A 51,174-nucleotide genomic window follows, 5' to 3' on the forward strand; every position below is an offset into this window, starting at 1 on the left:
GTGCCCTTGCTCTCCGCCTTCGNCCAGTAAAGCTGCTCCACGCCCAGCTGCGGGTCGGTCCAGTTGACGCCCCAGGAGCTGGCCAACTGATAGTCGTAATCCTTGAAGACGTTTTTGCTCCAGGTCGCCAGATCGAGCGCCCGCAAGGTCACATCGATGCCGATGGCCCGCAGGGCCTGACGGACGAACTCCCCGGTACGGCGGTAGTCGTCGCCGAAAGGGATGAAGTCGTGATTCAGCGTGAAGCGCCAGCCGTCCGCCTTCTTCGGGAAACCGGCTTCGTCCAGCAGCGCCTGCGCCTTTCTGGGATCGAACGGATACTGCGGCGTGTCGGCGGTATAGAACGTGCTCAGCTGTGAGGAAACGGGACCGGTCGCCGGTTTAGCGTAGCCGCCCCATNCCACTTTAACCAGCAGATCTTTATTCACCGCATGTGCGATCGCCTGACGGACTTTCAGGTTGCCCAGAATCGGGTCGCGCAGGTTGGGCAGCAGCCAGAACGAGGTCGCAANCCCGTTATAACCCGCCGTATCCAGCGTCAGATTCGGCTGTTTCGACAGGCGGTCGGCGTCCGCAAAGGTGACGGGATTACGTTCGCCGTACTGGATCGCGCCGGTTTCAAACGCGGTCGCGCGGCCCGAGACGTCAGGGATGATTTTGAATATCAGCTTGTCGAGGAAAGGTCTGTCGGGCTGCCAGTATTTATCGAAACGTTCGAGCGCGATATGACTGCCGCGCTGCCACTCCTTGAACACAAACGGCCCGGTGCCCACGGGCTTGTTGTTGTAGGGGTTGTTGGGGATGTCCGTGCCTTCATACAGGTGTTTCGGCAACACCGGCGTCGCCACGACGTCCAGCGCGTTGAGCACCACCGGCGTCGGCTTGGACAACGTCAGCACGACGGTATGCGCGTCGGGCGCTTCGGTTCGCGCCAGGTACTGGAAAACGCGGCGGGCATAGGGTGAATACTGCAACCAGACGTTGTCGGCGGAAAACTTCACGTCCGCCGAACTGAACGGCTGACCATCGTGCCAAAACACGTTTTTACGCAGGTAAAGCGTCACCGTCAGCCCGTCGTCCGAGACGGCCACTTTCTCCGCCAACTGCGGACGCGGCGTCAGGTCCGGCGCATAGTCGAACAGGCCGTCGAAGATTTTGCTGACGACGGTGCGGCCCGGCGTGGAGGTATTGATAAAGAAAGCCAGCGTCGGCGGTTCCGGATGCACCACCGCTTCCAGCGTTCCCCCGCGAACGGCGCCGGTCACGGTATTCGGCAAGCTACCGACCTCGGCCTGACCTGCGAGCGGCCACGCCCCCCCAAATACCCCGGAAGCCATGATCGCGCCGGAGATACCGAGAAATCGGCGGCGATTAATTTCATAGTCGACCATCGCCTCCAGGGCGCGGTCGGTGGAACGCGGCGCGTCCGAACTCTGTTTTGGCATCGTCTGTTTCCCCTCGATGAATAAGTCAGACTTTCCTAAAGCCGCCTGGGCCAAGGTAAGGCTGTTCTCTGTATTGTTGTTATCAAGCGCGGACGGCGGACTGTCGCCGGCTCAGGCTTGTATTACTGTCGCTTCAGCCCGACTGGCCTGCCGCCCCGGCACCGCGTCCAACAGCGCGCGGGTGTACGGATGACGCGGATGCCGCCAGAGGCTTTGCGGGTCGCCCTCTTCCACGATCCGACCGCCATTCATGACCATAATGCGGTCGGCGATGTAACGGACGACGGAAAGGTCGTGAGAGATAAATAAATAGGTCAGTCCTAGCTCGGCTTTCAGATCCACCAGCAGATTAATAATCTGCGCCTGCACGGACACATCCAGTGCCGAAACCGGCTCATCGCAAATCAGCAGTCGCGGGCGCAGCACCAATGCTCGTGCAATGCCGATGCGCTGGCGCTGACCGCCTGAAAATTCGTGCGGGTAGCGATCGCGCGCCGAGCGCGCCAGCCCGACATCATCGAGGATGCGCACGATTCGCCGCTCGCGCTCTTGTTTGTCCTTAACGCCGTGGATCGCCAGCGCATAACCGAGAATGTCATCGATACGCTGACGCGGATTGAGGGAGCTGAAGGGATCCTGAAAAATCATCTGCATCTGCTGGCGCCAGGGCAACAGCTGTCGACGCGATAACGACAGCAAATTCTGACCGTCAAATGCGATCCGGCCCTGCTGAACCGGCTGTAACTGCATGATCGCGCGCGACAGCGTGGACTTTCCGCAGCCGGACTCGCCCACCAACCCCAGCGTTTCGCCGGGTCGAAGGGTGAGCGAAACCTCGTTCACCGCCGCGACGCGCCCCCGCTCCGTGTCATAGGCGACCGTCAAGTCCGTGACCGATAGCAGCGGCGCCTGCGCGGGTGTCGCCGTGGTAAAACGCTCGGGATCGACCGGCGGCTGCGAGAGCGAGAATCCGTTGGTCGCGCTGTAATGAATTTCCGCCAGCCGGGTTTCGCGGTAATGCAGGCCGGGGTGGGTATGCAGAGACGCCTGCAACAGCCCTTGGGTATATGTGTGCTGCGGATGATGGAGTACGTCGCCGACCGGGCCTGCTTCCAGCTTGCGGCCGTGATGCATCACCGCGACCCGGTCAGCCCACTGGGCGACCACGCCCAAATCGTGCGTAATCAGCAGCACCGCCATGTTCAGCTCACGCCGCAGTTCGTCGATCAGAGAGAGGATCTGCGCCTGAATCGTGGCATCCAGCGCCGTGGTCGGTTCATCGGCAATCAGCAGACGCGGTTCGCAGGCGATCGCCATGGCGATCATGACGCGCTGACGCTGGCCGCCGGAAAGGTGGTGCGGGTAATCGTGGAAACGGCGCTGAGGTTCCGGGATTTTCACCCGCGCCAGCAGCTCGATCGCGCGCTGGCGGGCCTGTTCCCGGCTGAGCGGTTGGTGCAGCGTCAGGGCTTCCGCCACCTGTTGTCCAATCGAGAGCACCGGGTTCAGGGACGTCATCGGCTCCTGGAAAATCATGGAGACCACGTTGCCGCGCCGCGCGGCGAGCTGACGTTCGCTGAGTGATAACAGCTCGTCATCGTCCAGCCGAATCGACCCGCGAACCTGCGCCTGCTTAGGCAACAGCCGCAGCACGCTTAGCGCCGTGGTGGACTTACCGCAACCGGACTCGCCCACCAGCGCCAGCGTTTCGCCCGCCGCTATTTGCAGGTCGAGATTATCCACCGCCACATGACCGGGAAAACGAATGTTCAGTCCCCGTATATCCAATAACGCCGTCATCCAAATACCTTCAATCAACCCACCCGGTGGAAAGCCGTCGCCCGTCAGGAGACCGGCGCCTAGCTAGCGACGTTTGGCGCAGCTGCACCAAACATGACCCGCTAATGTAAGCGCCGCCCGAATGATTCCCTATGACGTTTTTTTTATTACTTATAGCCACTCATTATTTAGTGATTGAATGATTATCCGGGCCGGAGAGGATGCGCTAAGCACTGCGTTAACCATTCGACGAGGGACAGAACGCGCCGCTGATACGAGAGACGACGAGATCCCGCGTCAATAGCCGCAGCGGGTGGAACGGCGCCAAGGAAACACGCCGGCAATCAGCAAGACGATCGAAGATGCGGCGACCGCCCATCGGGGGATGATGGCAGGTACAGCGCATGACCGGAAACGGTCGGAAATCAGGCCCTCCGCAATATAAAAAAACTCGCACGACATCATGCGTAGTGCGAGCTTAGTGAGCAGGGATTGAAAAGCGGCCTACGCCTCGCGCAACGCCTCCGCCGGAGAGCGTCGCCAGGACAACATCGCGGGAACGGTGAGGACCACCGCTGCGATCACCAACAGCAGCAGCGAGAACTGAATATCCTCCTCGCCGAGCGTGACCGGTAGCACGAAACCGCTTTTCTCGCTCATCACGACGGCAATCGCCTTCGCCGCCAGATAGCCCAGCCCGNCGCCCGCCAGAATGCCCGCGCTCACCAGCAGCATCAGTCCGGACCAGACCAGCAGAAAAATGCCGGCACGCGGCGCGCCAAAGGCCCGTAGCGCGCCGATCTGCCTGCGACGCTGATGCAGATGCAGCACCGCGACCATCGCGACGGCAATGCCCACCAGCCCCTGCGTGCCCATCGCCACGTAGTCCAGCAACAGACGGATATCCCCCAAAATGCCGTAGAGCTTGACCAAAACCTCGCCGGGGAACACCGCCAGCGTGGCGTCCGTGCGGTACTGGGCGCGCAGCTGATAAGCCCCGGCAATGCTTTTCGGTTTCACCACGATAGCCGGCATGCCTGCGTGCGTTGCGGCGGGGTGAAGCTCCGCCTTTTCGCCGNCGTGATGATGTGTTTCTTCGTCGTCATGCTCATGTCCCGGCACCGCGATGCCATGCACGCGCCACACCGCCGTGACCGGCACCAGTATGGCGCGATCCCAGGCGCTGCCCTCTTCCGGCAGCACGCCGACGACGGTGTAGCGGACATTTTCGTGCGAGTGCGTCCCGCTTTCGCCGACGCGTCCGTGGATAGGACTGAACGTATCGCCGGGTTGCAAACCGGTATGCGCGCCGACGACGGCGTCGAAATCCTGTTCAAAGACTCGCCCGGCCTGCAACGCCCGCTTGCCGTTATCCGTCACCATCGCCGTCGTCGTCCCCACGACCGGCATGCCCTGATAGAAATCGCCGAACGCCACCGGCGCGGCCCACTCGACCAGCGGATGATGCGCCAACGTGTCCAGCACCGATACCGGGATCAGCGTCAGCGCCGACGGTTGCAGAAAGACCGATGACAGCACCAGCTGCGTTTCGCTGCCCGGCGCGCCAATCACCAGATCGAAACGGTCCGCCGCACGCGCACTCCCTTGCTGTAACGCCCGCTCTTGCAGATTTACCGCAATGCTCAGCGCCGTCGCCAGCGCGATCAGCAACATGACGACCAACATGCCGGGCCACAGCCTGCGCATATCGGCGCCTAATAACGTCCAAGGGATCATGTCGTCTGCTCCTGATTTTTTTCATCCAACACGATTCGTCCTTGTTCCAACCGGATGCAGCGCGCCATTCCGTCGGATAGTTGACGATCGTGCGTGACCGTAATCAGCGTCGTGTGCGTATCCCGCGCCAGCGCGATTAACAGCTCGGCGATCTGTTGGCCGTTATGGCGATCCAGACTGGCGGTCGGCTCATCAGCAACGATCATATCCGGCTCGCCCAGCAGCGCTCGCGCTACCGCGACCCGCTGTTTTTCACCGCGGGACAGCCGTTCCACCGTCCTTTTTCCCGTCTCCAGCCCCACCCGTTCCAGCAGTTCCGCCGCCCGCGTTTTCAGCGCGCGGGGCAGCCGCCAATGGTGAAAGCGCGCGGGCAGCAACACATTTTCCAGCGCCGACAGGCCGGGAAATAAATGAAAGTCCTGCATGATCAGACCGACGTGGCGAGCGCGCCAACGATCGCGACCGGCTTCACTCAGGGTTGACAGCTCTTGTTGATCCCATCGCACCGATCCGCTGGCCCGTCCGTCCAGCCCCGTCATCACATTGATCAGGGTGGTTTTGCCCGATCCGGACGGCCCGACGATCGCCACCCGCTCTCCCTCCGCAATATGGAGATGCGGAATGTCTAATACCGGCTCCGGCAGATCGGGAAATGTCNCCTGCAATTGTGTCATCTGTATCATCGCAACCGGCTCCTATGGCGTTTTGAAGTGCGCGTCGCGCAGGCGTAGCAGGCTGACGAACCCGCTTTCCGGATCGGTCCACGATCCATATTCCAGCACGCCGTCCNCCTCAATAATGGTGTTGTTCTGCACGAAGGTCTGCCGCTTGCCGAGATAGACCACCACGATGTCTTCCGGCCAGTCCGCATCCGACGAACAAAACGGGCACAGCGCCATCGGCATTTTGGTCAGGACGAAGAATTGCGCCTCCGCCTTCAACGGCGGCGCCATGAATCCCCGCATTTTCACGCGTTGCCCCGACAGCGTTTTTACGTCGTTGGAAAATTCGGCGCCCAGCACCCCGAACGAGGCGTACAGCGTGTCGAACGAGAGTTCAGGGACCGAGGCCGCCCGCACGGGCTGCATCACGCTCAGAGAGAAAATAAGCAGGCACAACGGGGCCATCAGCCCCGCTGCAACACGTATTAACCGCGGCATAACACGTCACTGCTTCACGGTGTTGCGGGCATCGATAGCGAGCGCATCGACGATCACCCGGAACAGCTGCGTGTTGTCCATATAGCCGCGGATGGCTTCTCCGCCGGGGCCGCTGGCCTGAATCACCATGTCGTCCACGGCGTGCACGCCGGTATCCACCGAACGCGGCAGAATGCCTTCGCGCAGCACGGCGCCGGGGACGGAGGCATAAGCCTTGTTGGCGACGTACTGATCTTTTTCATTTTTCACCGACGGGACGAATGTGCCATCCAGCTTTGGTCGGAAGGTTTCGTAATAGTCCGGGTAGTTGTTGAAGAAGACCGCCAGACGTTTGGAAACGTTGACGTCATCCGGGTAGCCGTCTTTATTGGCATCCCGATAGTTCGGGTAACCCGCGTCTTCATACACGCCGACCTTTTCGCGCATCTCCGCACCCGGCTTGTTATCGTCCACCGTACCGATGATGGAGATGCCGTGGGTGTGGTCGCCGGTCACGATGATCAGCGTGTCCGGATGCGTTTCCACGAACTTCTTCGCCACCGCCACAGACTGGTCAAGCATGATGGTGTTGTAGAACGCGCGTTCCCAGTCCAGCGGGTGAGAAGCCTTGTCGATCAACGCCGATTCCACCATCAGGAAGAAGCCGTCTTTATTTTTGGACAGCACATCCAGCGCTGCCTGCGTCATTTCCGTCAGATCCGGTTGGTTGGGAAATTTCTTGGCAACGTCGTTTTTCAGGAAGCGGCGGTCAAGCACGCCGTCCATGTTGCCGGTGTGAAACAGGCCCAGCAGTTTGGTGGCGGTCGCCGCGTTCTGTTTCAGCGTCTGCGCGTCCGTCGCCAGCGTATAGCCGGCCTGCTGGAATTTCTCGACGTAGTTGATATCGTCTTTGCGCTTCGAGCCAGGAATGCTTTTCGGCAGGAAATAGGCGGAGCCGCCGCCCAGCATCACGGTTGGCTGCACGTCGTAAAACATGGACGCGATTTCGGCCTTGTCGGCGCGGCGACGCGTGTGCGATACCACGGCGGCGGGCGTCGCATCCTCCAGCTCGGCNTCGCTGACGATGCCGAGCGCCATATTGGTCGAACGGGTCACCAGCTCTCCCAACGTTTCCTGTTTAGGATGTTCGAGCGAGTTTTTACTGCGGCTGACGTATACGCCAATCGCATTGACGCCGGACTTATGGCCGGTCATGTAAGCGCTCATGGTGTTGGCGCTGTCCGCCGCGATAGAGTCGGTACTGGACGTGCCGGCGAACGCCATATATTGCAGGTCGTCGATCNCCAGTTTTCCGGCCGCTTTTCCTTCCGTGATCCCTTTGGACAGAATGCGCGCGCCGGTGCGGTGAGCCACCGACAAGCCGTCGCCAATAAACAGGATCACGTTTTTCGCCTTACGGGTCTCCGGAGCCGGATAAACTTCCCAGCTGACCCTGGCGGTCTTGCCTTTGGCCTGCGCCTCAACGTCATAACGGCCCGCCTGCGTCAGACCGACGTCGCGGACCCACACGGTGGATACGGGGGCGCCGTCTTCGCGTTCGACGAACGTGGCCTCTTTGCCCAGCACCTGCTGATAGTCGCGGCCGTTGATCTGAATGCGGATATCTTCCGGCTTCAGCACCTCATCGAACTCAACTTTGAAGTCGAATCGCCCACCCGCCGGCATAGTCGCGCGGTCAATGGGGTAAATAGCCTGTGCGTGGGAGAAACCGGGCAGAGATGACGCCATTAATAAGGGGAGAAGCCAACGGAGTTTCATTCTATTGATGTCCTTCGCAGTTAATCATGGTCCGGACATAAGCTAGTGATGATTTCTTACATTTTGATGAACCCCGTCACCGCTGGCATTACCTGGACAAAACCGGCACAGGGCGCTGCGCATTCGCGCAATAAGAGCGACGGGAGAGGCCGTTACCGCGCCCTCGTGAACGCCAGCAGCGCCTCGATCACCTCATCAGGATGCGAGATAAACGGCGCGTGCGATGCTTTGGGAATGATCACCGAGGTCGACTGCGGCCAGCGTTCATCGAGCAGCGGCACGATAGCGCGAGGCACCAGGCCATCCAACGCGCCGTAAATCCGCAGGAACGGTACGGTGAGCGACGCCAACGGCTCCCGCAAATCCACCTGCGACAAGATCTCCAGTCCGCCGTTCAGCACGTCCACCGTCGGCATCGGCTGGTCCAGCACCACGGATTTCAGCAGTCTGGCATCCTGTTTTGCGCTGGCGGTTCCCAGCGTTTGCAGCGCCAGAAAACGCTCCACCGTACGCTGAAAATCTTCCTGCAACTGCTGCTGAAAACCTGCCAGTACGGTGGGTTTGATGCCCGGCCATGTCTCTTGCGCCTGAAAGCAGGGAGAAGAGGATAACGACACCAGCGCGGTAACGCGCTCCGGGTGGGTCAGCGCGATCTGACTGGCCACGAGTCCGCCCAGCGACCAGCCCAGCCAGATGGCTTTCTCAGGCGCGCGGGTCAGTACTTCGGAGGCCATTTCCCCCAGCGGCATCGGCCCAAATCCCTGACTTTGTCCAAAGCCCGGCAGGTCGGCCCGGTGCAGGCTAAAATGCGGCGCCAGTCGCGGAACGATGCTGTTCCATACCTGCGCATTCAGCCCCCATCCGTGCAGCAGCACAATGTCTTGTTCGCCTTCACCTTCCGTCTGCCAATGCAACGTAGCCATGCGTTATTGTCCTTCTTCTTCAACGTAAAATATTGATGTCGCGTCGTCGTCAATCATGAGGGCAAACAAGGATGTTCACCTTTTGGGCGCAGTGCCGGCTTTGCCGGCAGCCGCTGTATGATAGTCATCATGGGATATGCAGTCACTGCCTGCGTCGTCTTCCACCTCCCCCCTGCTGCTGTCCGCGCTGCGGCCTGCCCGCCGCTTCGGCATCGCTCCCTTGCGGTCGCTGTCTGCAACATCCGCCGCCCTGGCATGCGCTGCTGTCTGTCTCCGATTATCGTCCGCCTTTGGATGGGTTGATCAAACAGCTGAAATTTTACGGTCAGGGAGACATCGCCCCCGCGCTAGCGCGCCTGCTGTGGCTATGCTGGCGCCAACGCTATCGGCAGTCGGCGCTGAACGCGCCGCATTCGCTGTTCCCGCCGCCAGACCTGCTGTTGACCGTGCCGCTGCACCGGGGACGACAGTGGCGGCGAGGCTATAACCAAACGGCGCTCCTGGCCGCGCCGCTGGCGCGCTGGTTGAACTGCCGCTACGTGGCGGACGGTCTCACCCGCACCCGCCCCACTCCGCCGCAGAGGTCATTGACCGCTTCGGCCCGCCGCCGTAATTTGCGCGGGGCGTTTGGCTGTACGCTGCCGTTGGCGGGGAAACGGATCGTTGTGCTGGACGATGTGGTGACCACCGGCAGTACGATGGCGGAGATCGGTCGGGTGCTGCTGAGGCAGGGCGCGGCGCACATCCAGGTCTGGTGTCTGTGCCGCACCTTGTAGTGACCGGCGGGATGGGCGTATTATAACCCACTGGCGTAGTCAACTATTGAGTTAAAATTATGATCCATATTACCGACACTGCTCAGGAGCATTTTGTCAAACTGCTGGCAAAGCAAGAGGAAGGCACCCAGATCCGTGTTTTCGTCATCAATCCCGGCACCCCGAGTGCTGAGTGCGGTGTTTCTTACTGCCCGCCCGATGCCGTTGAGCCAAACGATACCGAGCTGAAGTTTGAGAAGCTGTCGGCCTACGTCGACGAACTCAGCGCCCCTTATCTGGAAGATGCCGAGATCGATTTCGTCNCCGATCAGCTGGGCTCACAGCTCACGCTGAAAGCGCCCAACGCCAAGATGCGCAAAGTGGACGACGATGCTCCGCTGGTCGAACGCGTGGAATATGTATTGCAGTCGCAGATCAACCCGCAGCTGGCCGGTCACGGCGGACAGGTGTCACTAATGGAAATCACCGACGACGGTTACGCTATTTTGCAGTTCGGCGGCGGTTGCAACGGCTGTTCGATGGTGGATTACACCCTGAAAGAAGGGATTGAGAAAGAGCTGCTGCAGAAGTTCCCGGAACTGGCTGGCGTTCGCGATCTCACCGAGCATCAGCCCGGCGAGCACTCCTACTACTAATATCCAGCGCTCCAAATTGCCGACCCGGACGGGTCGGCAACGGCTTGGGTCATTTCCCTGCGCGCGCGCCGCCATCCCTGCTCGGCAACGGTCCATTTCGTCGCAGGTCGATATCGCGTATCAGCCGTTCAAGATAGCTATCCCCGAAGATGGAATCCAAAGTCCGACTCAGCTTGCNCCGCCAGTTCGGGTACTGCTTTTCTCCGCCCGGCACGCAGACCGGCGTCGCCATATCCAGCCACTCCTCCAGCCGCAGTCCCAACAGGCCGCTGGCGCTTTCCGCCAGGTAGCGCTGTACGCCGCGATTAAGCTGGGCGCTCATCGTCGTCAGCGTCGCATTGCGCCCAACGCGCTGAGGCAGATGACCATACTGATGCAATGCGTCCAGCAATGCCTGTTTAGCCTGCTCACGCGCCTTTAGTCTGCGGCTCAACAGCACGTCGCCGGCGCACAGGCCCAGCTCGTGCGCTAATATCAGATCGATGCTCTGCCAGTAGCCCCGCAGCGTCGGTAAATCGTGCGTGGTCACCGTCGCCATCGAGCGGGGCGGATAGTCCTGCGGCGCGTAGAATTCCCCCTGCTGGTTGCGCTCGAAAAACAGCACCCGACAGGAGTAGATACGGCAATCGCGCAATTTGCTGACCATCCCTTCAGGCAAAACGCCCTGCTCATCGCCCATCACCATACAGCGATGGCGTTGGCTCTCCAGCGCCAGGATCGCCAGCAGGTCATCCACGGGATAATAGATAAAGCCGCCATCCTCCGACTCGCCCTCCTGCGGGACCCACCACTCACGCATTAGGGACGCCACATGGTGGAGACATATCGCGCTGGTATGCGCCATGTTACTGCGAATCATATCGATGAAAGGCTGATAGCCACAGCATTGCAACTGGACCGGATTGATCGGCGCCAGCGGCCCGCTCTGTCCATGCGGCATCCGTGTTTGCGGCACGTCGCCAATACTGGCGTCATGGCAAAACAAGGGATGATCCTGCCAGGAATCGGCGCTGCGACACGCCACGCCTTCCGCCACTTCGCGATATAGCCCAAGCGGCATCCCCAGCTGTTTGCTGTGATCGTAGCAGGCCGCCAGCTGTTCGTGAGCCAACCACTGCAGCCAGCAGTAAAACATGACGTCTTCAGCGTGAGACTCACGAAAGCTAACGACGCTGTCTCCCCGCGCATCCTGATAGCATTCGGGCCATTGGCTCCAGTCGCTGAATGAGTGGCCGTCACGTTCCAACCACGCGTTAAGCGCATCATAGGTCGCATGCTGCTGCAACCTATCGCCGCCGCGAGCGATGAATTGCTGAAAGGCGAGCTGACGCGGATCGAGCACGCCGCGCAGGTTGAAGTGCTGGAATGACAGGCGCAAAGCGTCAAGCTTCAGCGCGGCGACCGAACGATAGTCAACCCAGCGGCTGCCGCGAACGGTGGACAACCGGCGCTGAGTTTCGGCGCTTTGCCACCACCGCTGCGCCTCCTCGCTCTGGAGGAAATCATCTACGTGATTGACGTCGATATAGATGGTGTTGATCCAATAACGCGATGAGGGGCTATAAGGGTTTGCGTTATCTGCCCCGGAGGGAGACAACGCATGCAGAGGATTAAGCCCGACGAACGCGCCGCCGCGCCGCGCCACCTCTTCCAGCAGCGTTTTCAGATCGCCGAAATCGCCAACGCCCCAATTATGCTGAGAACACAGGGTATAGAGCTGTACGGAGACGCCCCACCAGCGTTTTCCCTGCGAAAGCGCGTCCGGTTCATAGCAACACATCGGCGCGATAATCGCCTGGCAGCGCCACCGCCGACCGGCTTGTTCCAGCGTCAGACGATGATACCCCTGGGGTAAAGGCCCGGGCAGCGTTAGGACTGTTCCTCCCACGATCTCGCCCTCTATCATGCCGCCTTGCTCATAATGGAACGTCCAGCGATAGTGGCTATCGCCCTGCACCCAGACCGTCACAGGTTCACCTTCACGCCACACTTTCACCGGCGGAATCGGCTGGTCATTGATCCCCTCTGCGCTCAGCAAGCTCAGCAGTTTCGCTTGTGTAGACCTGTCGATTCTTTGATGGCGACCAGTGTCGTCAACGTAGGTCTCGGCGATGGAGATTCGCCGGGGTATCGTTTTATTAGCCTCTAACGCCATGTTTATTGCTTCCTTAACAACGCATCTGCCCCTTGCGTTTTGATCATCATGAGTCCGATCGGCCTGAACATCCCCGTACAAGAGCGCGCATTTCACCTGGCGGCAGCACAGTCGCGCATCCCGGTACGGTACAGCGAGTTCACTCGGCTGTGTATGACTGTTTAACAGTGCGGGGTTGTCGATAGCTCTCCGGGAAAAAACCATTCAGCCAGCGGTTGCCGGGATCAGCTCTGCGCTTCATCCTCGTCAGGCGCGTAGCGATCATACTCCTTCCTTCTAGGGCTAAGAGCGATATCAATGGGCGATACCGTCGCGTCGCCAGGCTGCCGGATCGCCACAGTGCGAGCATAACCTAGAAAGCCACGACGGAGTCTGTCGCTCCAATGTCCGGATGGTCGCCGGTGAGAGTGACTGATGCAGACGTTTCCTGCATCACGTCACCGGCGGTAGATGGCAACCTAATCGAACGCCTGCATCCAAGCAGGGTATAGCGGAACTATAATCTAGCTAATGATCATCGTGCAATTTCCGCTGATAGGCATAGCAAGATCAACGCGTTATATCTTCGCCGACGGGGAACACTTATGTTCCGGCATCCGGCCGTTGCGGCGATAAAACAGAGGAATAACTGACACGTCTACCTCAGCACAATGACAGCTGCACCTTAGATTTTTCGATAATTTTCAGCACGCCAGCAGGCGGCAGTCGATCAGTGAACAAATAATCGATTAAATCCATGTTGCCGAGATTCACCATCGCGTTACGGCCAAATTTGGAATGGTCGGTGACCAGCATCACGCAGCGGGAATTATCGATGATTGCACGCTTGGTGCGAACCTCGTGGTAGTCGAACTCTAGCAGGGAGCCGTCCATATCGATGCCGCTGATCCCAAGAATGCCGTAGTCGAGGCGGAATTGAGAAATGAAGTCCAGGGTCGCCTCGCCAATGATGCCGCCATCGCGGCTACGCACCTCGCCGCCGGCCAGGATCAGGCGGAAATCGTCTTTGCTTTTCAACAGGGTCGCCACGTTGAGATTGTTGGTGACCACACGTAACCCCTTGTGGTTCATCAGCGCGTGCGCGACCGCTTCCGGCGTGGTGCCGATATCAATAAACAGCGTCGCGCCATCCGGGATTTGACTGGCGACCTGTCGGGCGATGCGGGCTTTTTCATCCGACCACATCGTTTTGCGGTCCTGATAGGCGGCATTGACGGAGCTGGAAGGGAGTGCGGCGCCACCGTGATGACGGTGGATCTGATTCCGCTCGGACAGATCGTTAAGATCGCGACGGATGGTTTGCGGGCTGACGGAAAAATGCGCTACCAGCTCTTCAGTGCTGACGTAGCCCTGTTGACGCACCAGTTCGATAATGGCCTCATGTCGCTGCGTTTGCTTCATGGTTACCCCTTCTCCGACGATATGCGACGCCCAGTATCCCACCACGCCATCAGCAGTCCCACCACCAACCCGGCAATGTGGGCGCCGTTGGCGATGGACATGCCGAAGATATCGAAATAGCCCGCGACCAGCCACAGAACGGAGAACACCATCAGTCCCCGCTGTAGATGCAACGGCCCGTCAGGCTGCCGCTCTCCCCGTAGCCAGACATAGCCCATCAGGGCATAGACGACGCCGGAAAGGCCGCCGAAATAGACGCCGCTGAACCACGACTGCACCCAGCCGCTGAGCGCCGCGGACAGTAGCAGGATGACGGACAGCTTGCGGGTACCGAGCGTTTTTTCTACCGGCCCGCCGAGATACCACCACCACATTAGGTTGAACAGGATATGCAGCAACGAGAAATGCAGCAGGATATGGCTAAACCAACGCCACAGTTGCATCGCCTGACCACTCTCCGGGTAGGACAGCAGCAGCATCATCCGTTCAACGCCGTAGAACTGCATCAGGAGATAAACGGCGACGGTGACGACCAGTACGGCCAACGTCAACGGCCCCGCCCGCTGACGAAGTTCGCCAACCAACGAAAAAGCAGGATAGCGCAATCCCGTGCGCGTGGTGCCGCTTTGCCAACTGGCCGCCTGGTATCGCGCATGCCATGGCTCTTCCATGAAACGATCCAGCTCCTTATCCACCCGCGCCAGCTCGCTATCATCCTGCAGCCACAGCTCATACTCACCGTCGTTGACGCGTATCGCCAGCCGAATGTGCTGTGTGCGCATGTAATCCACGAACGCCTGTGCCTGGCGCGGGTTGGGTAAGGCGATAATCCGGATCATGGTGGTTATGCTTCTCGCTGTATCGTTCAATGAGCTTGATTCTAAATCATTTAGCACGGGAAAATCAGCGCCGTCCCTAACGAATCCACGTCAGCCCGCCGATGTTTCTTGCGGGAAGCGGCGTTGCCAGGCTTCAAAACCGCCGTCTACGCTGTACACGGAGGAAAATCCAAGGCTAAGCAGGTATTGGGCGGCGTTGCGGCTGCTGATGCCGTGATAGCACAACACCATCACAGGCTGCTCAAAATCCGCCCCGTCGACAAAATCGTTCAGCGTGTCATTAGTCAGATGGACCGCTCCCGGCACGTGCGCAGCGGCGAAACTTTGCCGGTCTCGAATATCGACCAGTACCTCACCCGACTGCCAGCGCTGATAAGCCTCCTCTACATCAATCGCCTCAAACTGCTCCATGATTCTCCGCCCCCATTGTTATCGAATTGTGTCGATTGTATCGCACTCCCCTCGCTCGGCCCCACAAAAGCCGGGAGGAAGAGCACATTTCTCTCACCACGGCCCCATTATTGTTAACTGAGTCACGTATAAATGTATTTATTTGGTTAAACCTTGGCTTGAATGTTTGTTTGCGATTATCATCGTGAGCGAAAACGAACATTTATGCGGAATACGGCGGAGGGGAACGTGGAAACCAAAGACCTGATCGTGATCGGCGGGGGAATCAACGGCGCGGGTATCGCTGCGGATGCGGCGGGCCGAGGCCTGTCAGTGCTGTTGTTGGAAGCGCAGGATCTGGCTTGCGCCACCTCTTCCGCCAGCTCCAAGCTGATTCATGGCGGCCTGCGCTATCTGGAACACTACGAATTCCGGCTGGTTGGCGAGGCCCTATCCGAACGCGAAGTCCTGTTGAAAATGGCGCCGCACATCATATCGCCGTTGCGCTTTCGCCTGCCCCATGAACCTCATCTGCGTCCGGCATGGATGATCCGCGCAGGGCTGTTTATGTACGACCATCTGGGCAAACGCGTCAGCCTCCCGGCCAGCTGCGGTCTGCGTTTTGGACCCGAGTCGGCGCTGAAACCGGAGATGACGCGCGGTTTCGAATATTCCGATTGCTGGGTCGACGACGCCCGCTTGGTGGTGCTGAATGCACAAGAGGTAGAGCGCCGCGGCGGCAAGGTACGTACCCGCACCAAAGTCACGCGTGCGCGCCGTATCGGCGGTCTGTGGCACGTCGAGGCGGAAGATGCGCTGACCGGCGAGACGCACAGCTGGCAGGCTAAAGGGCTGGTGAACGCAGCGGGACCGTGGGTGCGAAGTTTCTTCGATGACGGGCTGGCGCTGCCTTCGCCCTACGGTATCCGGCTGATCAAAGGCAGCCATATCGTGGTGCCGAAAGTTCATAACGAACCGCAGGCCTACATTCTGCAAAATCAGGATCACCGCATCGTCTTCGTCATTCCCTGGATGGATGAGTTCTCCATCATCGGCACCACCGATATGGAGTACCACGGCGATCCGCGTCATGTCAGCATCAATGACGACGAAGTCGATTATCTGCTGGACATCTACAATCGCTATTTCAAGAAACCGCTGAACCGCGGTGACATCGTCTGGAGCTATTCCGGGGTAAGACCGCTCTGTGACGACGAGTCCGATTCGCCGCAGGCTATCACCCGCGATTACACGCTGGCGATCGACGACGATCAGGGGCGCGCCCCGCTGTTATCCGTCTTCGGCGGCAAGCTCACCACGTACCGTAAACTGGCGGAACATGCGCTGGACAAGCTGGCGAAATACTACCCGCAGGCCGGCAAATCCTGGACGCAGCAGGCGACGCTGCCGGGCGGCGACATTCATGGCTCCCGCGACGAATACGCATCCCGCCTGCGTCAGCGTTATAACCTGCCGGAGTCTTTAGCCCGACGTTACAGCCGCACTTACGGCAGCCAGACCGAACGGCTTCTGGGCGATGCGCACAGCGTCGGCGAACTGGGCGAACACTTCGGGCATATGCTCTATGAGGCCGAACTGCGCTATCTGGTCGAACATGAGTGGGTCGTCTCTGTGGAAGATGCGCTGTGGCGCAGAACCAAGCTCGGTATGTGGCTGGACGAAAATCAGCAGCAGCGCGTCAGCGCCTGGCTGGAGCACTACCGGCGCCAGCGGGCGCAGCAATACGTGGAAGACGCGGTTCCATCCCGGCATGCCGGGACGGCGGGACCACAGAACCATTAACCCCTATCTACGACCGTGCCTCCTGCGAGAACGCGAGTACGGTAACGAAAACCGACAGGAAGTAGGAAAACGGCAGGAAGGAAAATCGCCCCAACTGCGCAGCTGGGGCGATATCATTTAGAGCAGGATACGCAGCATACGACGCAGCGGTTCCGCCGCGCCCCACAACAGCTGATCGCCGACGGTGAAGGCGGACAGATATTCCGGGCCCATATTCAGCTTGCGCAGACGGCCCACCGGCGTAGACAGCGTACCAGTCACGGCCGCAGGCGTCAGTTCACGCATGCTGAGCTCGCGATCGTTCGGCACGACTTTCACCCAGTCATTGTGGCTGGCCAGCAGCTGTTCAATTTCCGGCACCGACACGTCTTTCTTCAGTTTGATGGTGAATGCCTGGCTGTGGCAGCGCAACGCGCCGACGCGCACGCACAGACCGTCGACCGGGATCACATCGCGGGTCGCCAGAATCTTGTTGGTTTCCGCCTGTCCTTTCCACTCTTCGCGGCTCTGGCCGTTATCCAGCTGTTTGTCGATCCACGGGATCAGNCTGCCCGCCAGCGGGACGCCGAAATTGTCGGTCGGCAGCGTGCCGCTACGGGTCAGCGCCGTCACTTTACGTTCGATATCCAGAATGGCGGAGGCCGGACTCTGTAGCTCTTTCGCCACTTCTGCATTCAGCATCCCCATCTGCACCAGCAGTTCGCGCATGTGGCGAGCGCCGCCGCCGGACGCCGCCTGGTAAGTCGAGACGGACGCCCAATCCACCAGGTCGTTTGCAAACAGGCCGCCCAGCGACATCAGCATCAGACTGACCGTGCAGTTGCCGCCGACGAACGTTTTGATGCCGTCATTCAACCCTTGCTGAATCACCGCGTGGTTGACCGGGTCCAGAATAATAATGGCGTCATCGCTCATGCGCAGCGTGGACGCCGCATCAACCCAGTAACCCTGCCAGCCACTTTCACGCAGCTTCGCATAGACTTCGTTGGTATAATCGCCGCCCTGACAGGTGATGATAATATCCAGCGCCCGCAGCGCCTCCAGGTCGTAGGCATCCTGCAATACGCCCTGCTGCCCGCCGAACGTAGGAGCCGACTGGCCGTGCTGGGAAGTGGAAAAGAAGATCGGGCGGATGGCATCGAAATCGCGTTCTTCTACCATGCGTTGCATGAGTACCGAACCGACCATTCCGCGCCAGCCGATAAAACCAACATTTTTCATGTTTGCTGTCCTGCTTGGGGGTGACAAAAAGGAGTCTGGCTGCCGTTACTGGCAGTAACATTGTTTAAAGTGATGGCCTTCAACCTTACAAAATGTACGTAAAGTCGCAAGTTAATTTATTCAATCTCGTCGGCTTTTTCAGCAGCACAGCTAATAACCGCGCGCGAATTCGCGCCTCATGAAGACAGGAGTCAACCGCCACATGACCGAAATGATCTCAGCCACCGTTCTACTACTGCTCATCATGGATCCTCTGGGAAACATGCCGATTTTTATGTCGGTACTGAAGCCCCTACCCGCCAAACGTCGTCGCATCGTGTTGATCAGGGAAATGGTGATTGCGCTGGGCGTGATGCTGATTTTTCTATTCGCGGGGGAGAAAATTTTGGCGGTGCTGAACCTGCGTACTGAGACCGTGTCGATTTCCGGCGGGATCATCCTGTTCCTGATTGCGATTCGCATGATATTCCCTTCGCCGAAAAATGAATCCAACGACCTGCCGGAAAACGATGAACCCTTTCTGGTGCCGCTGGCGATCCCTTTGGTCGCCGGCCCGTCGATATTGGCGGCGCTGATGCTNCTGTCCCACCAATATCCGCAGAAGCTGGCTCACCTGACGCTGGCCCTGTTTATCGCCTGGGGCATCTCTTTTGTGATCCTGCTGATGTCCAACCTGTTTCTGCGACTACTGGGAGACAAAGGCGTCAGCGCGTTGGAAAAACTGATGGGGCTGGTGCTGGTGATGCTCTCCACGCAAATGTTCCTCGACGGCATCCGCGCCTACCTCCAGCTGTAACCCGGCGCTCTGCCGGGACCCGCCCGGCAGAGGCTCCGCGTCAGACCACCAGGCTCATCAGCAGACAGCCGAGCAACCCGCAGACCGCGATGATCGTTTCCAGCGCCGACCAGGATTTCAGCGTCTCGCCAATGGTCAGGTTGAAATACTCTTTGAACAGCCAAAAGCCGGGATCGTTGACGTGAGAGAAAATCACGCTGCCGGACCCCACGGCTATCACCATCAGTTCCGGACTGACGCCGGTCGTGGCGATCAGCGGTGCGGCGATGCCGCCCGCCGTCATGGCGGCCACGGTCGCCGAGCCGAGCGCAATGCGCAGCGTCGCGGCAATCAACCAGGCCAGGAACAGCGGCGACAAGCTGCTACCTTCCATCATGTGGGCGATGTATTTATCCACCCCGCTGTCGACCAACACCTGCTTGAAAGCGCCGCCNCCGCCCAGAATCAACAGCATCATGGCAATGATTTTGATGGAATCAGAGACGGTGGCCATCACTTCATCCATCGTGCGTCCACGATTAAGGCCGAAGGTAAAAATCGCGATCAGCACCGAAATCAACGTCGCCATCACCGGGTCGCCGAAGAACTCCGCGTAAGGCAGCAGCGCATGTCCTTGCGGCAAGACCATTTCAGCAATCGCCCTTACCGCCATCAGCATCACCGGCACCAGCGCTGTGCCAACGCTGACGCCGAAACTGGGCATTTCGTCTTCGGAAAATTGCTTAGGGTTGTAAAGNCCTTCAGGCACCGGCTTGTCGATTTTTTTCAGAAAACGGGCGAAAACCGGACCGGCCAGTATGGCGGTGGGGATCCCGAGCAACGTGCCGTACAGCAGCGTTTTGCCCATATCGGCATGAAAAATGGCGGCGATAGCCGTCGGCGCGGGATGCGGCGGTAAGAAACCGTGGGTGACGGACAACGCCGCCGCCATCGGCACGCCGGCATACAGCAAAGGAATACGCGCGGAGGCGACGATGCTGAATATCAGCGGCAGCAACAGAACAAAACCGACCTCATAGAACAAGGCGAAGCCTACGGTAAAACCGGTCAGCATGATGGCCCACTGGATGTTTTTGTGGCCGAACCCGTCAATCAGGGTGGTAGCGATCCGTTGCGCTCCCCCGCAGTCCGCCAGCATTTTCCCCAGCATCGCGCCGAAACCCATGACAAGCGCCAGACTGCCCAACGTTCCGCCGACCCCGTTTTTGATAGACGCGATGACTTTATCCACCGGCATGCCCTGCAAAATCCCGACGGCCAGAGCCACCAACACCAACGCGATAAATCCATTCAACTTACATCGAATCATTAATAACAGCAGTATGGCGACACCGACAGCAACGATGACTAATGGCATAACCTTTCTCCGGCAGAGCCTCATCGCTCCCGGCAACCACCGGAGAACGCAGGCGAAGGTGATTCTGCTACGGCCCATCTATGGCCGAGTACGGCAGCAGCGATGAAACATCAGATGCGATGGGTGAAGCACCATCAGGGAAACGGGCAATACCCGTAATGTTACCGGTATCATGATACCGGTAACATGTTAAGAACTGGAACTAACCGGCAGCACTTAATTTACAGTTTGGGATAAAGATCAAATATTGCCAGCAGAGAAGGTCGCCTTTGGCGATGATGGATTTTTCGACCAAAACGAGCCGGCCGCCAACGTTGCCGTTGTCGAATCCGCCTGCGGAGAAGCAGCCTATGTGGCATGAGGAGGGAGACATCGCGTACTGGCGCCTTGGGGATAAGGCGCCGCGAGGGATTGACTTACAAACTGTCGCCGGGCAGTAGCTCGAAACCTTCGTCGTGCAGGGCCGACGTCACCGGCTCGCCGTTCAGACGCGCCAGCAGCATTTCGGCGCCCACTTCGCCGATACGCTCACGCGGGGTCAGGACGCTCGTCAAGCGGGGAACCATCGCCTGGCCGATGTTATGACCGTGGAAACCGACAACCCCCATCTGCCGGGGAATACTCAGTCCCTGACGCTGGCACTCGAAAATCGCGCCGATCGCCAGGTCGTCGTTGGTGCAGAACACGCTGTCGATGTCCGGGCATTCCATCTGCGCTCGCCGCAGCAATTCACCGCCCAACGTATAAGACGAGGCGCTTTCGCTCATCACGCTGTGGGGGGTTAAACCCGCCTCCTGCATCGCCAGCTCATAGCCCTGCCGTTTCATCAGGGNACGTTCGTCCAGCCGCGCGCCCAGATACACCACGTGTCGACGTCCTCGCCCGATGATGTGCCGCGTCATCTGTCGTGAGGCTTCTATGTTGTCAAAACCCACCGCCATATCCAGACAGGGCGACACAGAATCCATCAGCTCTACGACCGGGATACCGGAGACGTTAATCATCTGCCGGGTACGATCCGTGTGGGTGCGTTCCGCCAGTATCAAGCCGTCGATATTGTAAGACAGCAGCGACATCAAGCGCTGCTCTTCTTTTTCAGGGTGATAGCCATAGTGCGCGAGCATGGTTTGGTAACCCCGCGCTTCCGTCACCTGCTCAATGCCGCGCAGTACTTCCGCAAAGACCTGATTCGTCAGGGAAGGCAGTAGAACGCCGATGGCGCGGCTGGTGGCGTTGGCCAGAATATGGGGCGTGCGGTTGGGTATGTATCCCAGTTCGTCCAGGACGGCGGCAATTTTCTTTTGCAGCGTAGCAGACACTTGGGAAGGATTGCGCAGATAGCGGCTGACCGTCATTTTCGTGACGCCGACGCGATCTGCGACATCCTGAAGAGCCGGTCTTTTCTTCTTGATCATCCGTGGCTATCCAACTCGAGGAAAGTAGTCGGAGTCTAACAAAAAACCGGGGAGTGAGTATCGATACCATACCGGATTACCCCGACTTTCATGACGGCTGAGAACGTCTTCGCAGCATGGGTCGAAACGTGATTGCGCGTTGAAACGGCGCCGACATGGTTGAAACGGCCAACGCCCCGGCTTGCCATAATGCGCTTCATTGCATGCAGGCACTGCTCCTTACACCGGCGGTAAATCAAATAGCAGAATTTCACTCTCTTCATCCGCGCTGATTGAGAGCGTGCTTTCGTCCCATAACGCCAACGCATCGCTGGCGCTCGCCGACTGTCCGTTCACCGTGACCGTGCCGCGCACGACCTGGATCCAGACGCGGCGGCCGGTCTCTATGTCATGCACCGCCTGCTCCTGCGCCTTCAGCGCCCAGCGCCACAGCGACATGTCCTGAAAGACCTTGAGAGAACCATCGCGCCCCTCCGGCGACAATACCCGCTGTTTGCCCTGCTTGTCGTCAAAACGACGCTGCTCATAGCGCGGCGTCAGGCCTTTACGGTCCGGGATAATCCAGATCTGATACAGATGCAGCAACGCATCCGGGCTGGCATTGTATTCCGAATGGCGAACACCGGTGCCCGCGCTCATGATCTGGAACTCCCCGGCCGGGATCCGCTCGTGATTCCCCATGCTGTCCTGATGTTCAATGGTGCCGGACAGCACATAGGTCAGTATTTCCATATCCCGGTGCGGATGCATGCCGAAGCCCTGCCCGCCTTCGATACGATCTTCATTGATCACCCGCAGGGCGGAAAATCCCATGAAGTCGGGATCGTGGTAATCGGCAAATGAAAACGTATGCCAGCTGTCGAGCCAACCGTGGTGGGCATGTCCGCGCTGCTGCGCCTGACGTAAATAGATCATCGTTGCTTCCTCCGTCGTTTTGAACAGTCTAGCGACGAGGCGTCGAGAAGATAGCGTAAAAAACTCACCGTACCATTCAAAAAAATAGCGGCATTTACGGAAACTGGTTTCCATAAATCGTGCAGACAAAAAAAAGCCAGCACCCGAGCTGGCTAAATAAATACTGGAAGCAATGTGAGCAATGTCGTGCTTTCACAGCAAAACCTCGCTGAACCATCAAGATCGAGACAGAGGGGTTTTCCCGGAACGCATGGCAATAATAATCATTATCATTCGCACCTGTAAAGCATTTTTTTGGCCTTGTCACACTGCTTACACATCTCACATCTCGACATATCCTGGCACACCACGGATGCGTTAGCGTTCGATTAGCGCAGCATACAATTTGCGCAGGTAGTGCGGCACCGCGTCATCCGCGTTAGTGCCGATCACTTCCAGCCCTGGCAAACGGTCTTTTAAACGCTGGTGGGCGGCCGCCATGATGCAGCCTTTTCCCGCCATTGAGAGCATTTCCAGATCGTTCATGCCGTCGCCAAACGCGATGCAATCCTTCACGCCATGCCCCATGAGTTTCGCCACCTGCTCCAGCGCGTGTCCCTTCGATACNCCGCCCGCCATCACTTCCAGGCAGTTTACCGAGGAAAAGCTCACGTTGACGCGGTCGCCCCAGCGGGCGTTGAGCGCCTCTTCCAACGGCAGCAGGCGTTCGTGATCGTCGCAGGTGAAAAAGACTTTCCCCACGTCGTCGGTGTCCAGCGCCGTCGGATCGAACAGCTGGTACTTGAAGACGGACTCCTGAAAGAACTGCTCCTCTTCCGGTCGGGCGCGGCTCATGAACCAGTCATCGCCCCGATAAATGTGAGTGAGGATGTCCTCGCGGTCGTACATGATGCCGAACAGGTCGCGCGCGATATCGCTGTCCAGATTGTGGCTGACCAGCTGTTCTCCATCGGTGTTGTGCACGCGGGCGCCGTTCGAGGTGATCATGTACGCGCTGATCCCCAGCCTGTCGCGGATCTGTGCGACGTCCTTATGATGCCGTCCGGTGGCGAAGACAAAATGAACGCCCTGCTCCGTCAGCAACTGCAACGTTTCTCTGGCATAGGGGGTAAGCGTATGAGCGGGGGACAGCAGCGTGCCATCCAAATCGGAAGCAACAATTGGGTACATACGTTGGAATCTAACCTCCGCAGGTTAAACGCGGCCGGGCCGCGGAATTTAATGATATTGCGCAAAATGGTGCAGAATCCGGCGAAAAACGTCGGCACGCNCCGTATCTTCTTCAAACAGCATGTCATGTCGAGCGTCGCGTATTACCTGCGGCTTCCCTCCGGCCACCGGATGACCCGCGGCGGCCATCGCTTCGCAGAATGCATTTTGCCCGCGGTTGTCCACCACCCGATCGTCCTCCGCTTGCAGCACAAGCAGCGGTACCGTGATCTTTGCGGCTCTCGACATCAAATCTCTTCCCGCCAACAACGCTTCACGCACCCAGTGATAGGTAGGACCGCCGATTCTTAAAGCTGGGTCGTCGGCATAAATACGCACACTACGCAGATGCCGCGCACGGCTGTGGGTCAGCACGTTGAGAACATAAGGCAATGGCTGCCACTGGCTGGCGCCAATGGCATAGTAGNCACGCAGTTTCGGGTAACGTTCAGTCTGATCCAGAATGCGCCAGGCCAGCCACTCCGGCATCGGCAGATGGATGTCGCACATGGGGGCGCACAGCGCGGCGGCATCGAACGCCTCGGGCCTTCGGGCCAGAAAATCGGCCAGAACCACGCCGCCCATCGAGTGAGCCAACGCAAAGCGCCGTTTATATCCGCTTTTCGCCAGTTGCAGTTGCCAGAACTGTGCCACGTCATCCACATAGTCGCTGAAATTCTCGACGTGACCGCGGTGCGTGTCTTTAAGCAAACGTCCCGAACGTCCCTGCCCGCGATGATCCATCATCAGCACGTCATAACCATTGTGAAACAGGTCGTAGGCGACCTCGGAATATTTGACATAGCTGTCGGTGCGGCCGGTGAGCAGCATCACCACCTGATGATGACGCGGAGAGGTAAAGCGGGCAAAGCGGATGGGGNCGCGATCGACGCCGATGAACTCGCCCTCGTCCCGCCGCCGCCAGAAGTCCAGCAAAGGCCCGTTGGCAAACGCAGCGTACTGCGCCTCCCGGTTTAGTAGACACTCAGGGTACTGAGTCATCACACATTCTCGCGGTTGTTCATGACGGCTAAACCTGGTTTTGTGAGCTCTGGCGCAAAGATCGGCGTTGGCGTATTGTGGCATAAAAAGCGACGTTCAGGGAGCATTGACGCATGACCTTCGAGNGGTGGTGTACCTACCTCGTGACCACATTGATTCTGAGTCTTTCGCCGGGTTCCGGCGCCATCAACACCATGAGCACCGGCATCAGTCACGGTTATCGGGGAGCAGTCGCCTCGATTGCCGGCCTGCAGGTCGGGTTGGCCTGTCATATTGTGCTGGTGGGCATCGGCCTTGGCGCGCTGTTGTCTCAGTCCGTAATGGCGTTTGAAGTGCTCAAATGGGTCGGGGCGGGCTATCTGATTTGGCTTGGCATTCAGCAGTGGCGCAGCGCAGGCGGTCTGGATTTAAACACGCTGGCAAACACTATGCCGCGGCGCAGACTGTTCAAGCGGGCCGTGCTGGTCAATTTGACCAACCCGAAAAGCATTGTGTTTCTGGCCGCGCTGTTTCCGCAATTCGTCATCCCGCATCAGCCACAGGCCATGCAATATTTGGTGCTGGGCGTCACCACCATCGCCGTGGATATTGTCGTGATGATTGGTTATGCCACACTGGCGACACGGATCGCTAAATGGCTGAAGGGACCGCGGCAGGTGAACAGACTGAATAGAATATTCGGTTCGCTGTTTATTATGGTGGGAGCGCTGCTGGCCTCCGCCCGTCGGGCATAATCCCGAGTCGAGCAAAAGGTCATGGCGAAGCGCCCGCCATGACCTCGCGTTTAGCGCGAGACGATAAGATGAATACCGAATCCCGCGAAGAGAATGCCCGCCACACCGTCCACCCATTTCGCCAAACGCTGATAGCCCCGGCGCATCACCGGCAACGCAAATACCATCGCGACCAAAGTGAACCATGCCAGCGTTTCTAGCGAAATCAGCGCAAACAGCCCCCAGCGCGCACTCTCGCCCACGCTATCGCCGACGAACAGAGAGAAAACGCTGCCGAAGTAGATTAACGCTTTGGGATTAGACAGGTTGGTCACTAATCCACGGATGAAGAACTTGCCGCGCTTGGGCAAATCGACGCTGACCTCCGCCTCCGTAGCCTCGGGCTGTCGCGCCTTCTGGCGCGCGGATCGCAACATTTGCCACCCCATCCAGCACAGGTAAAGCCCGCCGCCGACGGTGATGATGCGGTGCAGCCACGCCATCTGCATCAGCAGCAGATGCAGACCCATCAGGGCGATCGCCGCCCAGACCACAACGCCCAGCGTGATGCCTAACACGCCCATCATCGCTTCACGGCGCGAACGACTGGCCGCAATCTGCGAAACAAAGAAAAAGTCGGGTCCTGGACTCATCAGAGCGATGAAGTGCACTAGCGCCACGGTCATAAATAACATGAACATCATGAAACTCCCTTTGTTATGGTCTTGGCGACGTTATGCAATGAGAACTTGCACCATTTAATCGTCGTTTTCCAAATGCTCGCGAATGAGCGTCATAAACGGCACGCCGAAGCGCTCCAGTTTACGCTGCCCCACGCCGTTGACGTTCAGCAGCTCACTGGCCGTAACCGGCAGGATTTCCGCCATCTCCAGCAGCGTCGCGTCACTGAAGACGACGTACGGCGGAATGTTGTTTTCATCGGCGATGGATTTGCGCAGCTTGCGCAGTTTGGCGAACAGTTTGCGGTCATAGTTGCCGCCGTATGATTTCTGGCTGACGCGCGGTTTCAGGTTGATCAACCGCGGTACGGCGAGTTGCAGCGGGACGTCGCCACGCAGAACAGGTCTGGCCGCTTCGGTCAGTTGCAGCGCGGAGTGCTGCACTACGTTTTGCATTAACAGTCCCAGATGGATTAGCTGGCGCAGCACGCTGACCCACTGTTCCTGCGTTTTATCTTTGCCGAGTCCGTAGACCGGCAGCTTGTCGTGGCCGAACTCGCGAATACGCTGATTATTGGCGCCGCGCAGCACTTCCGCGATATAGCCTATGCCGAAACGCTGGCCGACGCGGTATACGCAGGATAAGGCTTTCTGCGCATCGACCAGTCCGTCGTAACTTTTCGGCGGGTCGAGACAGACATCGCAGTTGCCGCACGACTGCTGGCGCCCTTCGCCGAAATAGTTGAGCAGCACCAACCGTCGACAGGTTTGCGCTTCCGCAAACGCGCCCATAGCGTTAAGTTTGTGACGCTCGATATCCAGTTGCGGACCCGCCGGTTTTTCTTCCAGACAGCGGCGCAGCCAGGCCATATCGGCCGGGTCGTAAAACAGCGCCGCTTCCGCAGGCAGGCCATCGCGCCCGGCGCGACCGGTCTCCTGATAATAAGATTCGATGTTGCGTGGAATATCGAAATGCACTACGAAGCGAACGTTAGGTTTATTGATCCCCATCCCGAACGCCACCGTGGCCACCACGACCTGTAGATCGTCGCGCAGAAACGCTTCCTGCACCTGAGCCCGGCGTTCGTTTTCCAGACCTGCGTGATAGGCCCCCACGCTCAGGCCGCGATTTTGCAGGCGAGCGCACAAGTCTTCGACCTTCGCACGGCTGTTGCAATAAACGATGCCGCTTTTACCGCGTTGGCCTTGCACGAACATCCATAGCTGGTCGAGCGGTTTAAATTTCTCCACCAGCGTATAGCGGATGTTAGGTCGGTCGAAGCTACTGATGTGAATCAGGGGATCGTGCAAATCCAGCAGACGCACGATGTCCTGACGCGTGGTGTCGTCCGCCGTAGCGGTCAGCGCGACCACCGACAGGCCGGGGAAGCGCTGTTTCACCTGCCCCAGCGCCCGGTACTCCGGCCGGAAATCATGTCCCCATTGGGAAATACAGTGCGCTTCGTCGACGGCGATCATCGCCAGTTGCCAGTAAGACAGATGATCGAGGAAACTTTCAGAAGTCAGACGCTCGGGGGCGATATACAGCAGTTTGACGTCGCCGTTGCGGCAACCGGTCATGACCTGATGCTGCTGCTCGCGCGTTTGCGTAGAGTTAAGGCAGGCGGCGGAAACGCCGTAGGCCTGAAGCTGATCTACCTGGTCTTTCATCAGGGAAATCAGCGGAGACACCACCAGCGTCAACCCTTCCATGACCAGAGCAGGAATTTGATAACACAGGGATTTGCCGCCACCCGTGGGCATGATCGCCAGGCAGTCCCGCCCGTTGAGGGCAGCGTTGATAATCGCTTGCTGGCCGGGCCGAAACTGCTGATACCCGAAGGTTTCGCGCAACACCTGCGTCGCCAGCGCTTCTTTATTCAATACTTCTGCCGTAGACACGCCTTCACCGCTTTTATAAAAACAAACAGGCGCTATTTTCAGCGCCGTTTGATAAAACTGCAACGTTTGTGTGCAGGCTTTTACTTACCCTACTCGACAACACCGGCCTAACGCGGCCTTAGAACATATCGTTGAGAGTCACGCCGACGCCGACCCGCGTCTGACGATGGTTGTAGTCGATCAACGATTCGCCGTAGCCGCTGAAGACTTTGGTGTAGAAGCGCACATGCTCGGTCAGCGGGTAGCTCCAGCTGACCTCACCGCCGCCGTAGCCGCTATTCCAGTTATAACGTCCTTCCGCGCTGAAAATGCTGTCGCCCCACAGGTAGCCCACACGGACACGGTAATGTCCCATGTAACGGGTGATATCCGGGTTATCGTCTTTGCTGTCGGAAATACGTAACCAAGGTTTCAGCTCCACCTGCCAGTTGCCGTTCTGCGCCATCAGACGCGCATAGGCACGGNTCCAACTGCGTGATGTGGGATCGGAGCGACCGTTAGACTGATGGCTAAAGCCCNCTTCCACATCACGTAAAGTCCAGCCCGCTAGGCTGTAATCCGTCGCCCAGCCCAGGAAGATCTGCGGCTCATAGTTGGTCTCACGGAAAGGGGAAGATTCGCTTTTATTGGAAAGCTGCCACCAGGAGCCTTGGGTGTAAGACGCGCCAAGCAGCGAGTTGTCGCCCAAAATACCGCGCCATAGCGGGAAGCCCAAACTGATTTGGAAGTTGACCTCGTCTTTGCGAGCGTTCTTTCCCCAGTTATAGCTCTGAATCGCATCCCGGNTGATGTTGCTGGTATAGGTGTAAAGCAGGTAGTTATTTTCGTATGGGTAAAGAATGAACGGACTGTCATGCTTTTGCAGCAGGCTGGNGATAATGCTGCCACGGACCGCCGGTTTATCATGAATGTCCTGCACTGTGGCTTCCTGCGCCTGGACCTGCGCCGTCAACAGCAACGCCAGCATACCACCCCAAATTTTAAGCATGCACGTATTTCTCCAACTGACCGTAAGGTTATTTTTTGATTTGCCGCTGGCATTGTACACAGAAACTAACCGGTTACATCATAGGCAACGACGAATCGGTTTTTTCTGTATGGCGCCAGCTTTCACTTCCTGCTCACCGCTGTTATTTACAAAGTACCACGGCGGAACGGCGCTGACCTTTACCTACCAGATAACGCCCTATCTCATGCTGGGAAAAACCACTATTGCCGCCATAATTATCGTAATAGACGGGTGTTGGCAGACTATATTTTGAGTAAAATAGTCGTTTCCCCCTGTTTATACTGAGCAATTACAATGGAAACGCAGCAAACTCGCCAGGGAGTCCTGTTCGCTCTTGGCGCTTACATCATCTGGGGTATCGCCCCAGCCTATTTCAAACTCATCGAACAGGTTCCCGCCACTGAGATTGTTTCGCACCGCGTGATTTGGTCGTTCTTTTTTATTCTCATCCTGCTCAGCGTCAGTCGTCAATGGAAGCAGGCCATCCTCCTCCTGCAACAGCCAAAACGGTTGCTGATGCTGGCGGTGACCGCCCTCTTCATCGGCAGCAACTGGCTGACCTATATCTGGGCCGTCAACCATCACCACATGCTGGAAGCCAGCCTGGGTTATTTTATTAATCCGTTGGTCAGCGTGCTGCTCGGGCTAGTGTTTTTAGGCGAAAGGTTCCGTCCCATGCAGTGGCTCGCCGTCGCGCTGGCGGTATGCGGCGNGCTGGTGCAGCTGTGGAAATTTGGCTCCCTGCCGTCTATCGCACTGTGGCTGGCCTTCAGCTTTTCCGTCTATGGCCTGTTGCGTAAAAAGATTGGGGTCGATGCGCAGACGGGCATGCTGGTCGAAACCCTTTGGCTGATCCCCGTCGCGTTGGTGTACCTGTTTTGCTTCGCCGACACGCCGACCAGTCACTTAACGCAGAACTCGCTGTCGTTGGATCTGCTGCTGATCTCTGCCGGTATCGTCACCACCGTCCCGCTGCTGTTCTTCACCGCCGCCGCAGTGCGCCTGCGTCTCTCCACGCTCGGCTTCTTCCAGTATATCGGCCCGACGCTGGTGTTTTTACTGGCCGTCGTGGCCTACGGCGAGTCGTTCACACAGGATCAACTGATCACCTTTGCCTTCATCTGGCTGGCGCTGGCGATTTTTATCGGCGACGCGCTCCGTACTCAGCAGAAGCAGAAACGACTGGCGTAAAAAAAGGCCCCGTCGCTATCGACGAGGCCTGTCCTTTCTTTTGTTCGGCGGTTACAGCCAGTTGCGGCGTTTAAAGTACAAATAAGGCGCCAGACCGGCCAACACCATCAGCACCAGCGCCGCCGGATAACCAAAGGCCAGTTTCAGTTCCGGCATGAATTCGAAGTTCATGCCGTAGCTGGAAGCCACCAGCGTTGGCGGCAGGAACACCACGGACACCACCGAAAAGATTTTGATGATGCGGTTCTGTTCGATATTGATGAACCCCATCGCCGCTTGCATCAAAAAGTTGACTTTCTGGAACAGCGATTCGTTATGCGGCAGCAGCGATTCGATATCGCGCAGAATTTCCCGCGCCTGCTCCAGCTGACCGCTCGGCAGCCGTGCTTTACGCACTAAGAAGTTCAGCGCACGTTGGGTATCCATCAAACACAAACGCACCTTCCAGCCGATATCTTCCAGCTCAGCCAGCGTCGACAACGCGTCGTCGTACTCGTCGCCCTGACGACCGTCCATGATGACGCGACTTAATGCCTCCAGATCGCTGTAGATATTTTCGATTTCGTCCGCCAACTGCTCGATTTTGGTTTCAAACAGGTCAAGCAGCAGCTCATAGGCGTTGCCGTCTATCAGCGTCTGCCCGCGGGCGCGCATACGATACAGGCGAAACGCCGGCAGTTCGCGTTCGCGCAAGGTATACAAGCGGCCGTCGCGGATGGTGAATGCCACCGTGGCATTGCCCGCGTGATCTTCCGCATCTTCGTAAAAGAAGAAGGAGTGAATATGCAGGCCGTCTTCATCCTCGAAGAAACGCGCGGAGGCTTCAATGTCTTCCAGTTCGGGTCGAGTCGCCAAGGTTTGGCCCAATTGGGTTTGTACCTGGTCCCGCTCGATAATGTCCGGTTCGACCAAATCCACCCATAACGATGAAGTGAGATCTTCGGCCTCTTCCATTTCCATACGGGTTAAACGGCTGTTTTCCAGCTTGAATGCGCTCAGCATAGGTCATGCTCCCTAAAGGTGTTCTGGCAGGGACAATACGCGCTTGAAACACTAAAAAGAGGGTGAAAAATCACCATCAAATTCCAGTCCGTTTGACGGTGCTGACTCGATGCGATGTATGAGGAGATCGCTGACAACCACTAAGGCTATCAGCAACAGAGGATAGCCTTAGAAGTTGTACCTAAGAAATAGGTGTGTGAGCCAGTATCGACTGGGTGTGTCCAAGGCGTGGGTCCTCCGGGAATAATGATGCGCGCATGTTACGCTGAGATGAAAAAGGCTGTCAACACGCACGCAGGCCATTAATGCAACAATCTGTTCAGTCGTTAGTTTATACGATGTTCAGCTTTGCGTAAGCCGCCACCAACCATTTTATCCCCTGACCGGGGAACGCGACCTGAACGCGACAATGGTCGCCGCTGCCTTCAAGATTCACGATCGTCCCTTCACCAAATTTGGCGTGGCTGACACGCTGGCCCAGCTTATAGCCGCTGTCGCTCGCGGAAATAGGCGTCCCCAGCCGCTGCTGATTAACGGGACGCGATACGCTGGCGCGCAGTCGGACCTCCTCCACGCACTGCTGCGGCAGCTCGCCAATGAAACGCGATGGACGGTGATAAACCTCTTTGCCGTACAGGCGGCGGGTTTCCGCGTAGGNCAACGTCAGTTTGCGCATCGCTCGAGTCACCCCGACGTACGCCAACCGACGCTCTTCCTCCAGTCGTCCGCCCTCTTCAAGAGACATCTGGCTTGGGAACATGCCCTCTTCCATCCCGACGATGAACACCTGGGGAAACTCCAGCCCTTTGGCGGAGTGGAGCGTCATCAGTTGAACGGCATCCTGATAGGCGTCCGCCTGCCCTTCTCCCGCTTCCAGCGCGGCATGAGAAAGAAACGCCTGTAGCGGCATCAGGTCCTGATCTTCTTCCTGATAGCTGTACTGGCGCGTCGCGGTGACCAGTTCCTCCAGGTTCTCGATGCGGGTCTGCCCCTTCTCCCCTTTTTCCTGCTCGTACATGCTCCACAGACCGGAGTCTTTGATCACGCGGTCAGTTTGTACATGCAGCGGCTGCTCGGCCGTGTCGTTAGCCAGCGCGTCCACCAGTTCGAGGAAACGTTGCAGCGCGCCGGCGGCGCGTCCGGCCAGCGCCTTCTCCTGCAACAGCGCACGAGTGGCCTGCCACAGGGTCAGTTGNCGGTCGCGCGCCGCCTGACGCACCACTTCCAACGTCCGGTCGCCGATGCCGCGCGTCGGGGTATTCACCACGCGTTCATACGCCGCATCGTCGTTGCGGTTGGCGATCAACCGCAGATACGCCAGCGCATCTTTGATTTCTTGTCGTTCGAAGAAGCGCATCCCGCCGTAAATACGGTAGGGCAGGCTCTGCTGTAGCAGCGCCTCTTCCAACACACGGGATTGGGCGTTGCTACGATAAAGGATGGCGCACTCGTTCAGGCTTCCCCCCATTTCCTGCCACGCCTTGATGCGGCTCACGACAAACCGCGCTTCGTCCAGTTCATTGAACGCGCAGTACAGGGAAATTGGGTCGCCCTCGACGCCGTCGGTCCACAAGTTTTTTCCCAGACGATCGCCGTTATGGGCGATCAGGGCATTGGCCGCGTTGAGGATGTTGGCGCTGGAGCGGTAGTTCTGCTCCAGACGGATGGTCGACGCCTGCGGAAAATCGTTCAGGAAGTGCTGAATATTTTCCACCTGCGCCCCGCGCCAGCCATAGATGGACTGATCATCGTCGCCCACGATCATGACACGGGCGCTATCGCCCGCCAGCATCCGCACCCAGGCGTACTGAATGCGGTTGGTATCCTGGAATTCGTCCACCAGAATGTTGTTAAAGCGGTCCCGGTAGTGCTGCAGGATGTGCGGCTTGTTCAGCCACAGCTCGTGAGCGCGCAGCAGCAGTTCAGCGAAATCCACTAACCCCNCGCGATCGCAGGCTTCCTGATAGGCCTGATAAACGCGCAGCCAGGTCTGTTCCACCGGATTGCCGTAGCTCTCGATATGCTGAGGACGCAGGCCCTCATCTTTTTTGCCGTTGATGTACCACATCGCCTGGCGCGGCGGCCACTGTTTCTCATCCAGATTGAGCGCTTTAATCAGACGCTTGAGCAGGCGCAGCTGATCTTCGCTGTCCAGAATCTGGAAGTCCTGCGGCAGTCCGGCGTCAAGATGATGCGCGCGCAGCAGCCGGTGCGCCAGACCGTGAAAGGTCCCGATCCACATGCCGCCCTGACTGGTGCCGATCAGCTGTTCGATACGATGGCGCATCTCTGCGGCGGCTTTGTTGGTGAACGTCACCGCCATGATGGAGTACGGGGAGCAGTTCTCCACCGACATCAGCCAGGCGATACGATGCACCAGCACCCGCGTCTTGCCGCTGCCAGCTCCGGCCAGCACCAGCATGTTGCTGCGGGGAGCCGCGACGGCGTCGCGTTGTTTATCGTTCAGACTGTCGAGCAGATCAGATACGTCCATAGGCGTTGGTTATCCGTGAAAAGGGCATCCCATCACCACGCGGCGACAGTTCACCTCTGTTTATGCATACAGTGGAAAGCGTGAATTATAGCAATGCCGTCAGCGAAACCAACCTTGCAATTGCAATATGCGGCAGTAGCCGAGCTTCGCGGAGCTGCATCAGGTTAGCTCTCTGTGGCGCTATCCAGCAGGATTGCATCCCGCAGCGCACGGCGCCGGCCACGTCGGTGATGAGATCATCCCCCACGTGTAGCAGGTGATGCAACGGTAAATTGAGACGTTCCGCAGCCTGATGAAACATGTCGTGCCACGGCTTGGCGCGGCCGTCCGGACCGGCGCGGAGTACAAACTGGAAGTACTCGCCCAGCCCGCACGCATGAGGATCGGCATTGCCGTTGGTGATCGCCGCCAGCGGCCAGCGTTGGGCCAGCGCCCCAAGCGTATCGTGGGTTTCCTGCGAAATACTGATACGGCTGCGCCAGTAGGCGAAGTGCGTCATCGCTTTTGCTGCGCCGTCGTCCGCCTCCGCCTCGCTCATCCCCTGACGCCGTAGCGCCAGCACGACCGTGCGGCGACGCCACTCGGTCATGTCGTGGTAAATCTCCGGCTCCTGCGCGCGCAATTCGCTACGCATCGTGCCGAATTCCGCCTCGGTCAACGAACGCAACCCCGGATGGAGTTCGCGCAGGAACTGCAACGCTTCCTGTGAACTGCGCCGCACAACCTCGAAATTGTCGTACAGCGTGTCGTCGAGATCGAAGGTGAGGGCCTCGATTCGGCCGAGGGGACGATAAACGTGCATCAGGATTTGCCTCGTTTGGCGCGGGGATGCGCCGCATCATAGACCGAAGCCAGATGCTGAAAATCCAGATGCGTATAAATCTGCGTCGTGGTGAGGTTGGCGTGGCCGAGCAGCTCTTGCACCGCGCGCAGATCGCCGCTCGACTCCAACAGGTGTGTTGCGAAGGAATGCCTGAGCTTATGAGGATTGATGTGGCTATTCACGCCCTGTTTCACGCCCCACTCGGCGAAGCGCTTCTGAACGTTGCGCATGGAGATACGCTTGCCCTGACTGGACACGAACACCGCGTCGTCATCCGGCGCATAGATCTCCCGCAGCGCCAGCCAGCGATGCAGCCAGGTGACCGCCGTTCCGCCCAACGGCAAACGGCGCTCTTTGCTGCCTTTCCCCATGACCCAGACTTCGCCGCTGTCCAGGTCGATATGTCTCAGGTCCAAACCGACCAGCTCAGCCAGACGAAGACCCGCGCCGTACATCACTTCCAGCATCGTCCGATCGCGCACCGCCAGCGGATCGCTCTCGTCGATGTCCAGCAGACGGTTGACCTCGTCCACATCCATATTCTTGGGCAGATGACGCCCGGCTCGCGGCGTGGCAATCCCTTTGGCAGGATTGGCGTTCAACGCGCCGCGGCTCACCATCCAGTCCAGAAAACTGCGCAGCGCGGAGAGGCGCAGCGCCAGACTGGAGGACTGCAGTCCATCGCGCTTGCTGCGCGCCACTACCGCACGCNCCCCGGCGGCGTCTAGCTGACGCCAGTCGCTTATGCCGGAGGCGGATAAGATAGAGATAACGGCCTGGAGTTGATGCGCATAGCTGCTTTGCGTCAGCGGACTAAGCTGCCGCTCGACCCGCAGATAGCGTAAAAAGGCGTCGGCCTGCGTCAACAAGGGCGAGTCGGGGACGTTCATAGCCGTTCGATCCAGCGTTGCAGAACCATCGGCAATATCGTCGCCAGATGCTGCAAGAGCACGGTCCCCATCCCTTCCTGATAATGATGGCTGTCGCGGCTGCTGAAAATCAGCAGTCCCAGATCGCCTTTTTCGCCCATCATGGACAGCGCGACCGACCCCACCTGCCGCGCCTGTGGCAGCAGCAGCAGCAGCTCGGGTCCGTTAAGCGAGCCAAGATAGTGATTACGTTTCCCCAGCCGCTGAATGCGCAGGGGTTCGAACGCCGTGCGATTCAGCGCGAGATGCGTGAAATCAGACGGCGCGCCGATACGCCATTTGTCGCTGAACAGCCGCACCGTGGCGCCGGACAGCCCCAGTTTGCGCGCCCAGCGCTGCAAACGATCCAGCAGATCCTGCAGCGAATCCGCCGCCGACAAGGCCAGTTGTAACTGCAACAGTTGATTGAACAGCGCCTCGTTCTGCGCGGCCTGCTCCATCAGCAGCGTAATGTCCTCTTCCAGGTGCTGGATCTGGGNGCGCTGACGCGACAGCTGCCACTCGACCAAAGATACGCTCTCTCGCACCGGGTGCGGGATGCGCATCTGTTCAACGTGGCGAGAATTGCGGATGAAAAAATCGGGGTTTTGATGCAGGAACTGCAGCACCATGTCATCCGTCAGTTCAACCTCGCGATCGACCTGTCCCTGCTGTTCCTCGACGCGTTTCATAAATGAATGAATCCATCATAGACATGCGTGGCCGGACCGGTCATGAACAACGGGTTTCCCGGCCCCGCCCAATGAATATCCAGCTCGCCGCCCGGCAGTTTCACGTTGACTTCCGCCGACAGCAGCCCTTGCTGAATCCCTACCGCGACAGCCCCGCAGGCGCCGCTACCGCAGGCCTGAGTTTCTCCCGCGCCGCGCTCGAAGACTCGCAGCCGGATGGAATCGCGATTAACGACCTGCATAAAACCAATGTTAGCGCGTTCGGGGAAACGTTCATGATTTTCTAGCAACGGCCCGAGCGTTTCGACCGCCGCCGTATCGACGTCATCGACCTGCACGACGCAATGCGGGTTGCCCATCGACACCGCGCCACACAGCACGGTGTGGTCCGCCACCCGCATGATGTAGGTTTTCTCGGCTTTCGCGGCGCGAAACGGGATCTGCTGCGGTTCAAAGTTTGGCTCGCCCATATTGACCCGCACCAGTTCATCTTCGGTGACCGACAGCACCATGCGTCCGCTGTGGGTGCTGACATGGATATCGCGCTTATTCGTTAGCCCCTTCAGCCGTACAAAACGAGCGAAGCAACGGGCGCCGTTGCCGCACTGCGCCACTTCGCTGCCGTCGGCGTTGAAGATACGGTAATGAAAATCCAGCTCAGGATCGTACGGCGGCTCAACAACCAGCAACTGGTCGAAGCCCACGCCGCAATGGCGATCCGCCAGACGGCGGATGAGCTCGGGCGAAAAATAGACATTTTGCGTGACGGCATCGACGACCATAAAGTCATTGCCTAAACCGTGCATTTTGGAGAACTGCATTATCCTGACTCCGCTGGCTCAACCGGACGCGGTAAATACGCTATCGTGACCCGTTAAAAGATGGGGAAATCCCGTTTGATCGTCTGCCGTTATGGCCGATTAGCCGATGGTTGCGGTGTCGTATTGTTCTGTGTCTGAGACTCACTCGGCGTCGGGCTTTTCTGCTCCGGCGGGAAGTACAGCGGCCCTTTCAGACCACAGCCGACCACCGCGAGTGCAACCAGCGCCAGCGCAGCCTGGCGAAATAGCGATTTCATAACGTTAAACCTGTCGTTCAGAGACTCATGCTCTCTATAATCGCAGCTGGATCATGAAAATCAACAGGAATCGAAAATCAACGACGGCGAGTTCAATGAATCGAACCGATGCACGAGGGCACTTCGCTGGAAGCGTACGTTAAGGCCAAGAGCGAAGAAAAGAGCGTTCGGTCTATTGAAGGTGGGTGGCGCGTTGAGAGAAGAGCGTCAAACTACAGCGTCTGAAGCTGTCGCGGGTTCAGCCGTGGAGAGCCGTCCTGAAGCGAGGTCATACACATCGGCGAGAGGTCGCTCTTGCGGAATGGAATCACCTTCGTTTGGCCATCGACCAAGACTATCTGGTAAAACTGCGGGAGATTAAAATTGATTGAGCTGGCGCCGTAGGTGAAACGATCGTGAGAGGAGGAGTAGAAGCGGCTGACGTCGCGCACCAGCTCCTCTTTGCTGCCTTCGCAGTGATGAAATACCTCGACCCGGTTGGTCTCATCCAGAATATAGATATTGAAACCTTCGTTGTCCGTTCGGTTTTCAAAAAAGAACTGAATGATCCCTTCGCTAGCGACGCCGTCTATCACCGGCGGCAAGTGGACTTGCGCGGCGGTTTCCACCTGAATTGGCAGCCCCTGCAGTTTGTTGTTGGAAATCGCGCCGTAAAACTCCACCGCGTTCTCCTGTTTCTGCACCGACACGCTGAGTCGCTCGAAGAACAGCCCCCAGGTTTGTCCCGCCACCTTCACCGCTTTGAAGCGACCCGGCTCCTGACGCGTGCTGGACAAGCGCAGCTCTATACACTCAGACACCAGTTGCTGTACGCGCGTGCGGATCAGTCCGCGTAAATGCTGGCTGTAGCAAAAGACGTCCAACGACTCCGGCAACGCCGCATCTTGATGCATTTTGCCCAGAATGGTTTTCAGCGCTTCTAATACCGCCTGTTCGCCGCTGAAGTGCAGGGTTCTGACCTCATTCCAGGAGTTGCGGTATAGCAGGTCAATACTGCCGACCAGACACTGCTGCTGCTGACCAAAACTGAACACGTCCAGTTGACGGAAGTCGAAGTGCACGACCTGATTACGGAAGGCCGCCGTCGGATCGTGCTCCAAATTGACGATGATCGCCAGGTGACGAATCTCGCACGGACTATACAGCGCCTTAGGCGTGGGCGGCGCGACACGAAGCGGGAAGTGACTCGCGACGTCGGACACTAGCTCCTTGAGCTTGGCTAAATCGCAGCGATCTCCGCCTTTGATATGCAGCTGCGTGGCAGACGTCAGCAGGCCGTTGAAATAGGCCCAGGCCACCAGCTTGTTCAGATAGCGGTTATATTCCAGCGGCTGATGGCTGATGATGGCATCCATCAATGGCGCCTGATTATACAGATACCAGCCGCTACGATTGGCGCGCCCAGCGGGCACGTATATGAACGTCAGGTCCGGCTCGGACAAATCGGGAGAAATCTGCGGATTCACCAACGTCACTTTGCCCGGCAGCGCCTCGAAGGCGGCGTACAGCTTGCGCGTCAGCACGCCGATATCCTGCGGGCTGGCGCTGACGCTCAGGTTGTTACGCCGGGCGAATCGGATCAGATTTCGATAGCTCTGCATCATCGCATCCAGCAGTTCGTTATGCGCTTCGCGCACCTGCTCGATTTTCCAGTTGGCGCGGTTATCCAGCATCTGCAAACGCTTGTCGTCCCAGCCCCATTGCTGAACCAGCTGTGTCAGGATCTGCTCGCGCCAGGCGGTTTTACCGACGCCGGTAGACAGTTTCTCGCACACTTTGAGATAGAAGCAGCGGCGCGCCAGATCCAGCCGCGGCATATCGTCGACGGCGGTGAGATAGTGGGTGACGCGCTCCAGCATCATGCAGTACGGATCCAGCCCAAACGACACAATTTCGCCTTTATGCAAACGCGTTTTGATCTCGGCCGACAGCAGGCGGGTATCGGGATATTCCCAGGAGTAAGCTTCCAGCAGCAGCGTTTTCAGCACCGCTTTATAGGGAGAGTCGATGCTTTTGTAGAGCTGCCACAGGCTGGCGCCGAAATACTCTTCCGCCGACAAGGTGCTAAGACCGCCCAGATCGAGCCACTCATTCGGCGCCAGCGCGCCCTGCGAGTAAAGGTTGATGACATACTCGTCGTAGTTCGGCTCTTCCTCTACCGGCACCATATTCCACAGGATGCGCTTGCCCGCCATGCGAACGGCGGTACGGTAGAATTCATCCAGCAACAAAATGTGCTGAGTCGAACCGCAATCTTCGCCGCCCAGACTGCCGCTCTCATTGTGACGAAAGCGATTCTCGTCCATGACGAAGAAACTGACGTCTACCCCCAATCCCGCCGCCCACTGTTCCAGCAGCGTGCATTTCTGTTGTAAGCGCTGACGCTCTTCGGTATCGAGCCAGGATTGATGGCAGACCCACACGTCAAGATCGGAGGTGCGGCTTTGACCAATGGATGAGGTGCTGCCCATCGAATAAATGCCGTTGATGGGGAATTCGCCCTGCTTACACATGGGTTCCGCCATTCCGCCAACCAGTTGGGCGTCATCGAAATAGCGTTGTTGGTTTTCATCAGGCGTGTAGAGACATATACCGTGCGGAACCTTACCTTCAAGGTAGCCCGGCATCTGGGGATGGTGGTGATGTAATAAAACCGGCAAAAGACTGTAAACCTGCTGGAAAGCGGGTCTCATTGCTGCCAGAGCGCGTTCAACTCGCAGTTGGTTAATCGCGTCCAGTCTCTGCTTTAGTGTCTCGATATAGAGGTACAAGACGTTTCGCCTGATTATCCCAGTGACTAAAAAAAGCCGTTTTTCCAAACCTGTCCTGAGTCATGATTTTGAGGAATGGCGGACAGTTTATTGCTGGAAACGTGATCAATTTAACACCTTGCTGAAAAGGCGTAAAGAAAGTAAAAAAAGTCAGAATTTTCGGTCTACACTTCGGGGTTGGTTCTGCTGTCGCTCTCTCAGNCCCTCGCCAGCATTTATGATTTATGGCTGCTATCATTGCAATCGTCACCAACTGAGGTTTAGCCACGGCCCGGCAACTGACACTGGCGCAGCATCAATGATACGATGCAACGAAACGATAACAACGGTATCCAGCATGTTAGACAATATTCTCAGAATTGCCACCCGAAAGAGCCCGCTCGCCCTATGGCAGGCCCATTATGTACAACAACAGCTGCAGTCTTGTCATCCGGATTTACAAGTGGAGCTGGTGCCAATGGTAACACGGGGAGACGTTCTGCTGGATACTCCGCTCGCCAAGGTTGGGGGAAAAGGTCTATTCGTCAAAGAATTAGAGCTGGCGCTGCTTGAACAGCGCGCCGACATCGCCGTTCACTCCATGAAAGACGTCCCGGTGGACTTCCCGCCAGGACTAGGACTGGTCACCATCNGCGAACGCGACGATCCTCGCGATGCATTCGTCTCCAACCTCTACCCCAATCTGGACGCGCTGCCTGAAGGCGCGTGCGTCGGTACATCCAGCCTGCGCCGCCAGTGCCAGCTGCGCGCCAACCGGCCTGACCTGGTGGNGCGCGATCTGCGCGGCAACGTCGGCACCCGCCTATCCAAACTGGATAACGGCGAATATGACGCCATCATTCTGGCCGTTGCGGGCCTCAAGCGGCTGGGCATGGAAGACCGCGTGCGCTGCGCGTTGAGTCCGGAAACGTCGCTGCCGGCGGTGGGTCAAGGCGCGGTCGGTATCGAATGCCGGCTGGACGACGCCAGAACGCAACGCCTGCTGGCCCCGCTGAATCACACCGACACCGCTACGCGGGTGCAGGCGGAGCGTGCCATGAACACACGTCTTGAGGGAGGATGCCAGGTGCCGATCGGCAGCTACGCGGAGCTGGAGGGCGAGTGCCTATGGCTGCGTGCCTTGGTCGGCGCGCCGGACGGCAGCCGCATCATCCTGCGCGAGCGGCGTGGACCACGCGCAGAGGCGGAGAGCATCGGGGTTGCGCTGGCGGAAGAGCTGCTGGCTTGCGGCGCCGCCGAGATTTTACAGGCCGTTTACGGTGCCTCTTCGTCATGACGATTTTAGTTACCCGCCCCTCTCCTGCGGGCGAGCAACTGGTTTCCCGTCTCTGTCAGGCCGGACTCACGGCCTACCACTGCCCATTGATTGAATTTACGCTGGGTCGCGAACTGCCCCAATTACCCGCTATGCTGAATACATTGCAGCCGGGCGATCTGGTGTTCGCGCTCTCCAATCAGGCCGTTAAGTTCGCTCAGCCAGCGTTGTCGCAGGCGGGTCTGCGCTGGCCGAAAACGTTGAATTACTATGCCGTCGGCCGCACTACCGGGCTGGCGCTTCATACCGTCACCCGTCGGCCGGTCATCTATCCTGAGAGTCACGGCACCAGCGAAACGCTGCTGCATGATCCGTCTCTCCAGGAGGTTGAAGGCAAGCGGGCGCTGCTGCTGCGCGGGAACGGCGGCCGGGAGCTGCTGGCCGATACGCTCCGCCAGCGCGGCGCGCAGGTCAGCTACTGCGAATGTTACCAGCGGACGCCGGTACAGTATGACGGCACAGAGCAAACGCTGCGCTGGCAAACGCTCGGCGTGGATACGCTGATCGTCACCAGCGGAGAAATGCTGCAACAGATCTATNCTTTAGTTCCTGATTATTATCGGGCTTCGTGGCTACTGAGCTGCCGAATGGTGGTGGTCAGCGAACGACTGGCCGCCCTGGCCCATGATTTTGGCTGGCGCGATATCTTGGTCGCCGATAATGCAGATAACGATGCGCTGCTGCGCGCACTACAACAAACCTGATCATAGGATGTCTCATTATGACGGAACGCATTACCCCCACAACTTCGAATGAAGAGGTTGTTGAACGGGCTGAATCTTCCTCTACACAACCCGAACCGACACCGTCAGCACCTCAGCGTTACGGTGTGCTCCTGGGTGCCGCAGCCATCGTTATCGCACTCGGCTTAAGCGGCGGTGTTTACTATTACGCGCATCAGCAGACGTCGAAACAGTCGGCGATTGTCGCGCAATTACAGGAGCAACTCGACGGGTTCAAACAGCAACAGCAGCAAAACCAGCAGTCCTGGCAGCAATCCCTGGCTCAGCAAAGCCAGACGCAAAACGCCAGCGAACAGCGCCTCACGGCGTTGAACAGTCAGGTAGGCGACCTGCAGGAAAAGCTGGATGCGCTCTCCAATCATGACGCCAAAACCTGGCTGCTGTCCGAAGCCGACTTCCTGGTGAAAATGGCCGGCCGCAAACTGTGGGCGGACAAAGACGTCACTACCGCAGGTACGCTGCTNAAAAGCGCAGACGCCAGCCTGGCGGAGATGAAAGACCCGAGCCTAATTGACCTCCGTCGCGCCATTACGCAAGACATCAGCACGTTAGCCAGCGTTAATCAGGTCGATTTCGACGGCATCATTCTCAAGGTAAATCAGTTGGCCGATCAGGTGGATAACCTGCGCATGGCCGACAGCGATCTGGACGAAGCGCCGATGGACGAAAATGATACGTCTTTGTCCGCTTCATGGAGTGAATGGCGCCAGAACCTGAGCAAAAGCTGGCACAACTTCCTGTCGGAATTCATCACCGTCCGTCGTCGCGACAGCGGCGCCGAACCGCTGCTGGCGCCGAACCAGGATATCTACCTGCGCGAAAATATCCGCGCCCGCCTGCTGGTTGCCGCTCAGGCGGTGCCGCGTCATCAGAATGAAACCTATCGACAGTCGCTGGAAACCGCCGCGGTATGGGTTCGCGCCTACTTCGATAACAACGACGCGGCAACCAAAGCCTTCCTGGAGCAGCTGGACGCACTCAGCCAGCAGTCGGTTTCGATGGACGTGCCTACCGAACTGCAAAGTCAGCCTCTGCTGGAAAAAGTGATGCAGACCCGGGTTCGTAACCTGCTGGCGCAACCGTCAGCCGCGCCGCAGGGAGAGTGATTATGCTTAAGGTACTTCTGCTTTTTATCGTGTTGATCGCCGGTCTGGTCGCGGGACCGATGGTCGCTGGCCATCAGGGCTACGTGCTGATCCAGACCGATAACTACAACGTGGAAACCAGCGTTACCGGGCTGGTCATCATGCTGGTGTTGTTCCTTCTGGCCTTTCTGCTGGTCGAGTGGATACTGCGACGCGTTTTCCGCACCGGCGCACGCACGCGCGGCTGGTTCCTCGGCCGTAAACGCAGTCTGGCTCGCAAGCAGACCAAAGCCGCGCTGCTCAAATTGGCGGAAGGTGACTATCGCCAGGTCGAGAAGCTAATGACGCGTAACGCCGATCATGCCGATCAACCGGTGGTGAACTATCTGCTGGCCGCCGAAGCCGCACAGCAGAGAGGCGATGAATTCCGCACCCGGCAATACCTGGAACGCGCCGCTGAAATCGCCGACACCGACCAGCTACCGGTCGATATCACCCGTGTTCGTATTCAGCTGGCTCGTCACGAAGACCATGCCGCACGCCATGGCGCGGATCGTCTGTTGGAAGTCGCGCCGCGCCATCCTGAAGTGCTGAGGCTGGCCGAGCAGGCCTTCCTGCGCACCCATGCTTACAGCGCGCTGCTGGATATCCTGCCCGCCATGCGCAAAACCCAGTTGCACGATGAAGCCGAGTTGGCGGCCCTGCAACAGCAGGCGACACTTGGACTGATGAATCAGGCGATGTCGGAAGGCGGCAGCGAAGGATTGAAACAGNGGTGGAAAAATCAGAGCCGCCGCGTACGGCACGAGCAGGCGTTGCAAGTTGCGATGGCGGAGCATTTGATTGAATGCGACGACCACCAGACCGCGCAGCAAACCATCGTCGACGCCTTGAAACGTCAATATGACGAAAGACTGATCCTGCTGATGCCGCGGCTGGACGCCGGTAACCCGGAACAGCTGGAAAAAATTCTGCGCCAGCTGATCAAACAGCNCGCCGACGTTCCTCTGCTGCACAGTACGCTGGGCCAGCTGCTGATGAAACACGGCGAATGGGAACAGGCCGCCGACGCTTTCCAGGCCGCGCTGGCGCTGCGTCCAGACGCCTACGACTACGCCTGGTGCGCCGACGTCTACGACCGCCTGAAAAGGTACGAAGACGCGGCCACGCTGCGCCGCGAAGGTCTATTACTGTCGTTGCAGTCTACGCCAGCATCCGAGGCAGATGCCCTGCCGACGCCGCAGGCCCAATAAAACCCACCTCAGGCGCAGACTTGCTCTGCGCCGCTCTCCGCGCTCATACCATCACCGTTTGCTTTCCTGCTCTCGCGGGAAGGTAAACGTCACTCACCTACCTCAGGCATGACGCGTAAGCTTCGGCGTTTGCTCTTACGCCCGGCAACGGCGTGGTTTATCGTCAGCTCCGCGCCGTCCGGCAGCACCACCTGCTTCAGCTCACTGATTCGGCTGTAGCGGAAGTGCTGGTCAGCCCGTCTTCTTCCTTTTCCTCTTACGACCAAAGCAGGGTGCGCGTGACTCTGTGCTCGTCGTAGACTCTGCGCACTTCCGTGCGTTCTGCCACTCGCGCACCACCCGGTCGCGCAGGTCGTATTCCAACTGCACGTAGCTGACCGAAGCCGACACAAGTAATAAAGCAACCAAAACAGTACATTACTACACGGTGGGATATGCCCCGCAAAACGGCAGACCCAACCCCCCCGTCCGCGATAAACCTCGAGGGCCGCAGGCTGGAAGAGTCGGGCTTTATCACCGGCCAGCCGGTCACGGTAAATATTGAACACGGAAGATTGATTATTCAGGTGGAGGGAAGCGTATGAACGGAGGCACTATTATACAGGCCACCACAGGCGGATTTATTCCTGAGCTGATTATCGATAGCCAGGATATTATTAAAGCGGGGTTTACGCCGGGTGCAGTATTTAAGATAGAGCCGTATCGGGATGGGCTGATAATAACGTTTGTTTCTGATGAGGCAGAGATTGAGCGGTTATTATTGGAGGTGGACGCAGCTCCTAATATCGGCGTGGACTGGATACGGGATAACGGCGAGTTGTATCTGGCGGGGGATTGGCTGACACAGTGTGGCCTGACCGGGCAACCGCTGGCGATCAGCGTGATGCCTGGTCAGGTATTGATTCGGGTGCAGCAGGGGAATATGCTGGCGTAACCACAGTTCTAAATAACTAGATAGATCCTTCTTGGATCTATCTAGCCTTATATTAAATAGCTATTATTTTTTCTTTAGCAAAGCCAACAGGCCAATGCCCAGCATAATATATCCGCACAACATCCTCCCATCTAGCTCCTAGGTTTAGATATTTTTCAGATACATACTGCCTAAAAGCAAAACATATTCCATTTCTTGCCGCTTGGCTAAAATCATGTGGTAAGCATATAAATTTATCTTTAGGTAACCCTTTAGTTGCATTTAATACTGCTTTATTTACTTTAATTCTAAGCTCTGCAAGCTCTTTAGATGTAGTTTGACCTTTATAAAATGGGTCATCTTGAGTTGGCGAGGTCGGAAGCCACTCAGTACTAGCATAAAGGCCATTAAAATCTACATCAGATGGATTAATGAAAACCTTTTCAACATCTTTAATTAAAATAACCTTTTCATTCTGGATATCAGACATCCCCATTTTTGAAAAGAAGCTTGCCTTCTCTATTTCTTCCAACACTTTATTAATATCAATCATATTACAATCTCAAATCGGTTATGGTTCCTGGCGGTAAAGCTTTCCTACCTTGTTGGACTGTAGTACGAAGCACACCACCTGCTGCGTGTGGGCCAGGTATTCCAGGTAAAGAGTGGTTTGGTAATGCTCCATGTGTAGGCATTAAGTTCCACCATTTATTCGCCCCCCCACTTTCCAATGGAATTATATGATGCGGAGTTGCCCCAGTAGGCCAAACTCTTCCTGTATTCGCTTCCCATTGACTCATAAGATATTTTTGATCTCTCACAAATTCTTTACGTGACAGCCTATTTTGGAAAGCACTACGTCTTTGAACTACCGGTAAATTACCTTTTAATATTTCTGCTTGCTTTGGAGTTATATGCCCTCCAGGTGACGCAACCTTATTAGCATCGGCAATAATGCGATCAAGAGTAGAACATCCAGCTAGCCCTAATGGATCTATCCATCCCAGCGGATTGTGAACGTAAGCATACGGGTTATGTCCCCCCGCCAGCCCTATCGGGTCCGGCGAGATATACCCGCCGCCGGCCGGGTCGTAGTACCGAAATCGGTTATAGCACAGGCCGCTTTCGCTGTCACGGAGCTGCCCGGCGAACGCCAGTCCTGGGTCGGCACTCTCCGTTTCAGCCACTGCGCGCTGGCCCCACAGCGTGGCTTTCGGGGCCTGCCAGCGCAGTTCGCCTTCGCTGTCGTACAGCGCCTGCGGGGCGCCGTTTGGCGCACTGCTCACAAAATCCGTTTCCCAGCCGCCCGCCGCGGTGTGCCGCTGCTGCACCACCAATTCCCAGCCGTTGTGCACCCAGTGGCGCCGCGACGTCTGTTGCCCCTGACGATAGTGGCGCACTTCCGCTATCTGGTCGCCGTCCCACAGGTAGCGCACCGCTTCGCCGCGCTCGGCGCAGCGTTTGCTGACCCGACGGCCGAACGGGTCGTAGCGGTAATACCAGGTCTCCCCGGTGGGCGTATCCACCGCCCGCAGCTGGTTGCGACTGTCCCAGCGGTAGTGCCACACCTGCGCCCGGAACCCCGGCTTTACCTGCTGTCGGCGCACCAGACGACCCGCCCGGTCATAGGTGTAATAGGTATCGTCGCGCTGTACCAGCCTTCCTGCTTCCCACTCGGTCAGCCGTCCTTTCTCCTGCGGCAGACCGGTGCGGGTGTAGTGGTAGTCGGTCTCGGTAGTCGGCGTCCTGCCCGCGCCGCCGGTCAGGACCGACAGCNCCCGCCCGGTCTTGTCCAGCCGATACCCTTCGCTGTCGCGGTTGGTGCGCACGCCCGTCACGTTGCCCGCGCCGTCGTAGCGGTACTCCCGCGTCTGCTGCGCCTGCAGGCGTCCGTCATGCGCCTGACCGCTCATCTCGCGCGTCAGCCACCCCATCGCGTCGTACTCGCGCGTCTGCAGGAAACGCCCGCCCCGGCGTTCGCTCTCGCGCCCGGCGGCGTCGTGGTTTATCGTCAGCTCCGCGCCGTCCGGCAGCACCACCTGCTTCAGTTCACCGGTGCGGCTGTAGCGGAAGGTGCTGGTCAGCCCGTCTTCCTTTTCCGCTTCGTCTTCCGACCACAGCAGGGTGCGGGTGACGCTGTGTTCGTCGTAGACTCTGCGCACTTCCGTGCCGTTTTGCCACTCGCGCACCACCCGGTCGCGCAGGTCGTATTCCAGCTGCACGTGGCTGACCGACGACGTCACCTCGGTCAGTCGTCCCACCGCGTCATAGCGATAGTGCACCGTCTCTTCCGGCGAGGTTTCCTGTATCAGCAGACCGCGTCCGTCGTACTGGAAGCGACGCCGTTCGCCTTCGCCGTTGCGCACCTCGATGCAGTGCCCGTCTTCGTCGTAACCGTAGTGGGTGACCGTGCCGGCCATATCCTGTTCGCGGATGACTCGGCCGTCCGCATCCAGCCACCACTGCCAGCGGCTGCCGTCCGGGGCGGTGACCGATGTCAGCTGCTGCGTCTCCGGGTCATAATCGTAGCGCCAGGTCCGGCCCTGTGCATCGGTGCGCGAGCGCAGCAGGTCGANCGCGCCGTAGCTCTGACGCCACATCGCCCCGTTGCCGTCCACATAGCTCAGCAGGTTTTTGTGGCGGTCATACTGACGCTGCTCCTCGCGTTCATCCGGGCGCAACAGCTGCTCCGGCAGACGCCAGCTGGCCCGCCGGTAGCCAAACCGATACGCCGCGCCGTCCGGGCGCAGCCACTGCACCACCCGGTCCTGCGGGTCGTAGCGCAGGTGCTGCATCCGGCCTTCCGCGTCCGTGGCGCTCAGCAGGCGCTGGCGATGGTCATACTGCAACCGCGCCTGCACCTCGCCGGCCCGGTCGCTGACCTGGGTCAGCAGCCCGTAGCGATTCCACGTGAAGTGCACTTCGCGGGCGTCGGGGCCGGTCAGCCGCACCGGGTCGCCCGCCGCGTCATACTCCCACGCCCAGGTGCGCCCCAGCGGGTCCGTCACGCCGCAAAGCCGTTCCTGCTCGTCATAGTCGTAGGCCCACATCTGACCACCGCCGTCGGTGAAGGTGCTGACCAGTCCGGTTTGCTCCAGATAGCTGAAGGCGGTGACGCGCCCCTGCGGCGAAATCTCCCGCAGCAGGTTGCCATGCTGGTCATACTCGTAGCGGGTCTCGTGGCCCAGCGGCGAGCGCTGATAGCTCATCAGCGACAGGTCGTTAAAACCGTATTCGCTGCGGTGTCCCTGACCGTCGGTCATGATGACGCGGTTGGGGTAATATTCGAAGCGTCCGGTCAGAAAGCCATCGGCGCAGGTGGTGAAGACGCAGCGCCCCTGTTCGTCATACTCGTAACGCGCCCAGGTCTGGTCGTGGTCGTCCCAGCGCGTCAGCCGGTTGGCCGCATCATACTCGTAGTAGAGGTGGTACAGCTGGGTGGCGTCCGCCTCCATCAGGCGGCCCAGTTCGTCCTGACGGTACAATGCCAGCTCGGTGCGCTGGGCGCCGTCGGTGCGGATAAGCTGATGCNCGAAGTCACCCTGCCACACCAACCGTATTTCGATACCGTCGCTGTGCCGCACCTGTTGCAGGCGGCCCTGCCTGTCACGCAGCAGGGCGATGTGGTTGTCATGGGTGTCGCGGATTTCACTCAGCAGCCGCGTATCGCCTTGCACCACGCTGAATGTGCGCCAGGTCTGGCTGTCCCGGTGCCACAGGCTGAAACCTTCGCCGCGGCGGTGGAGGGTAAACGCGGGGTAGAGCGGGCAGAACACCGCCTGGATGTCCTGATGGAAGGTGAAGTCGATGTCAAAGCCCTGTGCCAGCGTGATGACGACATGGGTATTCAATCCTTCCTGACTGACCCGGGCGACTTCGCTCCAGCTGTCGTGCCAGCCGTGTCCCAGCAACCCCGAATGCGACGAGGCCGAGCGGTAGGTGCGCTCGAACACCAGCGGCAGCGTCTGTCCCAGCGCGATATCCTGCCGCGACTCAATCACGTCGCCGCTGGCGATATACACCGGGTCTTTCAGGAAGGCTTTTATCGATTCCTTGACGCGTGCCAGCCCCTTACTCTCGCGAAAGGCGCGACTGGCGCACCCCGCGATGCGCTTTAACTCCCGGGCGGTCACCAAGGCGCCGGCGTACATCCCCCTGAGCGCGGCCCGGGGGTGGGTCAACAATCGTCCCAGCCCTTTGAACAGGCCCCGGCTCGGCGGCACCAAAAACTCAACGCCAATCAGAATGGCTTTCTCCCACCAGCTGAATTCATCCTGAATGTCCAAAAGGGTCTGCTGTCCCGCACCGAAGTAAACGGTAGATGCCCCTTCCTTCAGGGTGCCGCCGCATACGGTTTTATCATCGATGCGCGCCGCGGCGTGCTGATTGACATATACCGTGTCGCTGCCCTGGGCAATCGGCTGCGGCGAGTTGTGTTTGGTGCAGGCGACCGTATCGACCTCGGCACGGGACGCGGGTAATTTTTCGACGAAGACATTTCCGGAGCCGGTGACCACCGGGCCAAACGGCGGCGTCACGCTGTCCACCATCGCGGCGACGCCGCCGGAAATCGCGGCAATCTGATCTTTGAGCAAATAGGTGAGCCCGAACCCGGCCGCCAGCTTGACAGCCCCCACGACCAGCACAAATCCAAATCCGCCGGTGAATCCGGTAACGGACACAATAGCCGCCACTGTGACCGCCACCGCAGCTGCCGCTACCGCAAAAGCCGCCGCCGCGACCAGCGCGCCCGCGATGGCCCCCAGCAATGCCCCCAAAAAACTGGCGTGCTTGATGGTCTTGCCCGGCGNCGTCGGCGGTTTGCCCTGACACGGTTGTGGGCGTTCCGCCGGCGGCGNGGGCTGACTCCCCGCATGCATGGCCCCCACGCGGGCCACCCGGCTCAGTATGTCATTCAGCATGTCGACTCCCTTCAGGACGCGCTTTTAAAGCTCTCCACCACCGCTAACAGCGCGGTTTTCTGCTCTTCCCGCAGTTCGCCCGCCGCCGTGACGGTAAACGTCAGCAGCCGCTGACCGCGCACCTGCATCACCACCACCTGATGCATCGGCCCCTCCGTCGAGCGCCAGGTGTACTCCAGCGCGCGCGCCGGTTCGCCATCCAGCATGAGTTCCCAGGCGGCGCGCTCCTCATAGTTTTTCAGGTGCGCGGCGAACTGCTCCAGCGTCTGCTGATACACCGTCTCCGGCGTCAGGCCGAACTCAATCGGCGTGCGGTTGACCACCAGATTGGCGGTGTCGCCCGGCAGCACAAACACATGGAGAGATTCGTCGCGCCAGTCCGCCGGGATCGCCAGTGTGCCTTCATTCATCTGATACATGCTGTTGCCGTCCTTTAGTTCAAATCGATGCGGGTACCGTTGAGTACGATGTGCTTGCCCACGATATTGATGTCGCCATCCTGAGTGATGAGGATATAGCCGCTGCCGGTGCCAATCTGGATGCTGCCTTCCCGCGACTGAATGGTGATGTTGCCCTTGACGTGCAGCGTCTCGGCCTCGTTCACCACCGTGCTGCGGTTTCGGGTCACGGCGATGGTCTGCTGCCCCTGAATTTCCGTCACCTGGNCGCCCTGTACCGACACCGTCTGATTGCGCTGCACCACCTGCGTCTGGTCGCGCCCGACGTTCTCGCTGTGGTCAACGTTGACCGAGGTGCTGCGGTTATTCAGCACCACGGTGTTCATGTCTTTCTGGGCATGCAGGAACAGCTCTTCCTGCCCGGCCTGATCTTCAAAGCGCAGCTCGTTGAAGCCGACCCCTTTGTGGGTCGCACTCTTGATGCTCATGCGGGTCTTGTGCGCCGGCAGTTCATACGGCGCGGGATGGGTGGCGTGATAGGTGCGCCCGGTGACGATCGGCTGGTC

General features: G+C 58.5%; 43 protein-coding genes and 1 pseudogene (1 of these 44 cut by a window edge). 12 read left to right on the forward strand and 32 right to left on the reverse strand.

The annotated features are described in order from the left end of the window. The 6 genes from RZ35_RS16235 to bioH all read right to left on the reverse strand — a co-directional run. Nucleotides 1-1,445, reverse strand: the 5' portion of a protein-coding gene (locus RZ35_RS16235) for an ABC transporter substrate-binding protein (RefSeq protein WP_026744249.1). Its footprint begins 256 nt before the window's first position; only the first 1,445 of its 1,701 coding nucleotides appear in the window; it begins with the start codon at nt 1,443-1,445; the stop codon falls past the left edge of the window. 111 nt (nt 1,446-1,556) lie between these two features. Further along, on the reverse strand, nt 1,557-3,245 hold the full coding sequence (locus RZ35_RS16240; protein ID WP_026744250.1) for an ABC transporter ATP-binding protein: 1,689 nt from the start codon (nt 3,243-3,245) through the stop codon (nt 1,557-1,559). Between the two features lie 483 nt (nt 3,246-3,728). Further along, nucleotides 3,729-4,961 (reverse strand): ABC transporter permease, encoded by a 1,233-nt coding sequence (locus RZ35_RS16245; RefSeq protein WP_026744251.1) that lies wholly within the window; start codon nt 4,959-4,961, stop codon nt 3,729-3,731. Then, the gene (locus RZ35_RS16250) at nt 4,958-5,644 is read right to left on the reverse strand and encodes an ABC transporter ATP-binding protein (RefSeq protein WP_036153697.1); all 687 of its coding nucleotides are present in this window, start codon (nt 5,642-5,644) and stop codon (nt 4,958-4,960) included. Before RZ35_RS16250 ends, RZ35_RS16245 begins: the two co-directional genes overlap by 4 nt. Before the next feature lie 483 nt (nt 5,645-6,127). Continuing rightward, nucleotides 6,128-7,879: an alkaline phosphatase gene (locus tag RZ35_RS16260; protein ID WP_026744254.1), complete on the reverse strand. Its 1,752-nt coding sequence runs from the start codon at nt 7,877-7,879 to the stop codon at nt 6,128-6,130. A 152-nt stretch (nt 7,880-8,031) separates the two neighbouring features. Beyond that, nucleotides 8,032-8,802 carry a pimeloyl-ACP methyl ester esterase BioH gene (gene bioH / locus RZ35_RS16265; protein WP_026744255.1) on the reverse strand — a complete coding sequence of 257 codons (771 nt, stop codon included), beginning with the start codon at nt 8,800-8,802 and terminating at the stop codon, nt 8,032-8,034. A 71-nt stretch (nt 8,803-8,873) separates the two neighbouring features. Between bioH and gntX the strand changes: the two genes are divergently transcribed. Then, the gene (gntX, locus tag RZ35_RS16270) at nt 8,874-9,578 is read left to right on the forward strand and encodes a DNA utilization protein GntX (RefSeq protein ID WP_026744256.1); all 705 of its coding nucleotides are present in this window, start codon (nt 8,874-8,876) and stop codon (nt 9,576-9,578) included. Nucleotides 9,579-9,637: 59 nt separating this feature from the next. Continuing rightward, entirely contained in the window at nt 9,638-10,213 is a 576-nt protein-coding gene (gene nfuA, locus RZ35_RS16275; protein WP_026744257.1) for a Fe-S biogenesis protein NfuA, read from the forward strand. Nucleotides 10,214-10,262: 49 nt separating this feature from the next. On the opposite strand, the gene malQ is transcribed toward nfuA, so the two are convergent. From malQ to glpE, 4 genes are all read right to left on the reverse strand, one after another. Next, nucleotides 10,263-12,572 (reverse strand): 4-alpha-glucanotransferase, encoded by a 2,310-nt coding sequence (gene malQ, locus RZ35_RS16280; protein WP_455709718.1) that lies wholly within the window; start codon nt 12,570-12,572, stop codon nt 10,263-10,265. 438 nt (nt 12,573-13,010) lie between these two features. After that, nucleotides 13,011-13,769, reverse strand: a complete 759-nt coding sequence (locus tag RZ35_RS16285; protein ID WP_026744259.1) for a DeoR/GlpR family transcriptional regulator — start codon at nt 13,767-13,769, stop codon at nt 13,011-13,013. Nucleotides 13,770-13,771: 2 nt separating this feature from the next. Then, entirely contained in the window at nt 13,772-14,608 is an 837-nt protein-coding gene (gene glpG / locus RZ35_RS16290) for a rhomboid family intramembrane serine protease GlpG (protein ID WP_026744260.1), read from the reverse strand. A gap of 90 nt (nt 14,609-14,698) precedes the next feature. Next, nucleotides 14,699-15,019 (reverse strand): thiosulfate sulfurtransferase GlpE, encoded by a 321-nt coding sequence (glpE, locus tag RZ35_RS16295; protein WP_026744261.1) that lies wholly within the window; start codon nt 15,017-15,019, stop codon nt 14,699-14,701. Nucleotides 15,020-15,247: 228 nt separating this feature from the next. On the opposite strand from glpE, the gene glpD reads away from it, so the two are divergent. Then, nucleotides 15,248-16,801 carry a glycerol-3-phosphate dehydrogenase gene (glpD, locus tag RZ35_RS16300; protein ID WP_081825747.1) on the forward strand — a complete coding sequence of 518 codons (1,554 nt, stop codon included), beginning with the start codon at nt 15,248-15,250 and terminating at the stop codon, nt 16,799-16,801. 117 nt (nt 16,802-16,918) lie between these two features. On the opposite strand, the gene asd is transcribed toward glpD, so the two are convergent. Then, nucleotides 16,919-18,022, reverse strand: a complete 1,104-nt coding sequence (gene asd, locus RZ35_RS16305; RefSeq protein WP_026744262.1) for an aspartate-semialdehyde dehydrogenase — start codon at nt 18,020-18,022, stop codon at nt 16,919-16,921. 202 nt (nt 18,023-18,224) lie between these two features. Between asd and RZ35_RS16310 the strand changes: the two genes are divergently transcribed. Beyond that, nucleotides 18,225-18,818 (forward strand): YhgN family NAAT transporter, encoded by a 594-nt coding sequence (locus RZ35_RS16310; protein ID WP_026744263.1) that lies wholly within the window; start codon nt 18,225-18,227, stop codon nt 18,816-18,818. 40 nt (nt 18,819-18,858) lie between these two features. Here RZ35_RS16310 and gntT read toward each other — a convergent pair whose 3' ends face one another. From gntT to pldB, 5 genes are all read right to left on the reverse strand, one after another. Further along, the gene (gene gntT / locus RZ35_RS16315; RefSeq protein ID WP_026744264.1) at nt 18,859-20,175 is read right to left on the reverse strand and encodes a gluconate transporter; all 1,317 of its coding nucleotides are present in this window, start codon (nt 20,173-20,175) and stop codon (nt 18,859-18,861) included. A gap of 416 nt (nt 20,176-20,591) precedes the next feature. After that, nucleotides 20,592-21,587 (reverse strand): gluconate operon transcriptional repressor GntR, encoded by a 996-nt coding sequence (gene gntR, locus RZ35_RS16320; RefSeq protein WP_026744265.1) that lies wholly within the window; start codon nt 21,585-21,587, stop codon nt 20,592-20,594. A 222-nt stretch (nt 21,588-21,809) separates the two neighbouring features. After that, nucleotides 21,810-22,505 carry a pirin family protein gene (locus tag RZ35_RS16325; RefSeq protein ID WP_026744266.1) on the reverse strand — a complete coding sequence of 232 codons (696 nt, stop codon included), beginning with the start codon at nt 22,503-22,505 and terminating at the stop codon, nt 21,810-21,812. Nucleotides 22,506-22,862: 357 nt separating this feature from the next. Further along, nucleotides 22,863-23,675 (reverse strand): sugar/pyridoxal phosphate phosphatase YigL, encoded by an 813-nt coding sequence (gene yigL, locus RZ35_RS16330; protein WP_026744267.1) that lies wholly within the window; start codon nt 23,673-23,675, stop codon nt 22,863-22,865. 48 nt (nt 23,676-23,723) lie between these two features. After that, the gene (pldB, locus tag RZ35_RS16335; protein WP_026744268.1) at nt 23,724-24,716 is read right to left on the reverse strand and encodes a lysophospholipase L2; all 993 of its coding nucleotides are present in this window, start codon (nt 24,714-24,716) and stop codon (nt 23,724-23,726) included. A 113-nt stretch (nt 24,717-24,829) separates the two neighbouring features. Between pldB and rhtB the strand changes: the two genes are divergently transcribed. After that, nucleotides 24,830-25,450 (forward strand): homoserine/homoserine lactone efflux protein, encoded by a 621-nt coding sequence (gene rhtB / locus RZ35_RS16340; RefSeq protein ID WP_026744269.1) that lies wholly within the window; start codon nt 24,830-24,832, stop codon nt 25,448-25,450. A 50-nt stretch (nt 25,451-25,500) separates the two neighbouring features. On the opposite strand, the gene rhtC is transcribed toward rhtB, so the two are convergent. The 3 genes from rhtC to pldA all read right to left on the reverse strand — a co-directional run bounded on the left by rhtC (nt 25,501) and on the right by pldA (nt 28,999). Continuing rightward, complete coding sequence (gene rhtC / locus RZ35_RS16345) at nt 25,501-26,130, reverse strand: threonine export protein RhtC (RefSeq protein WP_026744270.1); 630 nt, start codon at nt 26,128-26,130, stop codon at nt 25,501-25,503. Between the two features lie 57 nt (nt 26,131-26,187). Continuing rightward, nucleotides 26,188-28,011, reverse strand: coding sequence for an ATP-dependent DNA helicase RecQ (gene recQ / locus RZ35_RS16350; protein WP_026744271.1), 1,824 nt, complete (start codon nt 28,009-28,011; stop codon nt 26,188-26,190). Between the two features lie 118 nt (nt 28,012-28,129). Next, nucleotides 28,130-28,999 (reverse strand): phospholipase A, encoded by an 870-nt coding sequence (gene pldA / locus RZ35_RS16355; RefSeq protein WP_026744272.1) that lies wholly within the window; start codon nt 28,997-28,999, stop codon nt 28,130-28,132. Between the two features lie 315 nt (nt 29,000-29,314). Between pldA and rarD the strand changes: the two genes are divergently transcribed. Then, nucleotides 29,315-30,211, forward strand: a complete 897-nt coding sequence (gene rarD / locus RZ35_RS16360; protein ID WP_026744273.1) for an EamA family transporter RarD — start codon at nt 29,315-29,317, stop codon at nt 30,209-30,211. A gap of 51 nt (nt 30,212-30,262) precedes the next feature. Here the strand turns inward: rarD and corA are convergent, their stop codons facing one another. The 9 genes from corA to RZ35_RS16395 form a co-directional block, all read right to left on the reverse strand. Then, nucleotides 30,263-31,213, reverse strand: a complete 951-nt coding sequence (gene corA / locus RZ35_RS16365) for a magnesium/cobalt transporter CorA (protein WP_026744274.1) — start codon at nt 31,211-31,213, stop codon at nt 30,263-30,265. Nucleotides 31,214-31,381: 168 nt separating this feature from the next. Continuing rightward, nucleotides 31,382-31,516 carry a YsgD/CorL family protein gene (gene ysgD / locus RZ35_RS18640; protein WP_394296379.1) on the reverse strand — a complete coding sequence of 45 codons (135 nt, stop codon included), beginning with the start codon at nt 31,514-31,516 and terminating at the stop codon, nt 31,382-31,384. A 28-nt stretch (nt 31,517-31,544) separates the two neighbouring features. Beyond that, nucleotides 31,545-33,707, reverse strand: a complete 2,163-nt coding sequence (gene uvrD / locus RZ35_RS16370; protein ID WP_026744275.1) for a DNA helicase II — start codon at nt 33,705-33,707, stop codon at nt 31,545-31,547. Nucleotides 33,708-33,792: 85 nt separating this feature from the next. Further along, a complete protein-coding gene (yigB, locus tag RZ35_RS16375) occupies nt 33,793-34,509 on the reverse strand; it encodes a 5-amino-6-(5-phospho-D-ribitylamino)uracil phosphatase YigB (protein WP_026744276.1) in 717 nt (238 codons plus the stop codon). Beyond that, nucleotides 34,509-35,420, reverse strand: a complete 912-nt coding sequence (gene xerC / locus RZ35_RS16380) for a tyrosine recombinase XerC (RefSeq protein ID WP_026744277.1) — start codon at nt 35,418-35,420, stop codon at nt 34,509-34,511. Before xerC ends, yigB begins: the two co-directional genes overlap by 1 nt. Then, entirely contained in the window at nt 35,417-36,130 is a 714-nt protein-coding gene (locus RZ35_RS16385; RefSeq protein ID WP_026744278.1) for a DUF484 domain-containing protein, read from the reverse strand. The genes xerC and RZ35_RS16385 overlap by 4 nt, the downstream gene beginning before the upstream one ends. After that, nucleotides 36,127-36,951 carry a diaminopimelate epimerase gene (dapF, locus tag RZ35_RS16390; protein ID WP_026744279.1) on the reverse strand — a complete coding sequence of 275 codons (825 nt, stop codon included), beginning with the start codon at nt 36,949-36,951 and terminating at the stop codon, nt 36,127-36,129. Before dapF ends, RZ35_RS16385 begins: the two co-directional genes overlap by 4 nt. 89 nt (nt 36,952-37,040) lie before the next feature. After that, a complete protein-coding gene (gene lptM / locus RZ35_RS17530) occupies nt 37,041-37,208 on the reverse strand; it encodes an LPS translocon maturation chaperone LptM (protein WP_071999816.1) in 168 nt (55 codons plus the stop codon). A gap of 212 nt (nt 37,209-37,420) precedes the next feature. Then, on the reverse strand, nt 37,421-39,979 hold the full coding sequence (locus tag RZ35_RS16395) for a class I adenylate cyclase (RefSeq protein ID WP_026744280.1): 2,559 nt from the start codon (nt 39,977-39,979) through the stop codon (nt 37,421-37,423). 337 nt (nt 39,980-40,316) lie between these two features. On the opposite strand from RZ35_RS16395, the gene hemC reads away from it, so the two are divergent. The 6 genes and pseudogenes from hemC (at nt 40,317) to RZ35_RS16420 (ending at nt 45,309) form a co-directional block, all read left to right on the forward strand. Next, nucleotides 40,317-41,255, forward strand: coding sequence for a hydroxymethylbilane synthase (gene hemC, locus RZ35_RS16400; protein WP_026744281.1), 939 nt, complete (start codon nt 40,317-40,319; stop codon nt 41,253-41,255). Continuing rightward, nucleotides 41,252-41,998 carry a uroporphyrinogen-III synthase gene (gene hemD, locus RZ35_RS16405; RefSeq protein ID WP_026744282.1) on the forward strand — a complete coding sequence of 249 codons (747 nt, stop codon included), beginning with the start codon at nt 41,252-41,254 and terminating at the stop codon, nt 41,996-41,998. The genes hemC and hemD overlap by 4 nt, the downstream gene beginning before the upstream one ends. Nucleotides 41,999-42,015: 17 nt before the next feature. Further along, nucleotides 42,016-43,143, forward strand: a complete 1,128-nt coding sequence (gene hemX, locus RZ35_RS16410; RefSeq protein ID WP_026744283.1) for a uroporphyrinogen-III C-methyltransferase — start codon at nt 42,016-42,018, stop codon at nt 43,141-43,143. Between the two features lie 2 nt (nt 43,144-43,145). Next, nucleotides 43,146-44,375, forward strand: a complete 1,230-nt coding sequence (gene hemY, locus RZ35_RS16415; RefSeq protein WP_036153703.1) for a protoheme IX biogenesis protein HemY — start codon at nt 43,146-43,148, stop codon at nt 44,373-44,375. A 373-nt stretch (nt 44,376-44,748) separates the two neighbouring features. Further along, nucleotides 44,749-44,959, forward strand: a pseudogene (locus tag RZ35_RS17535) (SymE family type I addiction module toxin). Next, nucleotides 44,956-45,309 carry a SymE family type I addiction module toxin gene (locus RZ35_RS16420; RefSeq protein WP_026741248.1) on the forward strand — a complete coding sequence of 118 codons (354 nt, stop codon included), beginning with the start codon at nt 44,956-44,958 and terminating at the stop codon, nt 45,307-45,309. Before RZ35_RS17535 ends, RZ35_RS16420 begins: the two are co-directional and overlap by 4 nt. 52 nt (nt 45,310-45,361) lie before the next feature. On the opposite strand, the gene RZ35_RS16425 is transcribed toward RZ35_RS16420, so the two are convergent. The 4 genes from RZ35_RS16425 to RZ35_RS16440 form a co-directional block, all read right to left on the reverse strand. Next, nucleotides 45,362-45,841 (reverse strand): hypothetical protein, encoded by a 480-nt coding sequence (locus tag RZ35_RS16425; protein WP_036153706.1) that lies wholly within the window; start codon nt 45,839-45,841, stop codon nt 45,362-45,364. Nucleotide 45,842: 1 nt separating this feature from the next. Beyond that, nucleotides 45,843-50,210, reverse strand: coding sequence for an RHS repeat-associated core domain-containing protein (locus tag RZ35_RS16430; protein ID WP_081825746.1), 4,368 nt, complete (start codon nt 50,208-50,210; stop codon nt 45,843-45,845). A gap of 11 nt (nt 50,211-50,221) precedes the next feature. Continuing rightward, nucleotides 50,222-50,629 carry a DUF1795 domain-containing protein gene (locus RZ35_RS16435; RefSeq protein ID WP_026744285.1) on the reverse strand — a complete coding sequence of 136 codons (408 nt, stop codon included), beginning with the start codon at nt 50,627-50,629 and terminating at the stop codon, nt 50,222-50,224. A gap of 14 nt (nt 50,630-50,643) precedes the next feature. After that, the coding region (locus tag RZ35_RS16440; protein ID WP_026744286.1) for a bacteriophage T4 gp5 trimerisation domain-containing protein at nt 50,644-51,174 on the reverse strand (531 nt) is incomplete at its 5' end.

Origin of the sequence: Lonsdalea quercina subsp. quercina (assembly GCF_000688655.1) — a bacterium.
In the GTDB taxonomy this organism is placed as follows: Bacteria; Pseudomonadota; Gammaproteobacteria; order Enterobacterales; family Enterobacteriaceae; genus Lonsdalea; species Lonsdalea quercina.

Excerpts from the sequence above, each read along its gene's own strand:
- bioH (WP_026744255.1), bottom strand. The coding sequence starts at position 8,802 with ATGGCTACGTTGCATTGGCAGACGGAAGGTGAAGGCGAACAAGACATT.
- RZ35_RS16435 (WP_026744285.1), bottom strand. The coding sequence starts at position 50,629 with ATGTATCAGATGAATGAAGGCACACTGGCGATCCCGGCGGACTGGCGC.
- glpG (WP_026744260.1), bottom strand. The coding sequence starts at position 14,608 with ATGATCCGGATTATCGCCTTACCCAACCCGCGCCAGGCACAGGCGTTC.
- gntX (WP_026744256.1), top strand. The coding sequence starts at position 8,874 with ATGTTCACCTTTTGGGCGCAGTGCCGGCTTTGCCGGCAGCCGCTGTAT.
- glpE (WP_026744261.1), bottom strand. The coding sequence starts at position 15,019 with ATGGAGCAGTTTGAGGCGATTGATGTAGAGGAGGCTTATCAGCGCTGG.
- RZ35_RS16425 (WP_036153706.1), bottom strand. The coding sequence starts at position 45,841 with ATGATTGATATTAATAAAGTGTTGGAAGAAATAGAGAAGGCAAGCTTC.
- RZ35_RS16325 (WP_026744266.1), bottom strand. The coding sequence starts at position 22,505 with ATGATCTATTTACGTCAGGCGCAGCAGCGCGGACATGCCCACCACGGT.
- lptM (WP_071999816.1), bottom strand. The coding sequence starts at position 37,208 with ATGAAATCGCTATTTCGCCAGGCTGCGCTGGCGCTGGTTGCACTCGCG.
- RZ35_RS16285 (WP_026744259.1), bottom strand. The coding sequence starts at position 13,769 with ATGAAGCAAACGCAGCGACATGAGGCCATTATCGAACTGGTGCGTCAA.
- RZ35_RS16240 (WP_026744250.1), bottom strand. The coding sequence starts at position 3,245 with ATGACGGCGTTATTGGATATACGGGGACTGAACATTCGTTTTCCCGGT.
- yigB (WP_026744276.1), bottom strand. The coding sequence starts at position 34,509 with ATGCACGTTTATCGTCCCCTCGGCCGAATCGAGGCCCTCACCTTCGAT.
- RZ35_RS16420 (WP_026741248.1), top strand. The coding sequence starts at position 44,956 with ATGAACGGAGGCACTATTATACAGGCCACCACAGGCGGATTTATTCCT.
- corA (WP_026744274.1), bottom strand. The coding sequence starts at position 31,213 with ATGCTGAGCGCATTCAAGCTGGAAAACAGCCGTTTAACCCGTATGGAA.
- ysgD (WP_394296379.1), bottom strand. The coding sequence starts at position 31,516 with ATGGCCTGCGTGCGTGTTGACAGCCTTTTTCATCTCAGCGTAACATGC.
- dapF (WP_026744279.1), bottom strand. The coding sequence starts at position 36,951 with ATGCAGTTCTCCAAAATGCACGGTTTAGGCAATGACTTTATGGTCGTC.
- rhtC (WP_026744270.1), bottom strand. The coding sequence starts at position 26,130 with ATGTTCATGTTATTTATGACCGTGGCGCTAGTGCACTTCATCGCTCTG.